The organism is Pseudescherichia sp., from assembly GCF_031979925.1.
Taxonomy (GTDB): Bacteria; Pseudomonadota; Gammaproteobacteria; order Enterobacterales; family Enterobacteriaceae; genus Pseudescherichia.
The window spans coordinates 507,276-564,946 of sequence record NZ_DALZFB010000002.1 but is presented as its reverse complement, the minus strand read 5'-3'; the positions used below and the strand labels follow the sequence as shown (position 1 = coordinate 564,946).

At 55.2% G+C, this 57,671-nt stretch carries 53 protein-coding genes, 1 other RNA gene, 1 pseudogene and 1 other annotated feature (2 of these 56 cut by a window edge); of the genes and pseudogenes, 20 read left to right on the top strand and 35 right to left on the bottom strand.

The genetic code is table 11. From position 1 onward, the window contains the following. A protein-coding gene (gene ydiK, locus RTM13_RS06180; protein ID WP_312210981.1) for an AI-2E family transporter YdiK crosses the window boundary here: on the top strand, positions 1-505 show its final stretch. The gene continues 608 nt to the left of window position 1, outside the view; the window shows 505 of its 1,113 coding nt (coding positions 609-1,113); the start codon falls outside the window, past its left edge; the stop codon is at positions 503-505. Positions 506-700: 195 nt separating this feature from the next. After that, positions 701-808: antisense sRNA RprA (rprA, locus tag RTM13_RS06175), an RNA gene on the top strand. A gap of 77 nt (positions 809-885) precedes the next feature. Here rprA and RTM13_RS06170 read toward each other — a convergent pair. After that, entirely contained in the window at positions 886-1,905 is a 1,020-nt protein-coding gene (locus tag RTM13_RS06170; RefSeq protein ID WP_312210980.1) for a hypothetical protein, read from the bottom strand. Positions 1,906-2,125: 220 nt separating this feature from the next. After that, positions 2,126-4,504 (bottom strand): phosphoenolpyruvate synthase, encoded by a 2,379-nt coding sequence (gene ppsA / locus RTM13_RS06165; protein ID WP_312210978.1) that lies wholly within the window; start codon positions 4,502-4,504, stop codon positions 2,126-2,128. A 326-nt stretch (positions 4,505-4,830) separates the two neighbouring features. Here ppsA and RTM13_RS06160 point away from each other — a divergent pair, with 326 nt between their 5' ends. Continuing rightward, positions 4,831-5,664, top strand: a complete 834-nt coding sequence (locus RTM13_RS06160) for a pyruvate, water dikinase regulatory protein (RefSeq protein WP_312210977.1) — start codon at positions 4,831-4,833, stop codon at positions 5,662-5,664. 154 nt (positions 5,665-5,818) lie between these two features. After that, positions 5,819-6,865, top strand: a complete 1,047-nt coding sequence (gene aroH, locus RTM13_RS06155; protein ID WP_312210975.1) for a 3-deoxy-7-phosphoheptulonate synthase AroH — start codon at positions 5,819-5,821, stop codon at positions 6,863-6,865. A 33-nt stretch (positions 6,866-6,898) separates the two neighbouring features. Here aroH and selO read toward each other — a convergent pair whose 3' ends face one another. The 15 genes from selO to fumD all read right to left on the bottom strand — a co-directional run bounded on the left by selO (position 6,899) and on the right by fumD (position 20,410). After that, positions 6,899-8,341 carry a protein adenylyltransferase SelO gene (gene selO, locus RTM13_RS06150; RefSeq protein WP_312210973.1) on the bottom strand — a complete coding sequence of 481 codons (1,443 nt, stop codon included), beginning with the start codon at positions 8,339-8,341 and terminating at the stop codon, positions 6,899-6,901. Between the two features lie 63 nt (positions 8,342-8,404). Beyond that, positions 8,405-9,118, bottom strand: coding sequence for an EAL domain-containing protein (locus RTM13_RS06145; protein WP_312210971.1), 714 nt, complete (start codon positions 9,116-9,118; stop codon positions 8,405-8,407). 245 nt (positions 9,119-9,363) lie between these two features. Continuing rightward, positions 9,364-9,828 (bottom strand): NlpC/P60 family protein, encoded by a 465-nt coding sequence (locus RTM13_RS06140; protein WP_312210969.1) that lies wholly within the window; start codon positions 9,826-9,828, stop codon positions 9,364-9,366. 77 nt (positions 9,829-9,905) lie between these two features. Then, a complete protein-coding gene (btuD, locus tag RTM13_RS06135) occupies positions 9,906-10,643 on the bottom strand; it encodes a vitamin B12 ABC transporter ATP-binding protein BtuD (RefSeq protein WP_409456028.1) in 738 nt (245 codons plus the stop codon). An 11-nt stretch (positions 10,644-10,654) separates the two neighbouring features. After that, positions 10,655-11,206 carry a glutathione peroxidase gene (locus RTM13_RS06130; RefSeq protein ID WP_312210965.1) on the bottom strand — a complete coding sequence of 184 codons (552 nt, stop codon included), beginning with the start codon at positions 11,204-11,206 and terminating at the stop codon, positions 10,655-10,657. Positions 11,207-11,347: 141 nt separating this feature from the next. After that, positions 11,348-12,328, bottom strand: coding sequence for a vitamin B12 ABC transporter permease BtuC (btuC, locus tag RTM13_RS06125; RefSeq protein WP_312210963.1), 981 nt, complete (start codon positions 12,326-12,328; stop codon positions 11,348-11,350). Positions 12,329-12,429: 101 nt separating this feature from the next. Then, a complete protein-coding gene (ihfA, locus tag RTM13_RS06120) occupies positions 12,430-12,729 on the bottom strand; it encodes an integration host factor subunit alpha (protein WP_006820203.1) in 300 nt (99 codons plus the stop codon). A gap of 4 nt (positions 12,730-12,733) precedes the next feature. After that, positions 12,734-15,121 carry a phenylalanine--tRNA ligase subunit beta gene (gene pheT / locus RTM13_RS06115; protein ID WP_312210961.1) on the bottom strand — a complete coding sequence of 796 codons (2,388 nt, stop codon included), beginning with the start codon at positions 15,119-15,121 and terminating at the stop codon, positions 12,734-12,736. Between the two features lie 15 nt (positions 15,122-15,136). Further along, the gene (gene pheS, locus RTM13_RS06110; protein WP_312210959.1) at positions 15,137-16,120 is read right to left on the bottom strand and encodes a phenylalanine--tRNA ligase subunit alpha; all 984 of its coding nucleotides are present in this window, start codon (positions 16,118-16,120) and stop codon (positions 15,137-15,139) included. Positions 16,121-16,183: 63 nt separating this feature from the next. Next, positions 16,184-16,307, bottom strand: a sequence feature (Phe leader region). After that, entirely contained in the window at positions 16,258-16,302 is a 45-nt protein-coding gene (gene pheM, locus RTM13_RS06105; protein ID WP_001386830.1) for a pheST operon leader peptide PheM, read from the bottom strand. Its footprint overlaps the feature before it by 45 nt. Before the next feature lie 59 nt (positions 16,308-16,366). Further along, the gene (rplT, locus tag RTM13_RS06100; protein ID WP_007374646.1) at positions 16,367-16,723 is read right to left on the bottom strand and encodes a 50S ribosomal protein L20; all 357 of its coding nucleotides are present in this window, start codon (positions 16,721-16,723) and stop codon (positions 16,367-16,369) included. Between the two features lie 47 nt (positions 16,724-16,770). Further along, positions 16,771-16,968, bottom strand: a complete 198-nt coding sequence (gene rpmI / locus RTM13_RS06095) for a 50S ribosomal protein L35 (RefSeq protein ID WP_001124225.1) — start codon at positions 16,966-16,968, stop codon at positions 16,771-16,773. A 93-nt stretch (positions 16,969-17,061) separates the two neighbouring features. Continuing rightward, the gene (infC, locus tag RTM13_RS06090; RefSeq protein WP_039058207.1) at positions 17,062-17,604 is read right to left on the bottom strand and encodes a translation initiation factor IF-3; all 543 of its coding nucleotides are present in this window, start codon (positions 17,602-17,604) and stop codon (positions 17,062-17,064) included. Between the two features lie 3 nt (positions 17,605-17,607). Next, a complete protein-coding gene (thrS, locus tag RTM13_RS06085; RefSeq protein ID WP_312210957.1) occupies positions 17,608-19,536 on the bottom strand; it encodes a threonine--tRNA ligase in 1,929 nt (642 codons plus the stop codon). A 652-nt stretch (positions 19,537-20,188) separates the two neighbouring features. Further along, a complete protein-coding gene (fumD, locus tag RTM13_RS06080; RefSeq protein WP_312210955.1) occupies positions 20,189-20,410 on the bottom strand; it encodes a fumarate hydratase FumD in 222 nt (73 codons plus the stop codon). A gap of 205 nt (positions 20,411-20,615) precedes the next feature. Here fumD and RTM13_RS06075 point away from each other — a divergent pair, with 205 nt between their 5' ends. After that, positions 20,616-22,067: a flagellin gene (locus RTM13_RS06075; RefSeq protein WP_312210953.1), complete on the top strand. Its 1,452-nt coding sequence runs from the start codon at positions 20,616-20,618 to the stop codon at positions 22,065-22,067. A 129-nt stretch (positions 22,068-22,196) separates the two neighbouring features. On the opposite strand, the gene RTM13_RS06070 is transcribed toward RTM13_RS06075, so the two are convergent. After that, positions 22,197-22,430, bottom strand: a complete 234-nt coding sequence (locus tag RTM13_RS06070) for a hypothetical protein (protein WP_312210951.1) — start codon at positions 22,428-22,430, stop codon at positions 22,197-22,199. A gap of 260 nt (positions 22,431-22,690) precedes the next feature. Further along, a complete protein-coding gene (locus RTM13_RS06065; RefSeq protein ID WP_312210949.1) occupies positions 22,691-23,449 on the bottom strand; it encodes a YdiY family protein in 759 nt (252 codons plus the stop codon). 291 nt (positions 23,450-23,740) lie between these two features. On the opposite strand from RTM13_RS06065, the gene pfkB reads away from it, so the two are divergent. The 3 genes from pfkB (at position 23,741) to RTM13_RS06050 (ending at position 25,976) form a co-directional block, all read left to right on the top strand. Then, positions 23,741-24,673, top strand: coding sequence for a 6-phosphofructokinase II (gene pfkB, locus RTM13_RS06060; RefSeq protein WP_312210947.1), 933 nt, complete (start codon positions 23,741-23,743; stop codon positions 24,671-24,673). A 45-nt stretch (positions 24,674-24,718) separates the two neighbouring features. Beyond that, positions 24,719-25,012: a type V toxin-antitoxin system endoribonuclease antitoxin GhoS gene (gene ghoS, locus RTM13_RS06055; protein WP_312210946.1), complete on the top strand. Its 294-nt coding sequence runs from the start codon at positions 24,719-24,721 to the stop codon at positions 25,010-25,012. Positions 25,013-25,115: 103 nt separating this feature from the next. After that, entirely contained in the window at positions 25,116-25,976 is an 861-nt protein-coding gene (locus RTM13_RS06050) for a fructosamine kinase family protein (protein ID WP_312210945.1), read from the top strand. Positions 25,977-26,002: 26 nt separating this feature from the next. On the opposite strand, the gene RTM13_RS06045 is transcribed toward RTM13_RS06050, so the two are convergent. Continuing rightward, positions 26,003-26,539, bottom strand: a complete 537-nt coding sequence (locus RTM13_RS06045; RefSeq protein WP_312210944.1) for a YniB family protein — start codon at positions 26,537-26,539, stop codon at positions 26,003-26,005. Between the two features lie 148 nt (positions 26,540-26,687). Here RTM13_RS06045 and hxpB point away from each other — a divergent pair, with 148 nt between their 5' ends. From hxpB to RTM13_RS06030, 3 genes are all read left to right on the top strand, one after another. Further along, the gene (gene hxpB / locus RTM13_RS06040) at positions 26,688-27,356 is read left to right on the top strand and encodes a hexitol phosphatase HxpB (RefSeq protein WP_312210942.1); all 669 of its coding nucleotides are present in this window, start codon (positions 26,688-26,690) and stop codon (positions 27,354-27,356) included. Positions 27,357-27,480: 124 nt separating this feature from the next. After that, positions 27,481-28,071 (top strand): metal-dependent hydrolase, encoded by a 591-nt coding sequence (locus RTM13_RS06035; protein ID WP_312211026.1) that lies wholly within the window; start codon positions 27,481-27,483, stop codon positions 28,069-28,071. A 134-nt stretch (positions 28,072-28,205) separates the two neighbouring features. Further along, complete coding sequence (locus RTM13_RS06030; RefSeq protein WP_312210940.1) at positions 28,206-29,597, top strand: L-cystine transporter; 1,392 nt, start codon at positions 28,206-28,208, stop codon at positions 29,595-29,597. Between the two features lie 51 nt (positions 29,598-29,648). Here RTM13_RS06030 and cedA read toward each other — a convergent pair whose 3' ends face one another. Beyond that, positions 29,649-29,891, bottom strand: coding sequence for a cell division activator CedA (gene cedA, locus RTM13_RS06025; protein ID WP_312210938.1), 243 nt, complete (start codon positions 29,889-29,891; stop codon positions 29,649-29,651). 149 nt (positions 29,892-30,040) lie between these two features. On the opposite strand from cedA, the gene katE reads away from it, so the two are divergent. Continuing rightward, positions 30,041-32,299, top strand: a complete 2,259-nt coding sequence (gene katE / locus RTM13_RS06020; protein ID WP_312210936.1) for a catalase HPII — start codon at positions 30,041-30,043, stop codon at positions 32,297-32,299. A 65-nt stretch (positions 32,300-32,364) separates the two neighbouring features. Here katE and osmE read toward each other — a convergent pair whose 3' ends face one another. Further along, positions 32,365-32,706, bottom strand: a complete 342-nt coding sequence (gene osmE / locus RTM13_RS06015) for an osmotically-inducible lipoprotein OsmE (protein ID WP_312210934.1) — start codon at positions 32,704-32,706, stop codon at positions 32,365-32,367. Between the two features lie 252 nt (positions 32,707-32,958). Between osmE and nadE the strand changes: the two genes are divergently transcribed. Together nadE and cho are read left to right on the top strand one after the other, a co-directional pair. Beyond that, positions 32,959-33,786 (top strand): ammonia-dependent NAD(+) synthetase, encoded by an 828-nt coding sequence (nadE, locus tag RTM13_RS06010; RefSeq protein WP_312210932.1) that lies wholly within the window; start codon positions 32,959-32,961, stop codon positions 33,784-33,786. 85 nt (positions 33,787-33,871) lie between these two features. Continuing rightward, positions 33,872-34,747: an excinuclease Cho gene (cho, locus tag RTM13_RS06005; RefSeq protein WP_312210930.1), complete on the top strand. Its 876-nt coding sequence runs from the start codon at positions 33,872-33,874 to the stop codon at positions 34,745-34,747. Positions 34,748-34,798: 51 nt separating this feature from the next. On the opposite strand, the gene ves is transcribed toward cho, so the two are convergent. Beyond that, on the bottom strand, positions 34,799-35,356 hold the full coding sequence (ves, locus tag RTM13_RS06000; RefSeq protein WP_312211024.1) for an environmental stress-induced protein Ves: 558 nt from the start codon (positions 35,354-35,356) through the stop codon (positions 34,799-34,801). Positions 35,357-35,647: 291 nt separating this feature from the next. On the opposite strand from ves, the gene RTM13_RS05995 reads away from it, so the two are divergent. The 3 genes from RTM13_RS05995 to RTM13_RS05985 all read left to right on the top strand — a co-directional run bounded on the left by RTM13_RS05995 (position 35,648) and on the right by RTM13_RS05985 (position 37,023). Continuing rightward, entirely contained in the window at positions 35,648-35,947 is a 300-nt protein-coding gene (locus tag RTM13_RS05995; protein WP_312210929.1) for a hypothetical protein, read from the top strand. Positions 35,948-36,201: 254 nt separating this feature from the next. After that, on the top strand, positions 36,202-36,528 hold the full coding sequence (locus RTM13_RS05990; RefSeq protein WP_312210927.1) for a putative T6SS immunity periplasmic lipoprotein: 327 nt from the start codon (positions 36,202-36,204) through the stop codon (positions 36,526-36,528). Between the two features lie 15 nt (positions 36,529-36,543). Beyond that, positions 36,544-37,023, top strand: a complete 480-nt coding sequence (locus tag RTM13_RS05985) for an Hcp family type VI secretion system effector (RefSeq protein ID WP_312210926.1) — start codon at positions 36,544-36,546, stop codon at positions 37,021-37,023. A gap of 134 nt (positions 37,024-37,157) precedes the next feature. Here RTM13_RS05985 and RTM13_RS05980 read toward each other — a convergent pair whose 3' ends face one another. The 8 genes and pseudogenes from RTM13_RS05980 to RTM13_RS05945 form a co-directional block, all read right to left on the bottom strand. Continuing rightward, entirely contained in the window at positions 37,158-39,506 is a 2,349-nt protein-coding gene (locus RTM13_RS05980; protein ID WP_312211022.1) for a hypothetical protein, read from the bottom strand. Positions 39,507-40,769: 1,263 nt separating this feature from the next. After that, positions 40,770-41,735, bottom strand: a pseudogene (locus RTM13_RS05975) (neuraminidase-like domain-containing protein); the annotation flags it as partial. Positions 41,736-42,176: 441 nt separating this feature from the next. Continuing rightward, the gene (spy, locus tag RTM13_RS05970) at positions 42,177-42,656 is read right to left on the bottom strand and encodes an ATP-independent periplasmic protein-refolding chaperone Spy (RefSeq protein WP_312210925.1); all 480 of its coding nucleotides are present in this window, start codon (positions 42,654-42,656) and stop codon (positions 42,177-42,179) included. Between the two features lie 287 nt (positions 42,657-42,943). Beyond that, a complete protein-coding gene (gene astE, locus RTM13_RS05965) occupies positions 42,944-43,912 on the bottom strand; it encodes a succinylglutamate desuccinylase (protein WP_312210923.1) in 969 nt (322 codons plus the stop codon). Positions 43,913-43,922: 10 nt separating this feature from the next. Continuing rightward, a complete protein-coding gene (astB, locus tag RTM13_RS05960; RefSeq protein WP_312210921.1) occupies positions 43,923-45,248 on the bottom strand; it encodes an N-succinylarginine dihydrolase in 1,326 nt (441 codons plus the stop codon). Continuing rightward, the gene (gene astD / locus RTM13_RS05955) at positions 45,245-46,723 is read right to left on the bottom strand and encodes a succinylglutamate-semialdehyde dehydrogenase (protein ID WP_312210920.1); all 1,479 of its coding nucleotides are present in this window, start codon (positions 46,721-46,723) and stop codon (positions 45,245-45,247) included. The genes astB and astD overlap by 4 nt, the downstream gene beginning before the upstream one ends. Beyond that, the gene (gene astA / locus RTM13_RS05950; RefSeq protein WP_312210918.1) at positions 46,720-47,754 is read right to left on the bottom strand and encodes an arginine N-succinyltransferase; all 1,035 of its coding nucleotides are present in this window, start codon (positions 47,752-47,754) and stop codon (positions 46,720-46,722) included. The genes astD and astA overlap by 4 nt, the downstream gene beginning before the upstream one ends. After that, positions 47,751-48,971, bottom strand: a complete 1,221-nt coding sequence (locus tag RTM13_RS05945; RefSeq protein ID WP_312210917.1) for an aspartate aminotransferase family protein — start codon at positions 48,969-48,971, stop codon at positions 47,751-47,753. Before RTM13_RS05945 ends, astA begins: the two co-directional genes overlap by 4 nt. A 410-nt stretch (positions 48,972-49,381) precedes the next feature. Here RTM13_RS05945 and xthA point away from each other — a divergent pair, with 410 nt between their 5' ends. Further along, on the top strand, positions 49,382-50,188 hold the full coding sequence (gene xthA, locus RTM13_RS05940) for an exodeoxyribonuclease III (protein WP_312210916.1): 807 nt from the start codon (positions 49,382-49,384) through the stop codon (positions 50,186-50,188). A 75-nt stretch (positions 50,189-50,263) separates the two neighbouring features. On the opposite strand, the gene RTM13_RS05935 is transcribed toward xthA, so the two are convergent. Beyond that, positions 50,264-50,533 carry a DUF1496 domain-containing protein gene (locus RTM13_RS05935; RefSeq protein ID WP_312210915.1) on the bottom strand — a complete coding sequence of 90 codons (270 nt, stop codon included), beginning with the start codon at positions 50,531-50,533 and terminating at the stop codon, positions 50,264-50,266. Positions 50,534-50,761: 228 nt separating this feature from the next. Here RTM13_RS05935 and gdhA point away from each other — a divergent pair, with 228 nt between their 5' ends. Then, positions 50,762-52,105, top strand: a complete 1,344-nt coding sequence (gdhA, locus tag RTM13_RS05930; RefSeq protein ID WP_312210914.1) for an NADP-specific glutamate dehydrogenase — start codon at positions 50,762-50,764, stop codon at positions 52,103-52,105. 91 nt (positions 52,106-52,196) lie between these two features. On the opposite strand, the gene RTM13_RS05925 is transcribed toward gdhA, so the two are convergent. From RTM13_RS05925 to RTM13_RS05915, 3 genes are read right to left on the bottom strand one after another with little or no spacing between them, the layout of a single operon-like run. Beyond that, positions 52,197-54,101 (bottom strand): DNA topoisomerase III, encoded by a 1,905-nt coding sequence (locus RTM13_RS05925; protein WP_312210913.1) that lies wholly within the window; start codon positions 54,099-54,101, stop codon positions 52,197-52,199. Beyond that, positions 54,101-55,144 carry a selenide, water dikinase SelD gene (selD, locus tag RTM13_RS05920; protein ID WP_312210912.1) on the bottom strand — a complete coding sequence of 348 codons (1,044 nt, stop codon included), beginning with the start codon at positions 55,142-55,144 and terminating at the stop codon, positions 54,101-54,103. The genes RTM13_RS05925 and selD overlap by 1 nt, the downstream gene beginning before the upstream one ends. A 53-nt stretch (positions 55,145-55,197) precedes the next feature. Further along, positions 55,198-55,749, bottom strand: a complete 552-nt coding sequence (locus tag RTM13_RS05915; RefSeq protein WP_312210910.1) for an NAD(P)H nitroreductase — start codon at positions 55,747-55,749, stop codon at positions 55,198-55,200. Positions 55,750-55,912: 163 nt separating this feature from the next. Between RTM13_RS05915 and sppA the strand changes: the two genes are divergently transcribed. Next, positions 55,913-57,671, top strand: partial view of a signal peptide peptidase SppA gene (sppA, locus tag RTM13_RS05910; RefSeq protein ID WP_312210908.1) — the 5' portion only. The gene runs 95 nt beyond the window's last position; 1,759 of the gene's 1,854 nt are visible here — the first part of the coding sequence; its start codon is at positions 55,913-55,915; the stop codon falls past the right edge of the window.

Below are 57,671 nucleotides of genomic sequence, written 5' to 3'. Positions count from 1 at the left end.
CGTGCTGCTGGCGGCGCAGGCAATCCGCGCCGTGGCCCTCGGTGTTGTCGTGACCGCGCTGGTGCAGGCGGTGCTGGGCGGCATTGGGCTGGCTGTCACCGGCGTACCTTACCCGACCCTGTTTACGGTGGTCATGATCCTCTCCTGTCTGGTACAGATTGGTCCGCTGCCGGTGCTGATCCCGGCTATCATCTGGCTCTACTGGAGCGGAGATACCACCTGGGGCACGGTGCTGCTGGTCTGGAGCTGCGTGGTAGGTACGCTCGATAACGTCATCCGCCCAGTGCTGATTCGCATGGGCGCCGACCTACCGCTGATTCTGATCCTCTCCGGCGTGATTGGCGGACTGATCGCCTTTGGCATGATCGGCCTGTTTATCGGTCCGGTACTGCTCGCGGTTTCATGGCGTCTGTTCGATGCCTGGGTACATGAGGTTCCTCCTCCTGGTGAAGCCAGGGATAATCTTCTGGAAAAGGTTAACGATCGCGAATTGCGTAATAAATAGTCATTAAAGCGGGGAAACCCGCTTTACTATTAAGCCCCGCTTATCAATTATTTATATTTCCTTTCTGGTCGGACCCTGCAACTCACTATATATACGCTATATCCGCAATTTTGCTTGTCGCAAAATCGTTACTTATGGTTAACTATTGAGACGAATCTGATCGACGCTAATAAGGGTGATGCCTACTATTAAGGCACGGTTATAAATCAAGGCTTTGATTTATAAGCATGGAAATCCCCTGAGTGAAACAACGAATTGCTGTGTGTAGTCTTTGCCCATCTCCCACGATGGGCTTTTTTTTAACCTAAATTCCCGCTCTTAAAATAACCATAAAAAAAGCCAGACCGGAGTCTGGCTTGATGTTTAAATAACAGACAATATTATCTGGTGCGATCGGTCGTCGTTACCTGACGCGGCTGAGTGCGGCGTCCTACCATACCCATGGCACCTGCCAGTACCACTTCAATGAGCAGCATAAAGAAGGTAAACCAGCTGGCTTTAGCGGTAGCGGCGGCTGCTTTCTCACCTGCTTCACGGGCTTTCTGCTCCGCCTGCGCTTTCAGCTCCTCAAATTTAGCCCGCGCTTCCTGATAGCTTTTCTCGGTCTGGGCAACAATCTGTTCCGCTTCGGCATCAGATTTACCGGTACGCGCCTGAATAATATTTTTCAGCGCTTCGCGGTCAGCTGCCTGGAAGGTGTCCTGATTTCTGTCGATTAAGCCTTTGATAAACCCTGCGACATCGGTGTCGGCCGTCTGCGGCGTGTTAGCCGTTGCCGCCGCCTGATTCTGGGCATTGTTGGCTTCATTCTGCGCCTGATTTTGCAACGCCTCGGGCTGCAATTCAGGTTTACCGGTTTGTCGCAGCGTCGTCTCCAGCTCTTGCTGTAAGCTATCAAGATTAATATTGTTCTCGGCGAGTTTATCCCTCACCATATCCTTAACCGGTGGCGCGGCGGCGCTGATACCACTGCCTACGGCCTGCAAACCCGCTCCCATAATATTCATTGCGCCTGTCACCGCGCTGCTGGCTAGCGTAATAACAAACCAGGCACTGATGATAGTATTGACGCCAAACATCAACACTCCATGCAGAGCACCCTCTCGCTGTGCCAGCCTGCCTGTGGCATAGGCCCCCGCCGCAATGGCGATCAGCATGCTCAGGCCGGTCCAGATCGCCGCCCCCATGCCGATACCACCCATCGGGTTCTCCTCTTCCAGAGGATCGATAGTGGTGGTACCAATGGCCGTTCCAAGAATGGCGAGCATCAGGTAGAGCACCATTGAAATAATGACGCCAGCAAATACTGCACTCCAGGAAATACGTTTTAGTGGGACGCCTCTACCCGGCGTATATATATCATCGTAATCGTTTCGGACATGCACATGTTGATCGGTCATCTCTTCTTCTCCCTTATAACCATACGGCTTATGTCGCAACTTTCGACGGTTTAATAAGTAGAGCTGAAAATAGATCAGCTTTAACCTCTGTAAGAGTAGTCTGACATCAGCAAATAAACCTGGTTGTCATCACATCAGCAGAATTTATTTTGACCAGAGGCAAACCGGCAGAGGAAAAGAGAGCCTTCCGGGGAGGGGAAGGCTCTGGGGGTAGGAGGGGTTACGGCTTAATCTCGGCGAGGCTCAGCCAGGTCTGAACGACGGTATCCGGGTTCAGCGACAGGCTGTCGATCCCCTCCTCCATCAGCCAGGCGGCAAAGTCCTCGTGGTCGGATGGTCCCTGACCACAGATACCAACGTATTTGCCCTCTTTTTTCGCCGCACGGATCGCCATAGAGAGCAGTGCTTTGACCGCCTCATTGCGTTCGTCAAAGAGTTCAGATACCACGCCGGAGTCACGATCCAGGCCCAGCGTCAGCTGCGTCATATCGTTCGAGCCGATAGAGAAACCGTCAAAGTGCTCAAGGAACTGCTCCGCCAGGAGGGCATTGGACGGGATTTCACACATCATAATGACCTTCAGTCCGTTCTCGCCACGCTTCAGACCCTGACGTGCCAGCTCGTCTACTACCGCTTTCGCCTGCTCAACGGTACGGACGAATGGGATCATAATTTCGACGTTGGTAAGACCCATATCGTTACGTACGTGTTTAACCGCCTCGCACTCCAGGGCAAAGCAGTCGCGGAAGCTGTCTGAGACATAGCGGCCCGCGCCACGGAAGCCGAGCATCGGATTCTCCTCTTCCGGCTCGTAACGCTCACCGCCCACCAGGTTGGCATACTCGTTGGATTTGAAGTCAGAGAGACGCACGATAACGCGTTTCGGCCAGAAGGCCGCACCGAGGGTAGCAATGCCTTCGCTCAGCCGCCCGACGTAGAAGTCCTTCGGTGATTTGTAGCCCTTCATCATCTCGCGAATTTCGTTTTGCAGGGCAGGATCCTGGTCATCAAACTCCAGCAGCGCACGCGGGTGCACGCCGATCATGCGGTTGATAATGAACTCCAGACGCGCCAGGCCAACGCCTTCGTTCGGCAGGCAGGCGAAATCAAAGGCGCGATCCGGATTACCCACGTTCATCATGATCTTCAGCGGCAGATCGGGCATGGTGTCAACGCTGGAGCTCTGTACGCTAAAATCGAGCATCTCGGCATAGACATAGCCGGTGTCGCCTTCAGCACAGGAGACGGTAACCTTCTCGTCATCGCGAATGCGCTCGGTCGCGTCACCGCAGCCCACGACCGCCGGAATACCCAGTTCGCGGGCGATGATCGCCGCATGGCAGGTACGTCCACCGCGATTGGTCACGATGGCCGCCGCTTTTTTCATGATCGGTTCCCAGTCCGGGTCGGTCATGTCCGTCACCAGCACGTCGCCAGGCTGAATGCGGTTCATTTCGCTGATATCGTGGATCACCTTAACCGGCCCGGCGCCAATGCGGTGCCCGATGGCACGGCCTTCGACAACCACCTTGCCCTGAGCGTGAAGCGTATAGCGCTCCATAACCTGACCACGGGAGCGCACGGTCTCCGGACGCGCCTGCACGATAAAGAGCTTGCCGGTATGACCATCTTTGGCCCACTCGATATCCATTGGGCGACCATAGTGTTGCTCAATCAGCACCGCCTGCTTCGCCAGCGCCTGGACCTCATCGTCGGTCAGGGAGAATACGTCGCGATCGGCTTCAGGAACGTCTTCAATACGTACCTGCTTGCCATGCTCCTGGCTTGGGGCATAGACCATACGGATCTTTTTTGAACCCATGGTGCGACGCACAATGGCGGGACGATCGTTCGCCAGCGTCGGCTTGTGCACGTAGAACTCGTCCGGGTTAACCGCACCCTGCACGACCATTTCACCCAGCCCCCATGCGGAGGTGATAAACACAACCTGATCGAAGCCGGATTCGGTATCGATAGAGAACATGACGCCGGAGGAGGCTAAGTCCGAACGCACCATGCGCTGCACGCCAGCAGAGAGCGCTACGCCGCGATGATCGTAGCCCTGATGCACGCGATAAGAGATGGCGCGATCGTTAAACAGCGACGCAAAGACGTGCTTCACCGCCACCAGCACCGCATCGTAGCCCTGTACGTTGAGGAAGGTCTCCTGCTGACCGGCAAACGAGGCATCCGGCATATCTTCCGCCGTGGCGGATGAGCGCACGGCGAACGACGCTTCGGCATCGCCTTCTGAGAGCTGGTCATAGGCCTCATGAATTGCCTTTTCCAGCTCCGGCTGGAAAGGGGTATCGATGATCCACTGGCGGATCTGCGTCCCGGCCTTCGCCAGTTCGCCTATATCATCAATGTCCGTTTTATCCAGCAGTTCGTAGATACGCTGGTTGACGCCGCTTTGATCGAGAAACTGATTAAACGCATCCGCTGTGGTAGCAAACCCGTTCGGGACAGACACGCCAGTTTCAGACAGGTTAGTAATCATTTCACCCAGGGAGGCATTTTTGCCCCCAACGCGGTCAACATCATTCATGCCGAGTTGGTTATACCAGAGCACCAGCGGTGACGAGCCATTGTTGGACATCGGACAATCCTTTTTTGATATATGATTGAGTTAGCAACACCTGACGTACCTATTTATCCTGGCATAACTGGCTCGCTTAAAAAAACGGTGAATCGTTCAAGCAAATTTATTTTTCTATTTTTCGGACAGTTTCACGCTATTTTGTAACCTGCTGATTTGGTTGCACTCTATTTGAGATTTTTTGTATACATGAAAAATAAAAGTGAAATGTACATTTCAGTAAAAATAAAAACGCCATTTCATTTTGTGCAAATGCGCAATGCGCAGTAGTATGGTACCTAAATTATTTTTAGCGTTAACACCATCATGCAAACGGGGGATAAAAAATGGAAAATTCAGCCGATCGCCAGGTGTTTTATATTTCTGATGGCACGGCCATTACGGCAGAAGTGCTCGGGCATGCGGTCATGTCGCAGTTTCCCGTTGCCATTCACAGCATCACGCTGCCGTTCGTCGAAAACGTCCAGCGTGCCAATGCGGTCAAGGAGCAGATTGACGCCATTTTCCAGCAGACAGGCGTGCGGCCGCTGGTCTTTTACTCTATCGTCATGCCGGAGATCCGCAGCATCATTACCCAGAGCCAGGGCTTCTGCCAGGATATCGTCCAGGCGCTGGTTGCTCCGCTCCAGCAGGAACTTAAGCTCGATCCTAGCGCAGTCGCCCACCGTACCCACGGACTCAATCCAGGGAACCTGACGCGATATGACGCCCGTATCGCCGCGATTGACTACACCCTTGCCCACGACGACGGCATCTCCATGCGCAATCTGGAGCAGGCGCAGGTGATCCTGCTCGGCGTCTCCCGCTGCGGCAAAACGCCTACCAGCCTCTACCTGGCCATGCAGTTCGGCATTCGCGCCGCTAACTACCCCTTTATCGCCGACGATATGGATAACCTGGTATTGCCCGCTGCGTTAAAACCGCTTCAGCACAAACTGTTTGGCCTGACCATTAACGCCGAACGCCTTGCGGCTATTCGTGAAGAGCGCGTTGAGAACAGCCGCTACGCCTCAATGCGCCAGTGTCGACTGGAGCTGGCCGAAGTAGAGGCACTCTATCGTAAAAATAATATTCCCTACCTGAACAGCACTAACTATTCGGTGGAGGAGATTGCGACCAAAATCCTCGATATCATGAAGCTGAATCGCAGCATGTACTAATTAGCTAGTACAGGACACCATTTTCCGCTATCATTGCCCGCAGCATTGTGATGTGCATCACTCTCATACTTGAAAACATCAAGGATTGGTTTATCGTGATGCCCATCACTTCCGGCAGGTCTGCCGCTGAAGCCACAAATTTCTGAGATAAGTCATGAACAAAACTGATGAACTCCGCACTGCGCGCATTGAGAGTCTGGTGACCCCGGCCGAGCTGGCCCAGCGGTATCCCCTCTCCCGGCCGGTTGCGGAACACGTTAACGCCTCGCGTCGGCGGATAGAGAAAATATTAAACGGCGAAGATCGTCGCCTGTTAGTGATTGTAGGCCCCTGCTCAATTCACGATCTTGATGCGGCCATGGATTACGCTCACCGACTCCAGACGCTGCGTGAAAAGCATCAGGATTCGCTTGAGATTGTGATGCGTACCTATTTTGAGAAACCGCGCACCGTCGTGGGCTGGAAAGGATTGATCTCCGATCCGGATCTTAACGGCAGCTATCGGGTTAATCACGGTATGGAGCTGGCGCGTAAGCTGCTGTTGCAGGTAAATGAGCTGGGCGTACCAACCGCCACCGAGTTTCTCGATATGGTGACCGGACAGTTTATTGCCGATCTCATTAGCTGGGGTGCAATCGGGGCGCGCACCACAGAGAGCCAGATCCACCGTGAGATGGCATCCGCGCTCTCCTGCCCGGTAGGATTCAAAAACGGAACGGATGGCAATACCCGCATCGCGGTTGACGCTATTCGTGCCTCACGGGCGAGCCACATGTTCCTCTCGCCGGATAAAAACGGGCAGATGACCATCTACCAGACCAGCGGTAACCCTTACGGCCACATTATTATGCGCGGCGGCAAGACGCCTAACTACCACGCCGAGGCGATTGCTGAGGCCTGCGATACGCTGAGCGAGTTCTCACTGCCTGAGCATCTGGTAGTGGACTTCAGCCACGGCAACTGCCAGAAACAGCATCGTCGCCAGCTCGATGTATGTGACGACGTTTGTCAGCAGATCCGTAGCGGTTCGACGGCCATTGCCGGGATTATGGCGGAGAGTTTCCTCCAGGAAGGGACACAGAGGATTGTCGCCGGGCAGCCGCTCACCTATGGGCAGTCGATTACCGACCCATGTCTGCATTGGGAAGACACGACGCTGCTGGTGGAGAAGCTCTCTGCCGCGGTGTCCACTCGACTCTAACGTTCCGCCCGCCATGGTGGCGGGCGTTCTCTTCTAGCTTGAACAGCTCACTTCCAGATGCTTGCCCCAGTCAGGCGGCCGACTAACGTAGTCATCATTACGATCGCTAAAGGGATCGCGTAATGCCTGGTGCAGCCGCTCCAGCTCATGGGTATCGCCCTGCTCGGCATCGCTGATAGCCCGCTGCGCCAGCCAGTTACGCAGGACCAGCGCCGGGTTTACGCTTTTCATCTGTCGCTGGCGCTCGGCATCGTCAATTTGCTCGCCCTGCAACCGCGTACGGTAGGTACTAAACCAGGCATCAAACGCGCCGCGATCGATAAACTCATCGCGCAGCGGCGAGCTGGCGCTGTGCTGCTCACTATTGCTCAGCATGCGGAAGGTACGCGTATAGTCGCTGCCTTCGCGCGCCATCAGGGCAAACAGCGTATTCAGCAGATCGTTATCGCCTCGCTGCTCGGTGAACAGGCCCAGCTTGCTGCGCAGTAGTTTACCGTACTCCTCCAACAGCACCTGCTGATACTCATCCATGGCAGCGTTCAGCGTGTCGACATCGATAAAGGGCGACAGCGTTTGGGCAAGCCGCTGAAGATTCCACAGGCCAACCGCGGGCTGATTATCAAAACGGTAGCGACCCTGATAGTCAGAGTGGTTACAGATAAAACCAGGCTGATAATCATCCAGAAAGCCGAACGGACCGTAATCAATGGTCAGGCCAAGGATCGACATATTGTCGGTATTCATCACGCCGTGGGCAAAGCCTACCGCCTGCCACTGAGCGATCAGACGCGCGGTACGGGCTACAATATCCCGCAGCCAGAGCACATATTTATCGCTCTCATCAGCAAGGTGCGGCCAGTGATGACGGATGGCAAAGTCGGCCAGCTGGCGAACCTTCTCCGGCTCGCGGCGGTAGTAGAAGTGCTCAAAATGGCCAAAGCGCAGATGGCTCTCCGCGATACGCATCAGCATGGCTCCCCGCTCGGTGGTTTCTCGCGCTACCGGCGTATCGCTGGTGGCAATCGCCAGCGCCCGGGTGGTGGGGATCCCCAGATAGTGCATAGCCTCCGAGGCCAGACTTTCGCGAATGGTCGAGCGCAGCACGGCGCGTCCGTCACCCATGCGGGAGTACGGCGTCTGCCCTGCCCCCTTAAGGTGCCAGTCCACCGTTTTGCCATCGGCGAGCAGCTGCTCGCCGAGCAGAATGCCGCGGCCATCGCCCAGCTGCCCTGCCCAGACGCCAAACTGATGGCCGCTATAGACCTGAGCCAGCGGCGACATGCCCGGCAGCAGCGTTTCACCGCCCCAGACGCCCGCCCCCTCGGCAGGAGCAAAAAGTGCATCAGGCACGCCCAGCGTTTGGGCCAGCGCAGCGTTGTGCCATAGCACGCGCGCATTGCGCAGCGGCGTAGGGGAAAGCGAGGTGTAAAAGCCCGGCAGCTCGTCGCGCCAGTGTGTCGTAAACGAAAGGGTCATGGTTCCTCCTCTTCCTGTAGTGTAGAAGGTATCGGGAGGAATAAACACTGGCAGAGTGCGCGGTTATCCCTGCACCAGTTGGGTAACCTGCTGCGGAGGCACCGGCGGCCACAGACGTCCCTGCATCGCGCTAAAGGCAAACGGCGTCACTTTCTTTAGCGCCTGTTCGCTGTCTATGCCTGCAATCATCATTGAGCGGCAGTAGGGTTTTACCTGGCTAACAATAGCTTGCATAAATGGCTGAAACGATCGCGCTCTGAGACGCTGATTAACAAAGTTTTTATCCAGCGCAACACGCGTGAAAAGACCATCAAATATGGCCCGGGTCGACGCCACTCCTGCCCCAAAATTAGCCAGCACTAAAGAATAACGATTAGCCAACTGCACCAGTAACGGATTCTCATTTCCCCTGTTTAACTGCGGGTAATTTTCATTGAGAGTAAATTCAATAAAGGGGAAACGATTTACCGAAGCGGCCAGCTTTTCATCCATTAAAAGTGCACCAGCAATAACCGGGTTAATATTGATCCATGCTATAAGATGATGCTGAATAAAAAAGAGCTGGCAGGCGTCAATCAGCTCCAGCTGTTCGTTAAACAGCGCAATAGCCTGCTGCGACGTCAGGCGCGGCAGCACAAGCTCTGCGGGAATGCGCACGTCGGGGTCTATACCAATAAAATTAACGACAATCTCAAGCCCCTGAAGCCTACCCTGCGCATCACGCGCCGGGTTGAATAGCAGTTCAGAGCGCCAGACATTGTCGAGCGATACAATCATTGTTTCTGCTCCACGATCCCAAAATAATTTTAGACGGTCCCTTGCCAATAATTAAGGTTATCCTGGGAGGAAGATAATTGCCAGTCGGGCATTATAAATTAGTACGATAGTTGATAATTATCAGCTGCCTAATTAGTAAGCATTAATATATTGAGTAAATATTTTTCAACGTGTGGAAATGTTACGTTATGCAAAAACAAAACGGAGCCATGTTATGACCCCGTTTCCATAATATGGCGGAAAAATTAAATTCTTCGCGCCTGCCAGAACTTTTTACGCCAGTAGACGTTATCGAGAGAAGACCTCATTACCCCCCGGCTGGTGGAGGCGTGAATAAACTGGTTATCGGTATCGTAGATCCCAACGTGCAGACCGCTGTCGCCGGAGCCGGTTTTGAAGAAGACCAGATCCCCAGGTAACAGTTCATCTTTATCAATTTCTGTTCCCACCTTTGCCTGCTGACGCGTCTCGCGAGGCAGACGGAGATCGAACCGATCCCGGAAGGTCATCAGCACAAACCCAGAGCAGTCTATGCCGCCCCGGCTCATACCACCGTAACGATACGGTGTGCCCCGCCAGTGGCTGAGCTGATCGTTAAGATTCGCGATAACGGTGATCGAGTCCGCCAGCCGTGGATTCGGCGGTGGAGCCCGGTGGTGGCTGCACCCTGCTAAAAAAAGCACGGTGGCGAAAAGAAACCATAGGCGCATTCAGGGCTGATCCTCTGCTCTATTATTTTTCCAGTAATTTAGCGTGGCGGGAAAGCGCCGCGCAATATGCTATGCGTTTACAGTGTAGAAATAAGTACGCTGTGCCCCTCTACGTCAAGGCGACGAAAAGGCATACCGTAGGCCTCGGCCAGCCTTGCCGGCGTTAGCACGCTATCACGTGGGCCGCTGGCTATCAGCTTACCGTTACGCAGCAGCCATGCCTGGTGGGCATGACGCAGAGTATGGTTGAGATCGTGGCTGCTCATCACCACGGTAATACCTGCCCGATAGAGCGCGCTAAGCAGGCGATCGAGCGCCGCCTGCTGGGCAACGTCCAGGCTGTTCATCGGCTCATCCAGCAGCAGTAGCTCTCCCTCTGGGTTACCGGCCGGATGGATCTGCAGAACCACCGCCGCCAGACGCACCCGCTGCCACTCCCCGCCTGAAAGCTGGTTCGCCGTGCGCCCGAGCTTATCCTCCAGTCCCAGCGCACCGGCAACGTCATGCAGCAGTTCAGTATGCTTACGATCGGGCTGGTGCAGCGTCAGGTAGTGCCAGACCGGCATGGCAAAAGGCGGATGTTGCAGCTGGGTAAGGTAAGCGCGACGCCGGGCCAACGCGGTCGCATGCCAGGTATCCAGCGGTTTGCCGTTTAGCATGATGCTTCCCGGCCCGCTCGCCAACCCTGACATGCGTGCCAGCAGGGTACTTTTCCCGGCACCGTTTGGCCCCACCAGATGCAGGATTTCACCGGCATTGACCGTGGCCGTGACCGGCCCCAGCCTGCCAGACTCCGCTACATCCTGTAGCGCCATCAATGCGTTCACTATTTTGCTAACGCCAGCTTGATGGCTTCCATCACGATAGGATCTTCCGGCGTCATGTCCGGCGCAAAACGCTGAACGACCTCTCCATCACGACCAATCAGGAATTTTTCAAAGTTCCAGAGAATATCGTCAGGATAGAGCGGAGCACGGCCTTTGCTGGCAAGGCGCTCGTAAAATCCGCTCTTCTCCGGCGCGACGGCAGTGGGTGCGGCGGCAATCAGCTTCTGATAGAGCGGATGACGGTTCTCGCCGTTAACGTCAATTTTGCTGAACATCGGGAAGGTGACGCCATAGGTCGTGCTGCAGAAGGTTTTAATCTCCTCTTCACTGCCTGGCTCCTGGCCTAAAAACTGGTTGCAGGGAAAGCCGAGCACCACGAAACCGTCTTTCGCCCAGGCTTTTTGAATGTTCTCCAGCTGCTCATACTGCGCCGTCAGGCCGCATTTTGACGCTACGTTGACCACCAGCAGCACCTTGCCCTGGTAATCTGCAAGCGTGGTTTTCTCACCATCAATTGTCGTCACGTCAGTGTTCAGAATATCGTGTTGCATAGCTTCCCCTTGGTTATCAAACGCGCCACCGGTTCAGTCGCCGGCCTTTAATAATAGACAATAAGACGGCGTGCATTCATCCGCAATTTTATACTAAAAGTTTCTTAGCAAGAGGGAGTTAAGTGCGGTGCGTTAACGCTGCTATCTGGCTGCCTTCAGCAGCAGCCAGATAAACACCGGTGCGCCTAGCGTTGCGGTCACCACGCCGATGGGTAGCTCCGCCGCATTGAGCGCCTGACGGGCGACAACGTCGGCAAACAGCAGCGCGGTCGCCCCTGCCAGCGCACAACCGGGCAGCAGCACGCGGTGATCGGTCAGGCCACAGAGGCGCAGAATATGGGGGATCACCAGGCCGATAAAACCGATCGATCCAGCCAGCGCGACGCTGACGCCCACCATCCAGCCGGTGGCAACCACCAGGATGTTGCGCCAGAACCACAGCGGCAGGCCCAGCTGACGTGCAGAGGTCTCCCCCAGCGCCAGCATATTGAGCGGCTGCGACTGCATGCAGACCCATCCCATTACCGGCAGCAAAGCCAGCATCAGCCAACCCTGCTGCCAGTCAACGCCGCCAAACCCGCCCATCATCCAGTACATGAGCTGGCGGAGGTCGAATGAGGTCGAGAAGTAGATGGCCCACGTCATCAGCGCGCTACAAATAATGCCCAGCGCAACGCCCGCCAGCAATAAACGGCTGATGGAGAGATGACGGCGGGCGAAGTGCAGCAGAATAAGGGTGATCATCAGCGCCCCGGCAATGGCGCACAGGCCGAGCGCCCAGACAGGCAGCGCCCCCTGCCCCAGCATGACGGCGGTAATCAGGCCGACGCCCGCGCCGTTAGAGACGCCAAGCAGCCCAGGCTCCGCCAGCGGGTTTTCAAACAGCGCCTGCATCAGGGTGCCGCAGAGCGCCAGTGCCGCCCCGACCAGCACCACCGCAAGGGTACGGGGCAGACGGATTTGCCAAACGAAGAGCTGCCCGCGCGGGCTTAGCCAGTCGCCGGGCGCAATCCATTGATCGCCCGCACAGAGGCTAATCACAATAGCCAGCAGCAGAAGCAGTGAGAGTCCGCCAAGCCAGCGGGCGTGGCGACGGGTCTGTAGGTGAGCAAGAGCTAGCATCGGATCCATCCTGCTTTACGTCATGAGGGTTGATTTTAAAATGCCGAGCGGTGAGTGAAAAGAAAAAAGGCCGCACAGGCGGCCTTTTTGATTAGTTCAGATTACTCTGCTTTGGGCGAAGCGTTTTCGACACGGCTTTTTAGCTTCTGACCGGGTCTGAAGGTCACCACGCGCCGGGCTGTAATGGGAATATCCTCGCCCGTTTTCGGGTTACGTCCCGGGCGTTGATTCTTATCACGCAGATCAAAGTTACCAAAACCGGAGAGTTTTACCTGCTCACCATTTTCCAGAGCGCGACGGATCTCTTCGAAAAATAGCTCTACCAGCTCTTTGGCATCCCGTTTGCTAAGCCCAAGCTTATCAAACAGATATTCTGACATTTCAGCTTTTGTAAGCGCCATAGGTTCAATCCCTCAATGATGCCTGGAATCGCTCTTTCAATGCCTCTACACATCTGGCAACGGTAGCGGCAATCTCCTCTTCTTCGAGTGTACGGCCGGTATCCTGAAGGATCAGGGTGATAGCGAGGCTCTTATAGCCCTCTGCTACGCCCTTGCCGCGGTACACATCAAACAAGTTTACGCCAACTACCTGATTTACGCCAACTTTCTTACACTCAGCCAAAACATCTGCTGCAGGGACGTTTTCCGCGACCACAACCGCGATATCACGACGGTTTGCCGGGAAGCGTGAAACCTCCCGCGCCTGCGAAATCACACGGTCTGCGATGGCGTTCCACTCAATCTCAAACACCAGTGTCCGGCCGTTAAGATCCAGTTTACGTTCCAGCTCAGGATGCACAACCCCAATAAAACCAATACGTTCGCCTTTCAGATAAATCGCGGCGGACTGGCCTGGGTGCAGCGCCGGATTGGCTTCAGCTTTAAACTGAACGTCAGCCAGCTTGCCGGTCAGATCTAGAACGGATTCCAGATCGCCTTTTAAATCATAGAAATCGACGCTCTCTTTTGCCAGGTTCCAGTGCTCTTCATAGCGACTTCCGGTAATAACTCCGGCCAGCATCACATCCTGACGGATCCCCAGATTCGCCTGCGTATCAGGTACAAAGCGCAGCCCGGTTTCAAAAATGCGTACGCGGCTCTGCTGACGGTTCTGGTTATAGACCACCGTACCCAGCAGACCGGTCAGCAGCGACAGGCGCATGGCCGACATTTCGCTGGAGATCGGGCTTGGCAGGATCAACGCTTCTTCGCCCGGATGGATCAGCTGCTGCAGTTTCGGATCCACGAAGCTGTAGGTGATCACCTCCTGGTAGCCTTTGTCGATAAGCATGGTTTTCACCCGCTTCATCGACAGATCCGCTTCGCGGTGGCTGCCCATGATCAGACCCGCCTGTACCGGCTCATCAGGGATGCTGTTGTAGCCGTAGACGCGCGCAACCTCTTCGACCAGGTCCTCCTCGATCTCCATATCGAAACGCCAGGCTGGCGCAACTGCCTGCCACTGGTCCTGACCTTCGGTCACCTCACAGCCCAGACGGCGCAGAATATCGCTGACCTGCTCGTCGGCAATGTGGTGGCCGATCAGGCGATCCAGCTTGCTGCGGCGCAGGGTGATGGTTGCGCGCTTCGGCAGTGCGGCGTCGTGAGTCACATCGATAACCGGACCGGCTTCGCCGCCGCAGATATCCAGCAGCAGGCGGGTCGCACGCTCCATCGCTTTATACTGCAGCGCCGGATCGACACCGCGCTCGTAGCGATGGGAGGCATCGGTGTGCAGACCGTGACGACGGGCGCGACCGGTGATGGAGAGCGGGCTAAAGAAGGCGCACTCCAGCAGCACATCCTGGGTTTCCCCATTTACGCCCGAGTGTTCGCCACCGAAGATACCGCCCATCGCCAGCGCTTTGTTATGGTCAGCGATCACTAGCGTATCGGACTGCAACTTCGCTTCGCTACCGTCGAGCAGGACCAGCGTCTCACTCTCTTTTGCCATACGCACGACGATCCCGCCCTCAATGCGGCCCAGATCGAAGGCGTGCATCGGCTGACCCAGCTCCAGCAGAACAAAGTTAGTCACGTCCACAACCGCGTCAATAGAGCGGATGCCGCAGCGGCGCAGCTTCTCACGCATCCACAGCGGGGTTGGTGCGGTGACGTCGATACCCTTGACCACGCGGCCCAGATAGCGCGGACAGGCATCGGCGGCTTCAACGCGGATAGGCAGCGTATCGTTAATCGTTGCGGCCACCGGCGCCATCTCTGGCTCGGTCAGCGGCAGCTTGTTCAGCACGGCAACGTCGCGGGCCACGCCGATAATACCCAGGCAGTCGGCACGGTTCGGCGTTACGCTGATCTCGATGGTGTTATCGTCGAGCTTGAGGTAGTCGCGAATATCGGTGCCGATCGGCGCATCCGCCGGCAGTTCGATAATCCCGCTGTGATCGTCGGAAATACCCAGCTCGGAGAAGGAGCAGAGCATCCCTTCGGACGGCTCGCCGCGCAGCTTGGCAGCTTTAATTTTAAAATCGCCCGGCAGTACCGCGCCGATGGTCGCCACGGCCACCTTCAGCCCCTGGCGGCAGTTTGGCGCACCGCAGACGATATCGAGCAGGCGTTCGCCGCCGACGTTAACCTTGGTTACCCGCAGCTTGTCCGCGTTCGGATGCTGGCCGCACTCGACCACTTCGCCCACCACAACGCCGTTAAAGCTGCCGGCCACGGCGTCAACGCCGTCTACTTCCAGGCCTGCCATCGTAATTTGATCGGAGAGCGCGTCGCTGTCGACCGCCGGGTTAACCCATTCACGTAACCACAGTTCACTGAATTTCATTATTTTTTCCTGCCTTTATTTAAACTGTTTGAGGAAACGCAAATCGTTTTCGAAGAATGCGCGTAAGTCGGTCACGCCATAGCGCAGCATAGTCAGGCGCTCCATCCCCATGCCGAACGCGAAGCCAGAGTACACCTCTGGATCGATGCCCACGTTGCGCAGTACGTTCGGGTGCACCATACCGCAGCCCAGCACTTCGAGCCATTTACCGTTTTTACCCATTACGTCCACTTCAGCGGAAGGCTCGGTAAATGGGAAGTAGGAAGGACGGAAACGTACCTGCAGATCTTCCTCAAAGAAGTTGTTCAGGAAGTCGTGCAGGGTTCCTTTCAGGTTGGTAAAGCTGATGTTTTTATCGACGATCAGCCCTTCCATCTGGTGAAACATTGGAGTGTGGGTCTGATCGTAGTCGTTACGATAGACGCGGCCCGGGGCAATAATGCGGATCGGCGGCTGCTGGTTCTCCATGGTGCGGATCTGCACCCCGGAAGTTTGGGTACGCAGCAGGCGGGTAGCATCGAACCAGAAGGTATCGTGGTCGGCGCGTGCCGGGTGGTGACCTGGAATGTTCAGAGCATCAAAGTTGTGGTAGTCGTCTTCGATTTCCGGACCGGTTGCCACGGTAAAACCCAGCTCGCCGAAGAAGTTCTCAATGCGGTCGATGGTGCGGGTAACCGGATGCAGACCGCCGTTCTCAATGCGACGGCCCGGCAGAGAGATATCGATGGTCTCCGCCGCCAGACGTGCGTTCAGCGCGGCGCTCTCCAGCATCTCTTTGCGGGCGTTCAGCGCTTGCTGCACCTGCTCTTTGGCTTCGTTAATCACCGCACCGGCGGCTGGACGCTCTTCAGGCGGCAGCTCACGCAGGGTTGTCATCTGAAGGGTCAGTTGCCCTTTTTTGCCCAGATATTCAACGCGTACATTATCTAATGCCGCAATATCTGTAGCCTCGTTAATGGCTGCCGTGGCGCTGGCAACCAGCTCTGCGAGATGTGACATGGTTTTCCTCATTATGTCGGTGCTGACACCGTTATGGTGATCTCATATTTTTTACATACAGGCATAAAAAAAGCCTCCCTGGGGAGGCTTTCTGGCGCTGTTTTTCGTTTCTTCTTTCACGCGCAAGCCTCCTGGAATCAGGTGCTAAAGTAAAAAAAGAAGCGGAAAATAGCAGCATTCATGCTTGCGTTACCTTGTGTGGTAAGGAATAAAAAGAGGGAGCCAGGCTCCCTCTCTCTAACTGGCTTAGGCCAGAGCTGCTTTCGCTTTTTCGACCAGGGCAGAGAATGCCACTTTGTCGAATACAGCGATGTCAGCCAGGATCTTACGGTCGATTTCAACAGAGGCTTTTTTCAGGCCGTTGATGAATTTGCTGTAAGAAATACCGTTCTGACGTGCTGCTGCGTTGATACGCGCAATCCACAGTTGACGGAACTGACGCTTTTTCTGACGACGGTCACGATAAGCGTACTGACCAGCTTTGATAACAGCCTGGAAGGCAACGCGGTATACGCGTGAACGCGCACCGTAGTAGCCTTTAGCTTGTTTCAAAATTTTCTTGTGACGTGCACGTGCAATTACACCACGTTTTACGCGAGCCATGATGCTCTCCTGTATCTATTCTTAAAAAAGGTTAAAAGGTAAACGACTTATGCGTACGGCAGGCACGCGATGACCAGGCCCAGATCGCCTTTAGAAACCATGGCTTTCGGACGCAGGTGACGTTTACGCTTGGTAGCTTTTTTGGTCAGAATATGACGCAGGTTAGCGTGCTTGTGCTTAAAACCACCTTTACCGGTTTTTTTGAAGCGCTTAGCAGCACCGCGTACGGTCTTAATCTTTGGCATTTTAATAACTTCCACTTCGCATTGTTAATAAACGAAACAAAGGCGAACCAGACCTGTGAGCTTGTGGCCCACAGGTATGATTACTTGATGGCCTTACTGTTTCTTCTTAGGAGCAAGCACCATAATCATCTGGCGGCCTTCGATCTTCGTTGGGAAGGATTCGACTACTGCCAGTTCATTCAGATCTTCTTTCACGCGGTTAAGCACTTCCATACCGATCTGTTGGTGGGCCATCTCACGACCGCGGAAACGCAGCGTGATCTTGGCCTTATCGCCCTCTTCGAGAAAGCGAATCAGGCTGCGGAGTTTTACCTGATAGTCGCCTTCATCTGTACCAGGTCGGAACTTAATTTCCTTAACCTGGATAACTTTTTGCTTCTTCTTCTGTTCCTTAGAAGATTTGCTCTTTTCATAGAGGAACTTGCCGTAATCCATTATACGGCAAACGGGCGGCTCGGCGTTAGGGCTAATTTCAACTAAATCGACCCCGGCTTCTTCAGCTTTTTCCAGAGCCTCTCTCAGACTCACAATGCCAAGCTGCTCGCCTTCCAGACCAGTTAAGCGAACTTCCGTGGCGCGAATCTCGCCATTAATACGATTGGGACGCGCCGTTTGAACTCGTTTTCCGCCTTTAATACCTTATTCCTCCAGTTGTTGAAGACTGCGGCTGCGAATCTCTTGTTGCAGCTTCTCGATAACATCATTTACGTCCAGGCTACCCAGGTCTTTACCGCGACGGGTACGCACGGCTACTTTGCCGGCCTCAACCTCTTTGTCACCACAAACCAGCATATAAGGGACACGACGTAAAGTGTGCTCGCGGATTTTAAAGCCAATCTTCTCGTTTCTCAAGTCCGCTTTTACACGAATGCCCGCATTTTGTAGTTTACGCGTCAATTCGTTAACGTAATCGGCCTGAGAATCGGTAATGTTCATGACTACAACCTGCACTGGCGCAAGCCAGGTCGGGAAGAAGCCCGCAAACTCTTCGGTCAGGATGCCGATAAAGCGCTCCAGTGACCCAAGAATGGCGCGGTGGATCATTACTGGTACCTGACGCTCGTTGTTTTCACCTACATAGGAGGCGCTCAAACGAGACGGCAGGGAGAAGTCCAGCTGTACCGTACCGCACTGCCATGCACGATCGAGGCAGTCATACAGGGTAAATTCAATTTTCGGACCGTAGAACGCGCCTTCACCCACCTGATACTCAAACGGGATGTTGTTCTCTTCCAGCGCGACTGCTAAATCCGCCTCAGCACGATCCCATGTCTCGTCGCTGCCGATACGCTTTTCCGGACGAGTAGAGAGTTTGACCACGATCTTTTCGAAGCCAAAGGTGCTGTACATATCGTAGACCATACGAATACAGGCGTTCACTTCATCACGCACCTGATCTTCCGTACAGAAGATATGTGCGTCATCCTGAGTGAACCCGCGCACGCGCATCAGGCCATGCAACGCACCTGATGGCTCGTTACGGTGGCAGCTACCAAACTCCGCCATACGTAATGGCAGGTCGCGGTAGGATTTTAGTCCCTGATTGAAAATTTGCACGTGGCCAGGGCAGTTCATGGGCTTGATGCAGTACTCACGGTTCTCGGAAGAGGTGGTGAACATCGCATCTTTGTAGTTGTCCCAGTGGCCGGTTTTTTCCCACAGCACACGGTCCATCATGAACGGGCCTTTTACTTCCTGATACTGGTACGCTTTCAGCTTGGAGCGTACAAAGGTCTCCAGCTCACGGAAGATAGTCCAGCCGTCATTATGCCAGAAAACCATGCCCGGTGCCTCTTCCTGCATATGATACAGGTCGAGCTGCTTACCAATTTTGCGGTGGTCGCGTTTCGCGGCCTCTTCCAGACGCTGCAGATAAGCGTTCAACGCTTTTTTATCTGCCCACGCCGTACCGTAGATACGCTGCAACATTTTATTGTTGCTGTCGCCACGCCAGTAGGCCCCTGCAATTTTCATCAGCTTGAAGTGATGGCAGAAGCGCATATTTGGCACGTGCGGACCGCGGCACATGTCGATGTACTCTTCATGATGATACAGGCCTGGCCTGTCGTCATGCGCGATGTTCTCATCAAGAATGGTCACTTTATAGCTTTCGCCGCGCGCAACGAAGGTTTCACGCGCTTCGTGCCAGCTGACCTTTTTCTTAATAACGTTGTAGTTAGTTTCGGCGAGCTCGTGCATACGCTTTTCGAGCGCGTCGATATCTTCCTGAGTCAGCGTGTGGTCAAGATCGATATCGTAATAGAAGCCGTTATCAACAACCGGACCGATAGCCATTTTGGCATTAGGCCACAGCTGTTTGATGGCATGACCTAACAGGTGCGCACAGGAGTGGCGGATAATTTCCAGACCATCCTCATCTTTGGCGGTAATAATCGCCAGCTGCGCATCGTTTTCGATAAGATCGCTGGCATCAACCAGCTCGCCGTCAACGCGACCGGCGATGCAGGCTTTCGCCAGGCCAGGACCGATATCAAGGGCAACATCCATAGGGCTAACAGGGCGATCGAACTGGCGTTGGCTGCCGTCAGGAAGGGTAATTACAGGCATGTGAGATCCTCTATTTGCAGTGGTGACCCCCACGAAAGGTCACATACAAAACTATTTTTCAAATTATTATCAACGGCTTAAATCAGGTTTTCGTCTTCACTCTGACGAATTTGTACAGAAATTACGCTGCACCCTGCTCTGCTGTTGATAAGCTCACCCCCGATACTACACGTCTAATCAGTGAGTTAAAAGGCTAGCGTTGCAATCTGGTAAGGTATGGGGGGCTGCATTAACTATTTCAAGGGATATAATCAGGTTAATTGTAATAAATGTGTAAAATTAAAAAATGAAATGCCTTATCAATAAAAGTAATAACGTCTATTAAGCGTATAAATCGGCGCGTAGTCGACATCTTGACAAAAAAAGCGCTATTTACTCGACGATATATCCCTCAAGGGCAAATAGACGTGTTAGGGTAGTGTTTCCACTCAACGGACCGGAGGGGTTATTATTAACCTCAAATTTCAGTGTCCCGTCTGCAATGGCCTTAGGTTTCAGTTTTCAACTTATCACGCTGAGAAAAAGCTTCCTCATGGTGCAGTATGTGCAACCTGCGGGGAACGCCTTACCGCATCGATGTGCATTCCCATCACTAAGCAGATCAATAAAGTGACAAATTAAATAAAGGCTTCGTAAGAGGCCTTTTCGCTGTTCAGGCTTTGCCTTCAGGAACGAGAGCGTTAATGACTGTCTCCATAGCCTGACGCGAGAGTTCACTGCGCTTAATTCGCTGGTTAGCCAGCGATGTACGCAGCACGCCGGCAATCACAATATGCTTTGGCTCCTGGCCTAAATCACGCATCTCCAGCACCACTTTACCCACAACGCGGCACATCTCATCATACAGCTCGCTCTCTTTTGCCTGGTTTCCCATAGTGCCCTCTTTCCGCTTGTCTCTGAATTTAAAGGCATAGCACATAGAAAAACCCTGTTAACGTCAAGCGATCCGGCGCACTCTATCGATAATTACGCGATTGAGCGCCCGGTGCTGCCGTTTTTGTAAGCAATATTTTTTAAAGTTAAGCTAAATTTTGCCGATGTTATAGCCTACATTGGGCAAACAGCATCGCGACACACACATGCAATCGATAAATCATAACGCTATTGCAGGCCTGAGTCTCAAAGCCCGGTCGGGAACCTCATCGATCCTTCAGCAATCGATCGAAAGGCTCGCCTCCGGACTGCGGATTAATGGTGCCAAGGATGATGCCGCAGGTCTTGCTATTGCCAATCGGATGGGCGCAAACATAAACGCTGATACTGTGGTTTCCCGCGGGCTTGATGATGCCATCAGCCTTGCGCAAACCGCAGAGAGCAGTCTCGGTTCAATAAGCTCGATGCTTATTCGGGCCAAAGGTCTTGCTATCCAGTCGGTGAACGACTCGCTCTCGGAGAGCGATCGCGCCAGCATCCAAAACGAATTCGCCAGCATTCTCGCCGGGATCGACAGCATCTCTGAAGGTACAGAGATCTTTGGTCTTTATCCACTGGCTACCGACAGTCCCGAGTTGCAGCCTGCTCTGCTCGGCAACGTCGCTCCAGTAAGTACCAAATTCCCGGTGGCCAGCAAGGACTACTCTTTCAGTTCAGGCATCGTTCCGCTGGCCTATATTCCGGCCGGTTCGACCAATATCGCTATTACCATCAACTCCCTTGGCGCGGATGATGATATTCAGATCTTTACTCGTGATGGTAAACATCTGGCGGGCACCCCCATTAACGACAGCGATCCGGATTTCACATGGGTCAGTAAAGGGATTACCGACTCCGCTAGCGCCGACACAAACCTTCTCACCGAAGCTAATGGTTTCAAGAGCGATGCCGCTTATGATGATTCCATGCTTATTTCGGGCGGTGCAGCCTGGGATATCAACGGCAGTGAATCTGTGAGCTACAAAGGTATGAACATTGCCTATAGTGGAGATGGTGATCGCTATGAGGACAGCACCAACGGCGGGTTTAACGACGGTAGCAATGGTTCAAATCTGCTAGAGCGGGTAACGATTGATAACGTTAAAGAGGATCTGCTCGTCGTTGTAGTCGGCAATGGTGCATTTACTGCAAACATGACCTGGGGAAATCTGGAGGCACCGACCGCCCAGCCTGCGGTACCGCCGAAGAAGAGTATCCCCTATCAGGTGGTCACCAGCGCCAACTTTGGCGATCAAATCGAGACCGCCACGCTGGATACCACCCCCGCGGATACCAAGACGCTGGGTATCAATGATGCACGACTGGATACCGTGCAGTCGGCTCGCTCGGCAATGGGTTCGCTCGACAGGGCACTGGCAAAGGTAGATGGTTACCGCTCGCAGTATGGCGCGGCTATTAATCGCTTTGAGTCCAGCAAATCGGTACTGGCGCAGCAGAAGATTGCAACGCAGTCAGCGCAAAGCCGGATCCAGGACGCTGATTATGCTCTGGAAACCAGTAAAATGCTCAAAGCGCAAATTTTGCAGGAGAGTCAAAACGCGGTATTGAAAATAGCGAATCAGGCACCTGAGAACCTGCTTTCTTTATTACGTAGCTAAATACAATAATGAGAAAACTTTACGCAGAATGACAGATATAAAAAAACCGGGACAGCATGCTCCGGTTTTTTACTTAATCAGGCTGACGCCCGGATGTAAAAAAGCAATTATTGCTAAAGGCTAAATCCATTAATACCATTCACCGGCAACCAGAGTATGCACGTCGAAAGCATCATCCGTAGAGCGTCCGGTATTCTGCGAGCCGGGCTGAATATTCGAGCCAGCTTCAATATCCGCGGCGTTAAACGTAGCGCTTGGGTAGGTGGTTTGACTGGCAGTGTTATAGCTTGGCTGAGCCGCGAATGCGCCAAATGAGAGTGCGGAAAGCACCGTGGCGGCGGCGAGTGTTTTCATTGTTTTCATAATGTTTCTTCTCTATTTGAATTAGTACATTATTGCGGAGGCTTTTTTTTGCCTGTGCGTAAAGTGTAGATCCAGATCACATTTTTGCCTAGTCAGTTTATTTATCAAAAAGTGTCAAATAAATTGAACGTGTTGCAGCAGAGGGAATTGTGGAGAGAAAAAGGAGAAACTCTTTTCCAGAGGAAATAAAACGATGTTGCAGGGTTTAATAGCACGGAAAGATAATTCGAAGCGGGCCGGAATAACCGGCCCAAAATCAATTACATTTTATAGCCGAGCGAAATGACGGTACGACGATCGGTATGCTCCGGGGCGGATGCCGGCGGCTCAGAGTTCCACGTTACGTTGTAAGCCAGCTTCAGACCAAAGTGCTCGTTAATGGCTACGTTCAGCGCGGTCTCAGAGTTAACCGTGGTATCGTCTGCACCAAATACCGACACGCCCTGAGTAAACTTAGCGTTATCGGTAAACTGCCAGGCATAGGCGCCGGAGGCATAGCCCAGCGGCTGTGTTTCACTATCGCCGTCGGTGTACTCGTCATAACGGACACCCGGACCGAATTCAAAACGCAGGCTGTGCACCGGACCATTCAGGAACTGACGACCATAACCTGCGGTCACAATATCACGCTGACGGTAGCCGTTGTAGCGGTCGGTAAGCCAGCTTGCCTGACCAAACACGTAGTCAGCGTCGGTCACGTTATAACGTGCTCGGCCGCCTACTGCATACTTTTCCGAAGAACGCTCATCGTTAGAAGAGGTATTGCTGGCGTTTCCCCAGAGCGACCATGCGGTAGTATTACCGTACCAGGTCAGCGTTGAGTCAGCGGTCAGGGAGGTACTTTTGGTATTACCTGACTGGTTCAGGTAGCCTGCATTCACATTACCTTCGAAGGGTTTCTGTGCTGAGGAGGGATCGTCCATGACAGTAAAAACGGTATCATCTGCGGCAGCATTCATCGACGCAAGCACGCCTCCCGCCAGGATAACAACAGCGGGTACTGTCTTCAAAAGCTTCATTTATAAAGAGTCCGTACAGCAAAAAAAAGAGGACCTACGGTCCTGGAAACTTCCTTCAGGATCAATGTTTAGCAATCTGAAGAAAGGTAACAAATTATAAAAAGGCTCAAATAACATAGCAATGTATTCTTCTTTCGTTTTTTGAATAAGAGCGCTCTCAAACCCCCAATAAACGTATAATGCCCTCTCCTGACGCTTATCGTTATTTATTTGAAAAATCATGCTGTTATTTACTTTCCCTTCTGGTGATTCAGTGCCAGGCTTAGGACAACCAAGCGAAAGGAGATGAAAATGACAGCAGTCTATACTCTGACCCTGGCCCCGTCGCTGGACAGCGCGACGCTGACTCCGCAAATCTATCCCGAAGGTAAATTACGCTGCACCGCGCCGGTCTTTGAGCCTGGCGGCGGCGGGATTAATGTGGCCCGTGCCATCGTGCATCTTGGCGGACGCGCTACGGCAATCTTCCCTGCGGGTGGGGCGACAGGTGAACATCTTACCGCCCTGCTGGCTGATGAAAAGGTCACGACGATCCAGGTCGCCACGCATGACTGGACGCGGCAGAACCTGCACGTGCACGTTGAGACCAGCGGCGAGCAGTACCGCTTTGTGATGCCCGGCGCGGCGCTAAGCGAGGACGAGTTCCGCCAGCTTGAAGAGCAGGTGCTCACTATTGAAAGCGGTTCACTGCTGGTGATCAGCGGTAGCCTGCCGCCGGGCGTCCGAGTGGAAAAAATGGGCCAGCTTATTAAGGCTGCGCAGAATAATGGCATCCGCTGCATCGTTGACAGTTCCGGTGACGCGCTGGCCGCTGCCCTGGAAATTGGCGGTATCGAGCTGGTGAAGCCTAACCAAAAAGAGCTGGCCGCGCTGGTCAACCGGGATCTGACTCAGCCGGATGATGTCCGTCGCGCCGCCCAGGAGCTGGTTGATAGCGGCAAGGCTAAACGCGTTGTGGTCTCCCTCGGGCCACAGGGCGCGCTGGGGGTAGATGAGCAGCAGTGCGTGCAGGTCGTTCCCCCTCCGGTTAAAAGCCAGAGTACGGTGGGCGCAGGTGACAGCATGGTGGGCGCAATGACGCTGAAGCTGGCGGAAAACGCCTCGCTGGAAGATATGGTGCGCTTTGGCGTCGCCGCTGGCAGCGCCGCGACCATCAACCACGGGACACGCCTTTGCGGTCAGGAAGACACACTAAAAATATATGATTATCTGTGCCAAAAATGATAATCGACTATGCTGAAAAATGTTGCGATAACAATGAGGTGAGCTATGGCCAGTGGGGATATCACTCGTTATGTAATAACGGTAAAGTTTCACGAGCATAGTTTGACTGAAATTAACGAGCTTAATAACACCTTTACGCTCGCCGGTTATCTCCTCACCCTGAGCGATGACGACGGTAAGGTGCATGAACTGGGAACCAATACCTTTGGTCTGGTCAGCCCACTGAGTGAAGAGGATATTAAAGAGCAGGCGCTGGCGCTGGCAGAGAGCGCCATCGATCGGCGACCCGATATTGACGTTACGACCTGGGAGAACTGGCTGAAGACGCAGCAGCAATAAGTGCCTTTGTACACACCCATGGTACAGGGTGTGCGCAGAATCGTCTTTTATGCTGCGTTAGCGCGCTAACCTTTAATCTGGCAGATTGCAGGGGAGAGAGAGCATGTGGCAAGCGGTGAGTCGTCTGTTAAGCGAGCAGCTCGGTGAGGGTGAAATTGAGCTGCGTAATGAGTTGCCGGGTGGAGAGATCCACGCAGCATGGCATATACGCTTCGGTGGTCGCGATCTGTTTATGAAATGTGATGAACGCGAGCTGCTGCCCATCTTTACCGCCGAGGCGGATCAGCTTGAACTGCTGGCCCGCAGCCGCACGGTCAGCGTTCCGGAGGCGATCGCCGTAGGCAGCGATCGTGACTACAGTTTTCTGATCATGGAGTATCTCCCTCCCCGCCCGCTGGACGCCCATAACGCATTTCTGCTTGGCCAGCAGCTGGCGCGCCTGCACCAGTGGAGCGAGCAGCCGCAGTTTGGCCTCGACTTCGATAACGATCTCTCAACCACGCCCCAGCCAAACGCCTGGCAGCGGCGCTGGGCAACCTTTTTTGCCGAACAGCGTATCGGCTGGCAGCTTGAGCTGGCGGCGGAAAAAGGCCTCGCGTTTGGTAACATCGATGCCATCGTCGAGCACATTCAGCAGCGCCTCGCCTCCCACCAGCCACAGCCTTCCTTACTGCATGGCGATCTCTGGTCAAACAACTGCGCGCTTGGCCCCCATGGTCCCTACATCTTTGACCCGGCCTGCTATTGGGGAGACAGAGAGTGCGATCTGGCGATGCTGCCGCTCCACCCGGAGCAGCCGCCGCAGATCTATGATGGCTACCAGGCGGTGATGCCTCTGCCAAACGGCTTTCTGGAGCGCCAGCCGATCTATCAGCTCTATACGCTGTTTAACCGGGCAATCCTCTTCGGTGGACAACATCTGGTGACGGCCCAGCAGGCGCTGGACAGGATCCTGGCCGCTTAATTAGCGCGGCCAGGCTGGCGTTCCGGCTACATAAACCCGAGCAGGGTAAAGAAGAAGTAGCCAGCAATGATGACAATGACCGGCAGCACATAGAGGGGAAAAATTTGCAGGAAGATGGTGTGACGCGGTACGACAATGCGCGACTCGATCTGCTCGCGGGTTAATCCATCTGTCCCCTTTGCCTTCTCAAGAATGAGCTGGTCCTCTACCCCTTCCCTCAGGAAGCGGGTTTGGCGGCTCATGCGCGCCCCGGAGGCCTGTAATGCCAGCCCAACAAAGATCAGCGCGTAGATAATCCAGAAACCGATGTTCAGCTGCTGATGAAAATCCGGCGTCGGCGAGTTGTACCAGAAGAAGTTGAGAAACGGCGTATTAAAACGCATCATCTCAATCATGACATGGGCAAAATCCAGCATCACGGCGTTGATACCTGGCTGCTTCTCGCTGTGCTCGTACATAAATTTGAGTACGGAAATCAGGGTGGAGACCACCGCCGGGATAAAAATTACCCATCCCAGAACGCGCTTCAGCACGGCAATGCGTCCAGCTTGTTGATACGTCATCTATTCCCCTTGTTTAAGACGTTCCATTTGCTGGTTAAGTCTACCCTTAGAACACCGTTTTCGCCCATTTTTAAAAGCGTTATCCTGAAGCAATAGCCATAATGAACGTTCATCTGTCTATTAATTCCACTCATAAGGAGAGGTTGTTATGTCAACCCCGCGTCAGATCCTCGCCGCTATTTTTGATATGGATGGCCTGCTTATCGACTCTGAGCCGCTCTGGGACCAGGCCGAGCTGGAGGTGATATCCAGCCTCGGCGTCGATGTCACCCGCCGACATGAGATGCCCGATACCCTGGGCCTGCGCATCGATATGGTGGTCGAGCTCTGGTACGCCATGCAGCCCTGGAGCGGACCGAGTAAACAGGAGGTCACTGAGCGAATCATTCAGCGGACCATCTCGTTAGTAGAAGAGAAGCGGCCCCTGCTGCCGGGCGTGCGTGAGGCGCTGGCGCTCTGTAAAGCTGAAGGACTTAAAGTAGGACTGGCATCAGCCTCACCGCTCTCTATGCTGGAGAAGGTGCTCGCGCTTTTCGAACTAAGCGACTACTTCGATGCCCTCGCCTCGGCACAGACGCTCCCCTACAGTAAACCCCATCCGCAGGTCTACCTTGACTGCGCGGCGAAGCTTGGCGTCGATCCTCTGACCTGCGTTGCCCTGGAGGATTCGGTCAACGGCATGATTGCCGCCAAAGCCGCCCGCATGCGCGCCATCGTGGTACCCGCTGAAGAGAACCGCCAGGACGCGCGCTATGCACTGGCCAACGTTAAGCTCGAGTCGCTGGCACGGCTGACCGGGCAAGATTTGCGCGGATAGCGCGCATTTTGCACCGTTGAGGGAAATAAAAGTAAAACGGTGACAAAGTGTTACACCGTCACCTCTTCCGCCTACTGTACAAAAACCCTATACTGTATACTTCGACAGTTGAGTGAGTATGATCATGACGGCGGAAGGACACCTGCTTTTTTCCATTGCCTGCGCGGTGTTTGCCAAGAACGCCGAGTTAACCCCTGTGCTCGCGCAGGGGGACTGGTGGCATGTGGTTCCCTCAGCCATTGTGACCTGCCTGCTCCCGGATATCGATCACCCAAAATCGTTTCTCGGTCAGCGCCTGAAGTGGATCTCCAAACCCATTGCCCGCGCCTTTGGTCACCGGGGGTTCACCCATAGCCTGCTGGCGGTGTTTATCGCCGTAACGCTCTTCTATCTCAAAGTGCCTGATAGCTGGTTTATCCCTGCCGATGTTTTGCAGGGCATGGTGCTGGGCTACCTGAGCCATATCCTGGCCGATATGCTGACCCCTGCCGGCGTACCGCTGTTGTGGCCCTGCCGCTGGCGTTTCCGCCTGCCTATTCTCAGGCCGCAGCGCGGCAACCAGCTTGAGCGGGTGCTCTGTATGGTGCTCTTTACCTGGGCGGTCTGGATGCCCCAGGGTGTGTCCGATAACAGCGCCGTGCGCTGGTCTTCGCAGGTTATTAATACGGTTCAGGGTGAGTTCAATCGCTTTATTAACCAGCAATCAGGTCATTAACCAGGCAGATTTACGCATTTACTTATAACCCATTCCATTTGGATATAAGAGCTGAATCACACTTCTGCTAACCTTGGCGGCAACAGGGCGGCGTGCAACGCGTTGTCTTATAAAAACCGTTCAGGAGATCTGAAATGAATTTCCCTTTAATTGCGAACATCGTGGTGTTCGTGGCATTGCTGTTTCTGCTGGCGCAGACGCGCCATAAGCAGTGGAGCCTGGCAAAGAAAGTGCTGGTCGGTCTGGCGATTGGCGTGGTGTTTGGCCTGGCGCTGCAAGCGATCTATGGCGCAGACAGCCAGGTACTGAAAGATTCCATCCAGTGGTTTAACGTTGTCGGTAACGGCTACGTCCAGCTGCTGCAGATGATCGTCATGCCGTTGGTGTTTGCCTCTATTTTGAGCGCGGTAGCCCGTCTGCATAACGCCTCCCAACTGGGCAAAATCAGCGTCTTAACCATCGGCACGCTGCTGTTCACCACGCTGATCTCGGCGCTGGTCGGGGTGCTGGTGACAAACCTGTTTGGCCTCACCGCTGAAGGGCTGGTACAGGGTACGGCAGAGACCGCACGCCTGAACGCTATTCAGAGTAACTACGCGGGCAAGGTCGCCGATCTGAGCGTACCGCAGCTGCTGCTCTCCTTCGTACCGAAAAACCCGTTTGCCGATCTGACCGGGGCGAATCCGACCTCTATTATCAGCGTCGTCATCTTCGCAGCCTTCCTTGGCGTAGCCGCGCTGAAGCTGTTGAAGGACGATGCGCCGAAGGGCCAGCGCGTGCTGACCGCTATCGATACCCTGCAAAGCTGGGTGATGAAGCTGGTACGCCTGGTGATGCAGCTAACGCCGTACGGCGTGCTGGCGCTGATGACCAAGGTCGTGGCAGGCTCCAACCTGCAGGACATCATCAAGCTCGGCAGCTTTGTTGTCGCCTCCTACCTGGGTCTGGGGATCATGTTTGTGGTTCACGGTATTCTGCTGGCGGTGAACGGCGTTAGCCCGCTGAAATTCTTCCGTAAAGTGTGGCCGGTACTGACCTTTGCCTTCACCAGCCGCTCCAGCGCCGCCTCTATTCCGCTAAACGTAGAAGCGCAGACCCGTCGTCTGGGCGTGCCGGAGTCTATCGCCAGCTTCTCGGCCTCCTTCGGTGCTACCATCGGCCAGAACGGCTGTGCAGGCCTCTACCCGGCAATGCTGGCGGTAATGGTCGCCCCAACGGTAGGGATTAACCCGCTGGATCCGCTGTGGATCGCGACCCTGGTAGGCATGGTCACCATCAGCTCTGCTGGCGTAGCGGGTGTGGGCGGTGGGGCAACCTTCGCGGCGCTGATCGTTCTGCCCGCGATGGGTCTGCCGGTCACCCTGGTGGCGCTGCTGATCTCCGTAGAGCCGCTGATCGATATGGGTCGTACCGCGCTGAACGTCAACGGCTCAATGACCGCCGGGACGCTCACCAGCCAGTGGCTGAAGCAGACCGATAAAGAGGTGTTGAATAGCGAAGAGAGTGCTGAGCTGGCGCATCGCTAAAATCCATGTTCCCGGCGGCAGAAGCTGCCGGGCATTTCGTTTGGGGCAACGCTACGCCTCGTCAATCTCCCCTTCCTGACGCATCTGCTCCGCCCAACGCTGGGCTGCCTCCGGCATGCTAAACGCTGGCGAACGGCGAAAATGTTCCCCCATCAGCACAAACGCCACGTACTTGCCGCGCAGTAGCCAGACGTCACGAAACCCTTCCACCTTGTTGGCGTGATCGGGTGGCGCAGGCTCCACGCGGGGTACATAGCTGATAACAGGGCGGTTATTTTGACGAAAAGGTTTCATAGGCGAGAGTTCACTAAAACAGATTGCAAATACAGGCAGCCACTATGATAGCCGATTTCGCGGTAAAAACACGGGGTTGCTCTATAGTTATAAGGGTTTTGACGTTACATCGGCCACCATTTCAGCAATGAAAACAGGAGACGAGCACAATGTCGCATAATGACAAGAACCCACACGGCCATCAATCCCCGGTACACGATCCCAGCGAATCCCAACCCGGCCTTGACTCACTGGCCCCCGAAGATAACTCCCACCGCGCCGATCCCCGCCCCACCCCTCCAGGGGAGCAGCCAACCGCCCCCGGCAGCCTAAAAGCGCCCGACACCCATAGCGAGAAGTTGACCGCACTGGAGACTTTCCGCAAAGGCAGCGAAGATTTCCCCCTGACCACCAACCAGGGGGTACGTATCGGCGACGATCAAAACTCCTTACGTGCGGGCAATCGCGGCCCGACGCTGCTGGAGGATTTTATCCTGCGGGAGAAGATCACCCACTTTGACCATGAGCGTATACCGGAGCGTATCGTTCATGCCCGCGGCTCTGCGGCCCACGGCTATTTTCAGCCCTATAAGAGCCTGAAGGATATTACTAAGGCGGATTTCCTCAGCGATCCGGAGAAGATCACCCCGGTATTTGTTCGCTTCTCTACCGTGCAGGGCGGCGCTGGTTCGGCGGATACCGTGCGCGATATTCGCGGCTTCGCCACCAAGTTCTATACCGAAGAGGGTATCTTTGATTTGGTCGGCAACAACACGCCAATATTTTTTATTCAGGACGCGCATAAGTTTCCCGATTTCGTTCACGCGGTGAAGCCGGAGCCGCACTGGGCCATCCCGCAGGGACAGAGTGCCCATGATACTTTTTGGGACTACGTATCGTTACAGCCGGAGACGCTGCACAACGTGATGTGGGCCATGTCAGACCGAGGTATCCCTCGCAGCTACCGCACCATGGAGGGCTTTGGCATTCACACCTTCCGCCTGGTTAACGCCGAAGGCAAAGGGACCTTTGTCCGCTTCCACTGGAAGCCGTTGGCAGGTAAAGCCTCGCTGGTGTGGGATGAGTCGCAGAAGCTCACCGGGCGCGACCCGGACTTCCATCGTCGCGATCTGTGGGAGGCCATTGAAGCAGGCGATTTCCCCGAATACGAGCTGGGGCTACAGCTGATCCCGGAAGAGGATGAGTTTAAGTTCGATTTTGACCTGCTCGACCCCACCAAGCTGATCCCCGAGGCACTGGTGCCGGTTCAGCGGGTGGGCAAAATGGTGTTGAACCGCAACCCGGATAACTTCTTTGCCGAAAACGAACAGGCAGCGTTCCACCCTGGCCATATCGTCCCCGGCATGGATTTTACTAACGATCCGCTGTTGCAGGGGCGTCTCTTCTCCTATACCGATACGCAGATTAGCCGCCTGGGCGGGCCAAACTTCCATGAAATCCCCATTAACCGCCCGACCTGCCCGTACCATAACTTCCAGCGCGACGGCATGCACCGGATGGATATCGACACTAACCCGGCGAACTACGAGCCGAACTCCATCAACGATAACTGGCCGCGGGAAACGCCTCCCGGTCCAAAACGTGGCGGATTCGAGTCGTATCAGCAGCGGATTGAAGGCAATAAGATCCGCGAGCGTAGCCCATCTTTTGGCGAATACTATGCTCATCCACGCCTCTTCTGGAAAAGCCAGACCCCGCACGAACAGCAGCACATTATTGACGCCTTTAGCTTCGAGTTGAGTAAGGTCGTGCGCGAGTATATTCGCGAGCGGGTAGTCGATCAGCTGGCCTGCATTGATACTATGCTGGCGCTATCGGTAGCGAAAAATCTGGGGATCTCCCTCACGGATGAGCAGCTTAACGTGACTCCGCCCAAAGAGGTTAATGGGGTTTCCAGCGATCCGACGCTTAGCCTCTATGCGCAGCCGGACGCCAGCGTCAAAGGCCGGGTGGTTGCCATTCTGCTTAACGATAAGGTCTTTGCCAGCGAGCTGCTGAACATCCTGCAGGGGCTGCGGGCCAAAGGCGTACACGCTAAGCTACTCTACTCAAGAATGGGGGAAGTGACAGCGGACGACGGTTCAAGCCTGTCAGTGGCGGGCACCTTTGCCGGATCGCCCTCGGTGACCGTCGATGCGGTGATCGTTCCCGGCGGAGATTTAACTAACCTGCTGAACAATGGTGACGCCGCCTACTACCTGCTGGAGGCCTACAAGCATCTGAAGGTGATTGCGCTGGCGGGCGATGCGCGGCAGTTTAAGCAGACGTTGAAGATTGATGCCCACAGTGAGGAGGGGATTGTTGAGGCCGATAACGCGTCCGGTTCCTTTGTCGATGATTTCCTGACGCAGCTGGCAGCACACCGCGTCTGGTCTCGGGGCAGCAAAATCAGCGCTATTCCAGCCTGACGGTTTGCAGGCCATAAAAAAACCGGCGTTTACGCCGGTTTTTTCTTGCTCAGGCTAAAGAAGAATTACTGCTTCGGTGCCTGCGGATCGGTGTCGTACTCCGCACAGGTCTGATAGCCAGAATTCATCACGTGGCCGGTATCGTCCAGGGCCACAAAGTAGGTCTCAGTTTTACCATCGCGCTGACCCAGGATATAGGTCTGGCAGGTACCGCGAGCGTGGATCATCGTCACTTCAGAGGACGGTTTGCCTGCAATCTGCATGACCTGCGCACGGCTCATGCCTTTTTTAACGTCTTTAACTACCGGCGTAGTAACCTGATCTTTGGTACGATCGTAAGCGGTACACCCTGCCAGCATCGCCATAACTGCTGCTGCACCCATAATTCCTGCGAGTTTCATATTCATAATCCTTCCTCTTGTTATCCGCTGTTGTATCAGCGCGTTATCTAAGCCTGGAATATAAAATAACTTTTTTCAACCCGTCGATTAGGATGGCATAACTTTCGGAAAATTCTAATAAAACTGCTATAAGCTGCTAAAACGCCGTAAATTACGGCACTCAGCGGTCATAGCCTTGTCGTTTCTGTGCCAACGAGTTAGCTTTATTAGAGTGCAATATTGCGACTGGCCCAGCTGGCCACTAACGGAGGATGTTTAATGACTCTGCAACAAGACATTATTGAAGCGCTTGGCGTGAAGCCAACGGTAAATGCGGAAGAAGAAGTTCGCCGCAGCGTAGATTTTCTCAAAGCCTACCTCAAGGCACACCCGTTTTTAAAAACGCTGGTGCTGGGCATCAGCGGCGGCCAGGATTCGACCCTCGCCGGCAAGCTTAGCCAACTGGCCATCAGCGAACTGCGCCAGGAGACGGGCAACGAGGCGCTGCAATTCATCGCCGTGCGCCTGCCCTATGGCGTGCAGTTTGATGAGCAGGATTGTCAGGATGCCATCGGTTTTATCAAGCCGGATCGCGTGCTGACCGTTAACATTAAATCTTCGGTGCTGGCCAGCGAGCAGGCCCTGCGTGAAGCGGGCATTGAGCTGAGCGATTTTGTTCGCGGCAATGAAAAAGCGCGTGAGCGTATGAAGGCTCAGTACAGCATTGCCGGGATGACTGGCGGCGTCGTGATCGGTACCGACCATGCCGCAGAGGCGGTCACCGGGTTTTACACCAAGTACGGCGATGGCGGTACGGATCTCAACCCGCTGTTCCGCCTGAACAAACGTCAGGGTAAACAGCTGCTGGCTCATCTGGGCTGCCCGGAGCATCTCTACAAAAAAGCGCCGACGGCGGACCTGGAAGACGATCGCCCCTCCCTGCCGGATGAAGCTGCGCTGGGCGTCACCTATGAAAACATTGATGATTATCTGGAAGGCAAAACGCTGGATGAAGGCACCGCCCGCATTATCGAGGGCTGGTATCTGAAAACCGAGCACAAGCGCCGTCCGCCGATCACGGTTTTTGACGATTTCTGGAAAAAATAAAATCCCCAGGCGGCGCAAGCCGCCTCTTTTTTCACCAGCAATAGCCTGCTACACTGGATAAGTAACCAGTATCAGGAGTTTATCTGTGGTGAGGCGTCAATCTGCCCCCCGTCTGGATTTTGAGGCGGCGGCTATCTATGAGTATCCCGAGCATTTACGACCGTGGCTTGAGGCCTTGCCTAAGCATCCCGGCGTCTACTTCTTCCATGGTGAAAGCGAAGCAATGCCGCTCTATATCGGTAAGAGCATCAATATTCGCAGCCGTGTGCTCTCCCATCTACGCACCGCCGATGAGGCCGCCATGCTGCGCCAGTCGCGGCGTATTACCTGGGTGCGTACCGCCGGTGAAATTGGTGCCCTGCTGCTGGAAGCCCAGCTGATTAAGGAGCAGCAGCCGCTGTTCAACAAACGGCTGCGGCGCAACCGCCAGCTCTGCTCTCTGCTGTTAGAAGGTGAAAAACCGCAGGTGGTTTATGCTCGCGAGGTCGACTTTTCGGCACAGCCGGGGCTGTACGGTCTGTTCGCCAACCGCCGGGCAGCGCTGCAAACGCTGCAAAGCATCGCCGATGAGCAGAAGCTCTGCTATGGCCTGCTGGGGCTGGAGTCGTTAACCCGGGGCCGGGGCTGTTTCCGCTCAGCGCTTAACCGCTGCGCGGGAGCGTGCTGCGGTAAGGAGAGCGTGGAGGCGCATAACCAGCGCCTGGTTGACGCGCTTGAACGTACGCGGCTGGTGTGCTGGCCATGGCGCGGCCCGGTCGCGCTGAAAGAGAGTAGCGGAGAGATGACGCAGTACCATATTATCCACAACTGGCTGTGGCTCGGCTCGGTGGATTCGCTTGACGAGGCGGCCAGTCTGCCGCGTCCGCAGGCAAGCTTCGATCAGGACGGCTATAAGATCCTCTGCAAGCCGCTGATTACCGGCCAGCACGACATCACCGAGCTTCCCTGGCCAGCGGAGTGACGTTTGCCCGCCTGCCGTAGTAGCATCAGCGGCAGGCGGGCAGTTAAAACGTTAGTGGCCCGGCAGCCAGGTAATTTCGCTAAACAGCAGCTGACCCTCGGACTTCAACAGCCGCAGCGTATGGTGTCCCTCCTGCCACCAGGCTCCCTGATCGGCAGTTAACAGCTTATCCCCCAGCTGCCATGCCCCGCTCAGGACAAAAACCACCCCACCCCGTGAGGCGTAGGTCGTAAAGGTGCGATCGGCAACGCGCACCTTCGCCTGACAGCGATCCCGCCGGGTCATGATATTAAAATCCATCGACATCTGACCATCGGAGAGCTGTGCCTTTACCAGCTGCTCGCCAGCAAAGGTAAAGGGCTGGAGATGTTTAAGCGTATGGTTAAACGCGCTGCCGCCGTCGAGCGTCACCTCCCCTCCCTCTATCAGGGTGATCACCCGATCTACGCCGGTGAACTGGGGGAAACCGCCGTTGCTGGCGATCGAGGCGATACTGGCGCGCCAGTCAAAATCACGGTTTGCCGCCGGGAAGCAGCAGATTTCACGGGTCTCGCCTGCGCCATTACGCCACAGGTTGACCGGCATTTTACGAATATCAAAGTATTCCATCATCACCCTCAATGACGCGCACGCGCGTCCGCGCAACGGTCATGGCCGCTACGCTTTTTTGTTATCGATTGCTGTTCGCAACGAGCATACCGTTTCGTTAACGGCTAACAAAGAGGGGAACAAAGAAAAAACCGCCGGACCTGCCCACAGCCCGATGGCTCAATGTAGGCAAGGCTTGATCTCGCCTATGAGCGCTTGTTTTTTTGGCATTATAAATAACATTGTTAATATTACTAACTTTAACCATTTAATTTGTGTGCCTATAGTGTATTTTTGCATGGAGCAAAGAAAATGCCAGTTAACTTGAAAATACACCCTATGTCAGGCACGCCGATAGATCCCGGAGGGGTGCGGCTGTTAACGATCGGTGAAATTCACCTTGCTGTTACGACTTACGGTTACAGCATCCGTTACAGTAACGTATGGGTACATCGAGAAAGCTATCTCCCTTTCAATATGCAGCCTGACGATGTTGCCATGAGTCCGAACGGTGAGATGTGGTTCAGGGAGGGCACCTACTCGCCTGAATTTTCTTTAGATAGCCTTGAAAAGAGACATCGATTTCTTCATGAGATGATGCACGTATGGTAAACACAGAAAGGCATGTTTGTCAGAACCAGAGGTCTTTTCTCCCGCTTCGCTGATTACAGCTACAGTTTAGATAAAGCAGATCTTTTTCATTACGGTCTTGAGCAGCAAGCCTCGATAGTCAGCGATTACTGGCTATTACTTAAATATGGTTTTGATGGAAACAGTAACTTGTATAAATACCGTGATTACGATCCAGGCGAATCTATATACTCGTTGATCGCTAAATACAAGAATGTGCTAAAGGGGTTTCCGGGATGAAAATTTTAGCAATTATTGCTGTCTGTTTTGCTCTAACAGGGTGTCCAGGCGGCCCAAGAGCACCAGCGGCACGTTACGTCTTTTATTTTAATAGCACACTTTGCTTTAGCGTGGATAAAAAAGACATCCTGGAGTATTACCGGATTGAAGTTAATAAAGGCGGCAGCTTTGAAGTGGTTGCTAATTCTGGAGAATATAAACTCAGTGTATCCTACCCACATAGCTGCATTCAATACAAGATTAACCCTGGCTACAGGTACGTCATCTCTTATGGCCTGAATGGCAAGGATTACGAAGATGATATTTTTATTGATAATAATTAACAGAGGGATTTACCTATGTCACTACCTGCTTATCTCTTTTTATACGATGAGAATGGCGTGCAAATTATAGGAGAGTGTACCGCACCGGGTCGAGAGGGTGCCATCGAGGTGATGAATAGCAGCTATAGTATAAATCAGGGCGTTGACAGTCATACAGGCAGCATGACCGGAACGAGACAGCATGGCCTTTTCAAAATTCATAAACAGCTTGATAAAACCAGCCCCTGGTTTGCGGTGGCTATTTGTGAAAGTAGAGGACTGCAAAAAGCAGTAATAAAATACTATGAGATTAAAGAAGCAGGTATAGAAGCCGAAATTTATAGAGTCACCTTAGACAGCGTGGTGATTATGTCCGTAGACTTCACTCACGTCTATTATCCTGGGAGTTCAGCTCCTAATATGCATGAGGTGATTGGACTCAGGTCCCGCGCCATAGAGTGGAACTACATTGCCGGGAACATTAAATATGATGACGCCTGGAACAAATCGCGGTAATAAAAAAACAGAGATAGATTTCAGATCGCTACTTCAGTGCCTTTACTAAGAGTCCACAAAAAAACCGCCGGGCCTGCCCACAGCCCGACGGGGGGATGTGAGCAAGACCGACGGTCTTAGACGCAATGAGGTTTTTACAATGTATTCATTACAGCCTGCTTAAAGGTGCTGCCGCCGTTTCGTGCGGTGTAGTGCACCTGGATAATGACATCGCTCATGTTCTGTAAGATGGTCTGCTGCTCATCGCTCGTGGCGTTAGGGAAATCTATCTGCCAGCTTGAGATAGCCCCGGTACCCTCAAACGGCAAGTAGCGTTCGTCGCCAAAGTTCAGTACAAACATCCCGCTGTCGTTCAACCCGGACGAGACGGCGATCTCCTCGCTGGCACGCAGGTTAGTAATAACATTGCTGGCGCTTCCTGTGGTGCTGTCGTTGAGGTAGTTCACGCCATCGATATCCGCCTTGAGTAAAATACTGCTGCCAGACTGGACCAGGGTCATTTTCACATCCTGATACGGGCCTACCAGGGTCGGTAGAGAGATGGTAACAAATTTAATTTGTCGCAGGTAATGACCCGGATAGTCGTTATCAAACAGCGCTTCGCTGAGCGAGAACTGGGTAGTCCCATTGGCTTTCAAATCGTCAAAGGCGCTGCTATCCAGTTTTTTGAGCGAGACCGTTTTGGTCAGCTCCAGGCGGCGCGAGTTACGCGTCAGCCAGGCGGACTCCATCTGCTGCAGGTTGAGCGCCAGCGTCTCGCCCACCAGCAGGCCATGATAGCTGTCGTTCCACGCCCCTGTCTGGATAAAGGTCGAGGTCATATCCCCCATCTCATACTGCCAGCTCGCCTGGGCGCTCAGGCAGAGCGAGAGCACCGCGTCGTAGGCCTGGTAGTAAAGCGCAGAGAGCTGCCCGGTCAGCCAGTTGTAGAGCGACGACTGGGTGAAGCGGGTGGTCAGGAAGTTCAGGGTCGACTTCAGGTTATCCTGCTGCGCCTGGGCCAGCTGCAGGGCCATCACCGCCCCCTGACGGCGTACCGCCAGGGCATCGAGCTGGGCGTTGATGGTGTCGACCTCCGACTGCGCCTGCTGGTAGATGATCTGCCACTCCTCGCTGCGGCGGCGGTAGCTCTCGGAGATCTCCGTCTGCTGGGCGGCAAGACCGGTGATCTCCCCCGTCAGCTGCAGCACCATCCCGGCGGCAAGCGTCGGGGCACCGATCTCCTCACCCCCGTCTGAAAAGCCGAAGATGTTAGGGATGGTTTTCATCGCCATTCCGGCGGTGATCAGCGGTGAGGCGGCAGTCATCGAGGCGGCGGCGCTGTCGCGCAGCACCATCGCGCTGGTCTCCCCGGCGGAGACGCCGGTGTTGTAGAGGCCGAAGTAGTGGTCGTAGCGCTGCTGGGCCATGCTGCGGCTGGCCTCCAGCGCGGTTTTATCCTGATCCAGAGAATCAATAGCGTTCTGTCCCAGGCTCAGGCTGTAGGCCGAGAGATCCAGTGCCAGCTGGGTGTCCAGCTCCTGCAGCCCGGCGGTGTCCTTACGCTCGTAGTAGCTGAGCAGCGTCTGACCAAACTGACTCAGGGTGGAGACGGCAAAGCGTGCGCTCTGCAGCATGGTGCTGAACCGGTACGGCGGAATGGTCGCCATCATGCCAGACGAGGCGCTGATGAGCGAACCGCCCTGCACGCTCTGCTCCATCAGCACCGTCGGGTTAACCGGCGGGGCATAGAGCGGCACGGTCATCGGCAGGCCGTCAATGGTCAGCTGGTGACGCAGATTGTAGAGCCGGGAGTCGAGGGTGTTCCAGTAGCCCAGCAGCTGACTGTTGACCGGGGCCATAAAGCTGTCGCTGGTGGTCACGTCTGCCGCCACGCTGGATTGTCCGACGAAGGCCGGCAGCGCCAGGGCCTGCTGCTCATAGCTCAGCAGGGCCACGTTACTCTCTGCGCTCTCTGCCAGCTCGGCCAGCGTCTCCGGTGCCCAGTGGTTAACGATTAAGGTGTCCGGGCGGATACCGAGCAGGTCTTTTACCTGACCGTACTGCAGGCGGGCAAGGCTCAGACCGTCGTTAGTCAGCAGGCGGTAGCTGGCATCGGCGGCGGCCATCAGGGTACTGACGTAGGCCATAAACACCGCCTTCTGGTAGTGAACCGGCCAGGCCGAGGCTATCGCATCCGGGTCGGTGGTTAACCAGCTGGCAGTAGCCTGCGCAGCGGATGAGGCGCTCTCCACCAGCGGGCGCACGCTCCAGTAGTCCGGTTCCGGGTACTGCTCATTTAAATCCGTGCCAACTACATCGCTGTTATCACGCCCACGTGCAGACGGGTCAAAAATGTAGTGATACCAGCTTAATGCGTCACTGTACTCCTCCTCCTGACTCAGACGCCATGCCACCAGGTACGGCATATAGAAGAACAGCTCCCAGAAGTAGATGCCGTTCGCACCGCTGAAGTCCATCGGCACAGCGGTGTCGTTAGTCATACCCGGTTCCAGGGTCAGCTGGGTGTCCCAGTTGAGCAGCGCTTGGATGCTGGCGCTGGCTTTATTGATTAATTCTTTGGCAAACAGCGTGTTGAGGCGGATCGGGTTTATTATTGTTCCGTCGTCAAAATTTCCACTAAACTTCAGGAACTCAACGGTCCCTAATTCATCATCAGTTTTGGTTGAGATGTAAGGCGTAACGGCAATTCCGTTAGGTTTGTAAAGAGTTACCTTATATTCCTGATGAACTGATGCCCCGCCGCTTTCCTGATAACCAAAGGATATATAACGTACAATAGTTTCCTGATTCAATTCATCGTCTGTAAAATCAGAAATAACACTTTGGATTGAGGAATCTTGAGCTTTGAATTCATCCTGATTTATATTGGTTACTCGCGTACCTGTTCCCCACACATTTGCTGAGCTAGCCTCATATAGATTAAAAACCCATGGTGAATGATAAATTTTAAAAGTATTTTTATCAGCAACAAGCTCATCACTAGCTAGGTAGTAATACTGACTATCGTAGCCCATATCCTGTAATACACGGATACGTATGGACTTACCCTCCCCGGAAATACCTGAAAACGAGAACTTAAACCCTGACAAATTCAATTCATCATCAACAACCTCTGTAGGGGTAAACTCCTGACTATTGTAATAATTACCGTCTTGCCCTGCAATTTCCAAAACATTATATGGGTATCTATAATCATAGTGATCAATATCTTTAAAAACCAAATCAGTTATATTAACAGCGCCACCCAAAGTGTAAGTGCATGATATTTTAGCATTAGTAGCATAATCATCTGAAAAATATTTTCCCGAACAATTTATATCATTTACCGAGTATATTTTTTCGGCATTGATAGTAGAAACCGCCTCGGGAATAATGCTAGTTAGAGTTATTTCCCCATTACCAGCTTGCGCTATTTTAAAGTTATCAATAGATAAGGACGGAAGAACTAACGACCCGCTGAGACCATCATAATTCTGACCTGACTCAAGCTTCACCTCTTTTATAGAAAAAAGACTTGAGTAAACCGACTGTATACGCTGCTGTGCATTTGCATCGCCTGAAATAGGCGAATAATGTTGTAGATAAGCTGCCAAGGTAGAAACAATAATATTTCCTTCACTATCTTTTCCTGGGCTCTTTGATTCCACTTGTTCAATATTAAACCAGTAATCAATACGCATAGAAAAATCACTGAAACCATCAGTAGTACTTCCACTCGCTCCATCATATAAAGAAACAGACAATATATCATCGGTGTCATTATACAAGCATGCAGTACATAGTGATGCACTAAGAAATAATTTACTCCAATCATTATCTGCTGCGTTATTTACTGCCATCAGTGTATAAGGAGCAGACCAGGTGTTGCTAAAGTCACTGTATGACGAATAGGCGGTAATTTCATCATAGGGTCTCGCCCCAGTGCCCTCACCCGTATTTCCGGCTGTTGTACGCTCAAACCAAAACAGATAGAGGCGGTTATTAAAAAAGGTCAGTCTCGGTAGGCCTTGTAACGCCTCCTCGTTAATGGCGGTATTCATCGGATACCACTCTGACCAGGCGCTGCTGGAGGCCACGTTATCGACGTTCAAATCCATATCGAACGAACGCCAGTAGTACTGCACTGGCGACGTAGTGGATTTCCCTAAGAAATAGTAGATACCATTCGTCTGGTCCGTACTATCCACATACCCACTGACAATCGTCAGGTTCGCCACCTGCTCGAATTTGTTCAGGTAGTTCATGACCGCCTGCTGGGCCGTATCATTATTGATAGTGTTCTGGTTAAGATCGGTGATCAGATCCTTAAAGTAGGCAGTCTGGCTCTGCCGCAGGGTCGGGTCGATATAGTTCTCTGGGTAGGTATCCAGCTCCACCTCGCCGGCCCAGATGTCATACTGGCTTAGTCCCTCTTTCCAGTTAGTGATATTGTCCTGATCCAGATACTGGGTCTGGTACCCCGGCTCCATGTTCATGGTGATGCCGTTGATGTACTGCTGAATGCTCGACATCGCCTGTGCCACGCGGGAGGTGGGCACGGCGTTGCTGACCAGCGGGTCGATCAGCAGGTACTCATAAACATCTTCGGGAGTCTGCACCAGATTGACCAGGTCCTCATTGCCGCTGGCAGGAACATACTGCCCTAAATAATAGGAGAGCAGAGCATCACGCTGACGCTCATTAAGGGATGCTGCAATATCGATACTCATAGCGTGTCACCTTATCCAGGAAAGAAATAGGGATGGCATCGTAGGATGCTAAATTTAAAAGGAAAAGTTATAGGCTGACCTGTGCAACAACCTATTTATCACTACCTTTGTAAGATTTTACTGAAGTGAAAAATCCATATTTATCAAACAGGAACCAATCTACAGAAGTTATAAAATTCTAATCAAAAAAGTCCAAAGCAATACGTTCTTATTTTGCACCGCACTGTATCAAAAACAGTGACATATAAAATGGCAATTTGGCTTAGCGCGTAGATTTACTTGAGGGGAAATAATGAACCGCTTTATCGGGATAATGATTTCCCTTATAAGTTAAGAGAATATTCACATTGGGTTATTTAATGCAAAAAAAAACCGCCGGGCCTGCCCACTGCCCGATGGGAGCTGTGGACAAGACCGGCGGTCTTAAGAAGGTGTGCTGATCTACTCAGCAGGTGCAGGCATTTTACCTTCTGGCGCTTTACGTTCTGTCAGACGCTTCTCAAAATTGGCATTAAACTGCTTTTTCTGCTCCGGCGTCAGGATGTTATAGATTTTGTTCTGGGTTTCCATGTGCGCCAGCATACGGGCTTTGTTCTGCTCGGCCATTTTGTCGATCTGCGCTTCGGCTTTCGCCTTATCGAAGGTGTCGCTGGCGATGATGCTATGGGCAGCGCGGCGCTCATCCAGAGACGGACGTTTCATCTGGTCACGCTGGCTCTTCATGATCTCACGGATCTGCTGTTTCTGCGCGTCGGTCAGGTTGAGGTCTTTGAACATCATATCGTGATGTGGGCCCATTTTGCCTTTATGGTGCATCGCTGCGCCGTTATCCGGTGCGGTAGTGGTTTCAGCAGCGTGAGCCAGGTTAGCAGCGCCGAACGCCAGGGTAGAGGCAACAAACAGAGCGGTCAATTTACGCATAGTCTTCATCCTTCTTTCAGTTATTCTTACTTACGGCACGTTGCCGTGTTGACGAGATTAACTTTACGACCTTTTTCGTCAATTAATCAGTGCAACGGTAAAACAGTGAAAGTATAAAAAACAGTTTCCAGGCAATTGTGAAGACAATATGGAAAAAAGATGGAGAGATGTAGCGAAAATATTCAACCTGATGATTTTGAAGGTAATATGGAGGAGCATACTCCTCCATCGATTATTAATAAAGCAGTTTGGTAAGAATAGTCTGCAATAATTCTTAAGGCACGCTTCTATTTAATCCGCTCCAGCATTAAACCCGCTCGCAGGCCGGGCGCGACGTTTGGGTTGGGAAATAATACATACTCCGTCTCGTGTTGAACCACGTAGCGCGTTTCGCCCTCCTCTGCCAGCAGCGTACCGGCGCTGAATGCAGTGAAGTTAAGCGTCTGGGCGGACATACAGAGCCGGAAATTCTCCCCATGACGCGTAATCTGCTGCGTAACACGGTAGCGCAGCACCGGCTCATGCTGGCTCGTCCAGGAGGTATCGCTTAGCAGGGCCGCCAGCGCATTTCGGGTCACGGCGAATTGACTAAGATCGTTCTCCCCAAAGGGAAGTGCTTTCCCCAACTCCAGGGTGCAGGCCAGGGCGTTAAAACGCTCGCAGCTGAAATGGGTAAAGGTGCCCCCCGGCGACTGGTGAAAGACCAGCGCCTCCAGCCCTGCGTCTCCTAACCATTGCAGGAATGATTCATTCCACGGCGTTGCCCGGGAGGGTAAAACACCGAAGCGCAGGTGGTGCGAGCCGCGTATCGCAGTATGCAGATCGAGATGCCAGCGCGTTTCAGACGCACCATCAGCAAAGAAGTGGTTCAGGGCATGCTCGAGCTGCGCTGCCCGCTCGGTCTCCAGACTGGCGGGGTGTCCTTGCCAGCGCCCGCCAAACAGGCGATTAAGATCGTTGACTACATAACGGCAGTTAGTGCGCAGCGCCTCGGGGTTGCCCAGCACCACCAGCATGCGCCAGCGCAGCGTCAGGGAACCAGCAAACAGCGCGGCCAGCAGGCTATCAACAATCTCTACCGGGGCGGTCTCGTTCCCGTGGATCCCTGCCGATAGAACCAGGGCGCGATCCACAGGTTGATGCGGGGTTAACTCCAGTAGCCCCTCTCCGTGCCAACGCCAGCTAAAAGTGACATTGTCACCTTTGTTTATATCAGGATGGCTTCCGGCCAGCGTTAAAGCGAGAAAATCGTGCATAGCGTCTCCGTTAACGCTGGAAAGGGTAAACCGAGCCAAGATCCAGCAGCTGTGACAGCTGGTCCAGCGCCTCCCTTCCCTCGCGCAGCAGTTGCGGGTCGGCGAGATCGGCCTGAGTCAAACGATCGCGGTAGTAGCGATCTACCCATCCATTAAGTTGGTTAAAGAGTGCGTCCGACATCATCACCGCCGGGTTAACCGCCTGCCGCTCCTCCTGCGTCAGCACAACGCGCAGACGCAGGCAGGCCGGACCGCCGCCGTTAGCCATGCTCTCACGTAGATCGAACACCTTCAGCTCGCGGATCGGATTATCTTCTGCCAGCAGGCCGTTGAGGTAGTGCCAGACGCCTGCATGCTCCTGCGACTCCTGAGGCACCACCAGCACCATTGAGCCATCCTCCCGGCTCAGTAGCTGGCTGTTAAACAGATAGGTTGCTACGGCATCCTTCACCGATACCGCCTCCTCCGGCACCTGAATGGCCTGAAAGCCCGGCACCCGCTCCGCCAGATGGCTCAGCAGCCCGCACTGCTTAACAAAAGCCCGTTCGTGGCAGAACAGCAGCTGACGGTTGCTTACCGCTATCACATCGTTGTGAAACACCCCTTCGTCAATAACCGTCGGGTTCTGCTGGGCGAACATCACCCGATCCGGATGAACCTGATTTAACCGCACCACCGCCTGGCTCGCCTCCAGGGTCTGACGGGCAGGATAGCGCTCGGGTGCGGCGTGACCGTGCTCCTCGCGCCCGTAGATAAAGAGTTGAAGGCCCGGCTCCCCATACTCGCCACCGAGACGGTTATGGTTTGCTGCCCCCTCGTCGCCAAAGCGCGCCACCTGCGGCAGCGCCGGATGTACGGCGAAGCGGCCCTCATCGCGGAAAATAGCCTGCAGCAGCGCCTCGGTGGTCGGCGCTTCGCTAGAACGGTGGAACTTGTTGTTGAGGTTAGCGACGGTGAGATGCACCCTGCCGTCCAGCGCATCGGCGGAGGGGCAGACCGTGGCCGCGTTGGCGACCCACATGGATGAGGCTGAACTGGCTGCGGAGAGCAGCTCCGGCGTCTGCGCTGCCGCTTTGGCAACCACCTGCTCATCGCTGCCGCTAAACCCTAGCTGGCGTAGCACCGCAACGTTGGGTCGCTCCTGGGGTGGGATCACCGCCTGAGGAAAGCCCGCGTCGCTTAGCGCCTTCATCTTCAGCAGGCCCTGCTTCGCTGCCAGCTTCGGGTTAGAAACCTGATTACGGTGCTTTGTCGATGCCTCGTTACCAAAAGAGAGTCCGGCATAGTGGTGGGTCAGCCCCACCAGGCCGTCAAAGTTTACCTCGTGCGCCTTCATGCTCCCTCCTCCGCTGAAAAATGCAGCCCCGGGCTGAGCGTCTCCGGCAGGGTCAAATCAGCTGACTCAAGGCTCGCCATTGGCCACGCGCAGTAGTCGGCGGCGTACCAGGCGCTGGGACGATGATTGCCCGAGGCTCCGATGCCGCCAAAGGGGGCGGTGCTCGCCGCGCCGGTCAAAGGCTTGTTCCAGTTAACGATCCCGGCCCGCGCCGCCAGCAGCAGGGCGTCAAACTTCTCGCGCTCCGCCGAGACCAGGCCGCAGGCCAGCCCGTAGCGGGTGGCATTTGCCAGCGTAATCGCCTCTTCCCAGCTGTCGTAGCGCCAGACCCCTAGCAGCGGGCCGAATACCTCTTCATCCGGCACATCTGCCACCCCGGTAAGATCGATAATCCCCGGACTGAGCAGCGAGGTTCCGGCCTTAATGCGCTTCGGTGCCAGCAGGGTTCTGCCGCCGCGCGCCTCGTGGGCCTGCCACGCCTGATAGACCTGCTCTGCCGCCTGCTCAGAGATCAGCCCGCCAGTAAACGGCTGCGGCTCGGCGTCCCAGCTGCCGGGCTGGATGCGGCCAGCCACCTCCACCAGCCTGGCAAGAAAGGCGTCGCCCTCCGCGCCGCGCTTCACCAGCAGTCGACGGGCGCAGGTGCAGCGCTGACCTGCGGTAATAAACGCTGACTGAATAGTCAGATGCACGGCGGCGTCGCGATCCGCTACGTCATCGACGATCAGCGGATTGTTTCCCCCCATCTCAAGGGCGAGGATCTTCTCCGGCTGCCCGGCAAGCTGGCGATGCAGCTGGTAGCCAGTGCTGGCGCTGCCGGTAAAGAGCAGGCCATCAAGATCCGCCAGGCCGCTGAGGGTCTGGCCGGTTTCGCGTCCGCCCTGCACGAGGTTAAGCACGCCGGCAGGAAGGCCCGCCTGCTCCCAGAGCTTCACCACCGCCTCGCCGCTGTGCGGCGTCAGCTCGCTGGGCTTAAACACCAGCGTATTGCCCGCCAGCAGAGCCGGAATGATATGGCCGTTGGGAAGATGTCCCGGGAAGTTATAGGGACCGAAGACCGCCAGCACGCCGTGAGGACGATGACGCAGGGTTGCCGCCCCATCCGCCATCGCCGTCTGCTGCTCGCCGGTTCGTACATGCCAGGCCTTCACCGAGATGGCGGCCTTGTTAATCATGGCCCCGACTTCGGTCGCCGCTTCCCAGCGTGGCTTGCCCGTCTCCCGGGCGATAATCTCAGTCAGTGCACCTCTGTTCGTTTCCAGCAGCGCAGCGAATTTTTCCACAATGGCCTGACGGGTAGCAAATGGCTGCGACGCCCAGCCGGGAAACGCGGCGCGGGCGGCCCGGCATGCCTCGGCAACCTGCTCTGCATCCGCATCCTCTCCCTGCCAGAGCAGATCGCCCTTCACCGGATCGCGTTTTTCACGCCGAATGCCCTGACCGGTCACCCAATCACCGTTGATCCATAAGCTCATGCAGTTTTCTCCTCGGCACAGAGCCGCACCAGGCGAACCTTGTCGCCCGGCTGACATTTGAGAACATCTATCTGGGCGGCGCTCAGCACCAGCCGTTCGGTATCGGGGTTAGCGGCTACCAGCATGACGCGAAACTGCTGGTACTGCTCATTAGCCACCATGCAGAGCGGCCACTCGCCCGGCGCAGACTGTCCTTCGGCAACCTCTACCAGCCGGCTTTTACGGATGGCGCGCACTCGGTCAATATCACACTCAAGCGTCGGCCCGCCGTCGAAAATGTCGATATAGTTGCGGTAGCGGAATCCCTCTTTCTCCAGCACCGCCCGCGCTGGAGCGGTTTGTGGATGCACTTCGCCAATCACCGCCTGCGCCTCTGCCGTCAGGAACTGGGTGTAGATAGGGTGCTTGGGCATCAGCTCGGCGATAAAGGCCTTCTGCCCGATGCCGCACAGGCGATCGGCGCGGCTGAAGGACATAGAGAAGAAGGTTTTTCCCAGGCTGTCCCAAAACGGCGAGTAGCCATCCTCACTAATCACGCCGCGCATCTCCGCCACCACCTTTTCGTTGAAGCGATCGCGAAACGCGGCCATAAACATAAATCGTGATTTAGAGAGCAGGTAGCCGTTGCCCGCCTTGCGCCAGTCGGGATCGAGAAACAGAGTGCACAGCTCGCTGCTGCCGGTGTGGTCGTTGCTTAAAAACAGCGTGGGCAGGGCGTTGTAGACGTTAAGCTCTTTCGAGGCATGCACCAGGGTGCCCACCCGGTAGTTGTACCAGGGATCGTTCAGCCCAACAGCAACCTCAATAGCGCAGACCCCGGCCACCGTGCCGCTGTCGGTATCTTCAAGCACAAACAGATAACCCTGCTCGCTCTTCGGCAGCTCGCCCTGCCAGGTCTGTCGCGCTCGGGTGATACGCGCCGCAAGCGTGGCCTCATCGGCGGGCAGCGAGGTTAGCCCACCCCCTGTTTTGCCCGCCAGCTGCATCAGGGCGGGCAGATCGCTATGCTCAATTGGACGGATCACCATCATGTTGCGTACCCCGCAAGAAATCGTTCGCAGGCACGGGAGAAGCGTGTCATGCCGGTGCGGATCTCCTCCTCGCTGATATTTAGCGCCGGGGCGAAGCGCACCACGTTACCTCCGGCGATCAGCACCATCGCGCCCTCCTCAGCGGCCAGCTGGGCGATCTGTTTCGCTTTCCCGGCCCAGGCGGAGTTCAGTTCACAGCCAATCAGCAGGCCGATGCCTCTGATCTCTTTGAACAGGTCTGAACGGGCGTTAATGGCCTGCAATTGTTCAACAAACGTCTGCTGGCGCTGCTTGACGCCGTCAAGGAAGGCGCGATTGTTGACGTTATCCAGCAGCTCACCCGCTACGGCGGCGGCCAGCGGGTTACCGCCGTAGGTTGTCCCGTGCGTGCCGACGGTCATTACGCTGGCGAACGCTTCTCGCGTCAGCATCGCCCCAATCGGAAAACCGCCTCCCAGCGCTTTAGCGGTGGTCAGTACGTCAGGCGTGACGCCGTAGTGCATATAGGCATAGAGCTCGCCGGTACGCCCTACACCAGTTTGGACTTCATCAAAGATCAGCAGCGCGTTATGGCGATCGCAAAGTTCACGCAACGCCTGTAAAAATTCTGGTTTCGCAGGCACTACACCGCCTTCGCCCTGAATGGGTTCAACAATCACCGCGCAGGTATCATCGGTCATCAACGCCTGGACAGAGGCGATATCGTTAAACACCGCATGATGGATATCCGGCGGCAGCGGGGCAAAATCTTGCGAGTAGGCGGGCTGGCCTCCGGCGCTGACGGTAAACAGCGTCCGACCATGGAAAGCATTTTTAAAGGCGACGATGCCGCTCTTCTGCGTGCCATAGCGATCGTGGGCATATTTACGCGCCAGCTTCAGCGCCGCCTCGTTAGCCTCAGCGCCGGAGTTACAGAAAAAGATCCGGTCGGCAAAGGTGGCATCAATAAGCCGTTTTGCCAGCCGTAGCGCTGGCTCGTTAGTGTAGCCATTGCCGGTATGCCAGAACTTACTCGCCTGTTCGCTCAGGGCGCGGCAAAGTCCCGGATGGGCATGGCCCAGGGCATTAACGGCGATCCCGCCAGCAAAGTCGATATACTCTTTCCCCTGCTGATCCCACAGGCGGGAGCCCTCACCACGAACCGGAATAAAAGGCGCAGGCGCATACACCGGCAGCATCCACTCATCGAAACTCTCACGCGTTACTGACAGAGACATAGCAACCTCATCAGGTAAATAAAAAGTTGTTAATATGTTAATTATTGTGAGCATTGGCCCTGTGAATGTAGATTGCACACATCGTGCCAGCCAGCGATAAAAATGCATAACGTCGAAGCGGCAACGACATATCAATGAGTTACAGCAGAGCGCTATTCATATAAATTGCATAAAAAGTGAATAATGTTAGAAAGAACGCCGATGGCGATGCCTGAGAGCAGAAGATTTATGCAGGAATAAAATTTAATTCTGGAAGTGTGATCGCAAGCGAAACTTACCGCCGTTTCTCGCCCCATTGCGGTGCGGCGTGCTCTTTTTCAGGGCGCAATGCGTATTCGCAATCCAGGGCGGATACGCTGCGTTTTTTCTGTTAACATCTGGGCTTATCAATTGGCTATGTGGCAGAAAATATGAAATTTGTTTCTTTTAATATCAACGGGCTGCGCGCGCGCCCCCATCAGCTGGCGGCGATTGTAGAGAAACACCAGCCGGACGTGATTGGCCTGCAGGAGACAAAGGTTCACGACGATATGTTCCCGCTCGAAGAGGTGGCGAAGCTGGGCTATAACGTCTTTTATCACGGCCAGAAAGGACATTACGGCGTGGCGCTACTTACTAAAGAGACGCCGGTGTCGGTGCGCCGGGGCTTTCCCGGTGACGACGGCGAGGCACAGCGCCGGATTATCATGGCGGAGATCCCTTCTGCACTCGGCAATATCACGGTGATCAACGGCTACTTCCCACAGGGCGAAAGCCGCGACCATCCGACAAAATTCCCGGCCAAAGAGAAGTTTTATGCCGATCTGCAAAGCTATCTGGATAACGAGCTGCAGAAGGATAGCCCGGTGCTGATCATGGGTGATATGAATATCAGCCCCACGGATCTCGATATCGGCATTGGGGAAGAGAGCCGTAAGCGCTGGCTGCGCGGCGGCAAATGCTCGTTCCTGCCGGAAGAGCGCGAGTGGCTGGGCCGCCTGCTGGAGTGGGGGCTGGTGGATACCTTCCGCCACGCCAACCCGGAAACCCAGGATCGCTACTCCTGGTTTGACTACCGCTCAAAAGGGTTTGATGACAACCGCGGGCTGCGTATCGATCTGCTGCTGGCCAGCCAGTCGCTGGCGAGCCGCTGCAAGGAGACAGGCATCGATTACGATATTCGCAGCATGGAGAAGCCCTCCGACCATGCGCCGGTATGGGCCAGCTTTACAATCTGATTTAGATAGCGTTAATGCCGGGTGGCGGCTACGCCTTACCCGGCCTACGGAGCTTGTCACATGTAGAAAACACATTTATTCCCGTACCCGCCGCCACACCAGCGGATTGGTGCTGAGCGTACGCTCGTCGCGCTGGCACTGCAGCAACACGCCTTCCGCCTTGATTACTGCCCCTTCCGAATAGTTCTGATCCTGATAAATACAGCACAGGTTGCAGGGCTGCGAACGCTGTCCGCCCGAGCTAAAGACCTCCGGCGGGACGTTTACCTCCACGTCCGGGCGGATACGGTCCGCCTGCGCCCCGGCAGATAACAGTCCCAGCAGTACAATCACGTAACGGTTCATCGACGTCTTTTCCTTTTTGATCCTGATAATCACTATAACGGTAAACCGCACCGGTTCCTTTAGTTTATCTGCCCATCGTTTTTAGTTATGACCCGAGCCGGTTTATAAATTTCCCTTCGCTGGTTAATTTTTCGCTTGCCTGGCAAAGCGGTACGAGTGGTATAGTCGAAAACGACGCTAAAACGCATATACAACAAACATAATTTATTATAAGAGGAACTTATCTCTATGGATCAGGCACGCTCTCTGGAATCTTTTCTCACGCATGTCCAACAGCGCGACCCGCATCAGAGCGAGTTTGCGCAGGCCGTTCGCGAGGTGATGACCACCCTCTGGCCGTTCCTTGAAGCAAACCCGCGCTATCGTCAGATGTCACTCCTGGAACGTCTGGTAGAGCCGGAGCGTGTGATCCAGTTTCGCGTGGTCTGGCTGGATGATAAGAATCAGGTGCAGGTCAATCGCGCCTGGCGCGTGCAGTTTAACTCTGCCATCGGCCCGTTCAAGGGCGGTATGCGTTTCCACCCTTCAGTAAACCTGTCGATCCTTAAGTTCCTCGGCTTTGAGCAGACCTTCAAAAACGCTCTCACCACCCTACCGATGGGCGGTGGCAAAGGCGGCAGCGATTTCGATCCCAAGGGCAAAAGCGAAGGCGAGGTGATGCGTTTCTGCCAGGCGCTAATGACCGAGCTGTACCGTCATCTGGGACCGGATACCGATGTCCCGGCGGGCGATATCGGCGTCGGCGGCCGCGAGGTGGGCTTTATGGCGGGGATGATGAAAAAGCTCTCCAACAGCAGCGCCTGCGTCTTTACCGGCAAGGGACTCTCTTTCGGCGGCAGCCTGATCCGCCCTGAGGCGACCGGCTATGGCCTGGTCTACTTCACCGAAGCGATGCTCAAGCGTCACGGTTTGAGCTTTGAGGGGATGCGCGTGGCGGTCTCCGGCTCCGGCAACGTAGCGCAGTATGCTATCGAAAAAGCGATGCAGTTTGGCGCGCGGGTTGTCACCGCCTCCGATTCCGGCGGTACCGTGGTGGATGAGGCGGGCTTTACCGCAGAGAAGCTGGCGCGCCTGTGCGAAATTAAAGCCAGCCGCGATGGCCGTCTGGCCGATTATGCCCGCGAGTTTGGCCTGGTGTGGCTGGAAGGCAAGCAGCCGTGGTCCGTGCCGGTGGATATTGCCCTGCCGTGCGCCACCCAGAACGAGCTGGGCGAGGATGCAGCCCGCCAGCTTATCGCCAACGGCGTGAAGGCGGTGGCGGAAGGCGCGAATATGCCCACCACCATCGAAGCCACCGATCTGTTCCTTGAGGCGGGCGTGCTCTTTGCACCGGGTAAAGCGGCTAACGCGGGCGGGGTTGCTACCTCTGGTCTGGAGATGGCCCAGAACGCGGCACGCCTGGGCTGGAAGGCGGAGAAAGTAGACGCGCGCCTGCACCATATCATGCTGGATATTCACAACGCCTGCGTAGAGTACGGCGGCGAAGGCAAGCAGACCCACTACGTGCGTGGGGCAAACATTGCCGGGTTTGTAAAGGTGGCCGATGCGATGATCGGGCAAGGGGTAATTTAATTTTACGGCTGTGCCGGGTGGCGGCTGCGCCTTACCCGGCCTACGGTTCGAGCCATTGTAGGCCCGGTAAGCGTAGCGCCACCGGGCTTTTTCATGCAGAACTCTTCTTCTTTTTAAACGATTTCTTCGCGCCGCCCGGCGCAACGATCCCTTTAAACTGGCGAACCGGCGTGCTGCGCGCCTGATCGATCAGCTGATAGAGCGTGCCCACCAGCGGCTGCATAAAGTCTTGATAGCGGCACTGCTTCTCGCTGATCTGCGTCAGGACCGATTCCCAGTGCGCGGTCATATCCGGCCTTGCAGCCATCTCCGGCAGAGAGTGGATCAACGCCCGTCCCGCATCGGTAGAGAGAATGCTGCGCCCTTTCTTGTGCAGGAAACCGCGCTTAAAGAGCAGCTCGATAATCCCGGCGCGGGTCGCTTCCGTCCCCAGGCCGTCGGTAGCACGCAGGATCTTCTTCAGATCCTTATCCTGCACGAAGCGCGCGATCCCGGTCATCGCCGAGAGTAGCGTGGCGTCGGTAAAGGGCCGCGGCGGCTGCGTCTGGCGCTCAACGACCTCACCCTTTTCACACAGCAGCTCGTCGCCCTTCGCCACGACCGGCAGCGGCGTGCCGTCGTTCTCTTCGTCACGCTCTTTGCTACCAAGCAGCGTTCGCCAGCCCGCCTGCGCCAGAAAGCGTGCCTTCGCCAGGAACTTGCCGTTGGCGATATCCAGCTCAATCTCACACTTGCGAAACATCGCATCCGGACAGAACTGCATCAGGTACTGGCGGGCAATCAGGTTATAGACCTTCGCTTCATTGTCGTGCAGGTTTACCGTACTGCTGCGCGCCGTGGGAATGATGGCGTGGTGGGCATCGACTTTTTTATCGTCCCAGCAACGGTTACGTCGATCGGCGTCGATAACCGGCTGCGGCAGCAGATCCGGGGCATGCACACCAATGGCCTTCATAACTGAATGGCGTCCGGCAAAGTGCTCCTCCGGCAGATAGCGGCTGTCGGAGCGCGGATAGGTGATCAGCTTATGGGTCTCATAGAGTTTCTGACAGATATCCAGCACGTTCTGTGCGCTCAGCCCGAAGCGCTTCGCCGCCTCGATCTGTAACGAAGAGAGCGAGAACGGCAGCGGCGCGGGTTCCGACTCCTGCTTGTCGTTGTAGCGGGTAACGTGAGCCGGCTGGCCGGAGATCCGTTTCACCACGTGCTCGGCCAGCGTCCGGTTGAGCAGACGCCCCTCTTCATCCTGGTGCGGCTCACAGGCTTCGCTCGGCTGCCAGGTGGCGGTAAACCGCTCATCTTTCGGGGTAACGATGTGCGCCTTCACCTCAAAGAAATCTTTGGCGACAAAGTTCTCAATCTCTTCATCACGGCGCACCACCAGCCCCAGCACCGGCGTCTGGACGCGCCCCACCGAGAGCACGCCCTGGTAGCCCGCGTTGCGCCCCAGCAGCGTCCAGGCGCGGGTCATATTGATGCCGTAGAGCCAGTCGGCTCTTGCACGGGCCAGCGCCGAAACGCAGAGCGGAATGAACTCGCTGTTGGCGCGCAGACGGCCGATCGCCCGCTCAACCGCCTGCGGGTTGAGATCGTTAATCAAACAGCGCTGGACCCGCTGGCGTTTCTCCGCCGGCAGCTGGAGATAGTCGAGCACCTCGTCCACCAGCAGCTGCCCCTCGCGATCCGGGTCACCGGCGTGGATAATTTCGCTGGCCTCGCCAAGCAGACGCTTAATCACGTTGATCTGCTTGGTGACCGAGGCGCGCGGCTGCAGCTGCCACTTCTCCGGCACGATGGGCAGATCCGCCAGGTTCCAGCGGGCGTAGCGGCTGTCATAGACATCCGGCTGCGCCTGCTCGAGCAGATGACCAATGCACCAGGTCACAACCTGGCCGTTTCCGCACTCGATATAGCCGTCCCCCTTACGGTGCGGCTTTGGCAGCACGTCGGCAATGGCGCGGCCCAGGCTGGGTTTTTCGGCAATAAACAACCGCATTAAACAATCTCAATCATTGGGCGACCCGCTCGGGCCGTTACCAGCTCGCCGATGGCACTGAGGGAGATATCAAACTCGGCGGCGGTGGCCTTCACCTCGTCCTCCGCCTCCGGCGAGACTGCCAGCAGCAGACCGCCCGAGGTTTGCGGATCGCAGAGCAGATCCCGCCACGCCTGCGGCATGGGTCCCATTAGGTGACCATAGCTGGCAAAGTTGCGCTGCGTACCGCCCGGTACCGCGCCCTGTTCGATATATGCCTCCACGCCAGGCAGCTTGGGTACGGCTTCGTAGCGGACCTGCGCCTGCGCTCCTGCCCCCTGGCACACCTCGCTCAGGTGGCCGAGCAGGCCAAAGCCGGTGACGTCGGTCATGGCTTTCACCCCTGGGATGTTAGCGAAGGCTGCGCCAGCGATGTTCATCTGGCACATCACGTCCCGCGCCAGCCCCTGATGCTCTGGTTGCAGTAACGATTTTTTCTCGGCGGTGGTCAGGACACCAATCCCCAGTGGCTTGGTCAGAAATAGCTTGCACCCCGCCTCGGCAGTACTGTTTTTCTTCACTCGCGCGGTAGGGACGACGCCCGTCACCGCCAGGCCGAAAATCGGCTCCGGCGCATCGATGGAGTGGCCCCCCGCCAGCGCAATACCCGCCTGCTGGCAGGCAAAGCGCCCGCCCTCAATCACCTCCCGGGCGATCTCCGGCGGTAGCGTGGCGATCGGCCAGCCAAGAATAGCGATCGCCATGATCGGTTTGCCGCCCATGGCATAGATATCGCTAATGGCGTTAGTGGCGGCGATGCGGCCAAAGTCGAAGGGATTATCCACGATCGGCATAAAGAAGTCGGTGGTGCTGATGACGCTGGTCCCGTTGCCGAGATCGTACACCGCCGCGTCATCTCGCGTCTCATTACCTACCAGCAGGTTGGGATCGACAAATTTCGCCTGCTCGCTGTGGAGAATGGTCTCCAGCACCTTCGGTGAAATTTTGCACCCGCAGCCTGCACCGTGGCTGTACTGAGTTAAACGAATAGCCTGCTGGCTCATGGACATCTCCTGTCAATACGGTTCCTGACTCATTAATAGCGCTATGGTAGCGCTTAGAAATAGCGGACGAAAGGGGATGTGTCCGGTATGCTCACCGTGGTAGCGGCTTTCAACTGCGGCGTGCCGAGGTAGAGGAAGCCGACTACCTGATCCTGCTCGCGGCAGTCGAGCGCGTCGCGCACTACCGGGCTGTCGGTCAGCGGCCCGCTGCGCCAGATGCCGTTAAAGCCCTGCGCCTGCGCTGCCATCTGCATCGCCATTACCGCGCAGCCTGCGGAGAGCAGCTGCTCCCAGCGCGGCACCTTCGGATGCGCCTCACAGTGCGCAACTACCGCAATAATCAGCGGCGCGCGAAATGGTGCGCTACGAGCCTTATCAATACCCTTCTCATCCTGCCCGGCCTCGGTGGCCGCACGGGTCAGGAGCTGGCTAAAGCGCTCGCGCCCTTCTCCTTCGACGATGAAAAAGCGCCACGGTTGCAACGTGCCGTGGTCTGGCGCACGCATACCGGCACGCAGAATATTTTCCAGAATCTCCCCTGCTGGCGCGGGTTCAGCCAGCCGGGAGGCGCTGCGACGGTTAACGAGCAGTTCAAGTGCGTCCATTAGTTAACTCCTGTCATCAAATTTGGGCATAAAATTAACATGGGCGGGAACTTTGTTACAGCACCGACGGTGATTCCTGCTGACAAGAGGCCGTCGGATAATTAGGATAACCGCACATTCCCGCACGGGGTGCGGTGGTTGTTAATCAGGTTAGGGAGAAGACATGCGAACCCTTTGGCGTATTATTGCCGGATTCTTTAAATGGACGTGGCGAACGCTCAATTTTGTGCGTGAACTGGTGTTCAACATTTTTTTCATCTTGTTGATTCTGGTAGGCGTCGGCATCTGGATGCAGCTGAGCTCTGGCACAGCCGAGCATACCACCCGAGGGGCATTACTTCTTGATATCACAGGCGTGGTGGTGGACAAGCCCTCCAGCAGCAGCAAGCTGAGCGCGCTAGGTCGCCAGCTGTTTGGCGCCAGCTCCGATCGCCTGCAGGAGAACTCCCTGTTTGATATCGTCGAGACCATTCGTCAGGCACAGGCCGATCGCAATATTACCGGCATCGTCCTCGATCTGAAAAACTTTGCCGGGGCCGATCAACCCTCGATGCAGTACATCGGTAAGGCGCTAAAGGCGTTCCGTGACAGTGGTAAGCCAGTCTACGCCGTCGGAGATAACTACAGCCAGGGACAATACTACCTTGCCAGCTTTGCCAACAAGGTGTGGCTCTCGCCGCAGGGCGTAGTCGATCTGCACGGCTTTGCCACCAACGGTCTCTACTACAAATCGCTGCTCGACAAGCTGAAGGTCTCGACCCACGTCTTCCGCGTCGGAACCTATAAGTCCGCCGTTGAGCCGTTTATCCGTGACGATATGTCCCCTGCCGCCCGTGAAGCGGATAGCCGCTGGATTGGCGAGCTGTGGCAAAACTATCTGGGCACGATCGCCGCTAACCGCCAGATTACTCCGCAGCAGGTCTTCCCTGGCGCGCAGGGCGTACTGGATGGCTTAAGCAAAGTAGGCGGCGACACGGCTAAATATGCGCTGGACAACAAGCTGGTAGATACGCTTGGCAGCAGCGCCGACGCCGAAAAAGTGCTGGTTAAACAGTTTGGCTGGAGCGATGAGGACAAAAACTATCGCGCTATTAGCATGTATGACTATCCGCTGAAAAAACCGAGCGAGATGGGCGGCAGCGTGGCGGTGATCTTTGCCAACGGCGCGATCATGGACGGTGAAGAGACGGCTGGCAACGTGGGGGGTGACACCACCGCCGCGCAGATCCGCGATGCACGTATCGATCCGAAAGTGAAAGCCATCGTGCTGCGGGTTAACAGCCCGGGCGGCAGCGTCAGCGCCTCGGAGGTGATCCGCGCCGAGCTGGCCGCAGCGAAAGCAGCGGGCAAACCGGTGGTGGTTTCCATGGGCGGAATGGCGGCATCGGGCGGGTACTGGATCTCTACCCCGGCCAACTACATCGTGGCTAACCCCAGCACGCTCACCGGCTCCATCGGTATCTTCGGCGTCATCAATACCGTAGAGAAGAGCCTTAATGAGCTGGGCGTACACAGCGACGGCGTAGCCACCTCCCCGCTGGCAGACGTGTCGGTCACTAAAGCCCTGCCGCCGCAGGTGCAGCAGCTGATGCAGCTGAGCATCGAGAACGGTTATCAGCGCTTTATCTCCCTGGTCGCCCAGGCGCGTAAATCAACGCCGGAGCAGGTCGATAAGATTGCTCAGGGTCACGTCTGGACCGGTGAAGATGCGAAAAACAATGGCCTGGTGGATGCCCTGGGTGACTTCGACGATGCCGTAGCGAAAGCCGCTGAGCTGGCGAAGCTGAAGCAGTGGCACATTGAGTACTACCAGGATGAGCCAACCTTCTTTGCCCGGATGATGGACGGTTTCTCCGGTGAGATCCGCGCTCTGCTGCCGCAGGCCTTACAGGCCTACCTGCCGGCACCGCTGGCCGCGGCGG

Coding starts and splice junctions, on each gene's coding strand:
- RTM13_RS06170 (WP_312210980.1), bottom strand. CDS start 1,905: ATGACCGATCAACATGTGCATGTCCGAAACGATTACGATGATATATAT.
- ppsA (WP_312210978.1), bottom strand. CDS start 4,504: ATGTCCAACAATGGCTCGTCACCGCTGGTGCTCTGGTATAACCAACTC.
- RTM13_RS06160 (WP_312210977.1), top strand. CDS start 4,831: ATGGAAAATTCAGCCGATCGCCAGGTGTTTTATATTTCTGATGGCACG.
- aroH (WP_312210975.1), top strand. CDS start 5,819: ATGAACAAAACTGATGAACTCCGCACTGCGCGCATTGAGAGTCTGGTG.
- selO (WP_312210973.1), bottom strand. CDS start 8,341: ATGACCCTTTCGTTTACGACACACTGGCGCGACGAGCTGCCGGGCTTT.
- RTM13_RS06145 (WP_312210971.1), bottom strand. CDS start 9,118: ATGATTGTATCGCTCGACAATGTCTGGCGCTCTGAACTGCTATTCAAC.
- RTM13_RS06140 (WP_312210969.1), bottom strand. CDS start 9,828: ATGCGCCTATGGTTTCTTTTCGCCACCGTGCTTTTTTTAGCAGGGTGC.
- btuD (WP_409456028.1), bottom strand. CDS start 10,643: ATGGCGCTACAGGATGTAGCGGAGTCTGGCAGGCTGGGGCCGGTCACG.
- RTM13_RS06130 (WP_312210965.1), bottom strand. CDS start 11,206: ATGCAACACGATATTCTGAACACTGACGTGACGACAATTGATGGTGAG.
- btuC (WP_312210963.1), bottom strand. CDS start 12,328: ATGCTAGCTCTTGCTCACCTACAGACCCGTCGCCACGCCCGCTGGCTT.
- ihfA (WP_006820203.1), bottom strand. CDS start 12,729: ATGGCGCTTACAAAAGCTGAAATGTCAGAATATCTGTTTGATAAGCTT.
- pheT (WP_312210961.1), bottom strand. CDS start 15,121: ATGAAATTCAGTGAACTGTGGTTACGTGAATGGGTTAACCCGGCGGTC.
- pheS (WP_312210959.1), bottom strand. CDS start 16,120: ATGTCACATCTCGCAGAGCTGGTTGCCAGCGCCACGGCAGCCATTAAC.
- rplT (WP_007374646.1), bottom strand. CDS start 16,723: ATGGCTCGCGTAAAACGTGGTGTAATTGCACGTGCACGTCACAAGAAA.
- rpmI (WP_001124225.1), bottom strand. CDS start 16,968: ATGCCAAAGATTAAGACCGTACGCGGTGCTGCTAAGCGCTTCAAAAAA.
- thrS (WP_312210957.1), bottom strand. CDS start 19,536: ATGCCTGTAATTACCCTTCCTGACGGCAGCCAACGCCAGTTCGATCGC.
- fumD (WP_312210955.1), bottom strand. CDS start 20,410: ATGGGAAACCAGGCAAAAGAGAGCGAGCTGTATGATGAGATGTGCCGC.
- RTM13_RS06075 (WP_312210953.1), top strand. CDS start 20,616: ATGCAATCGATAAATCATAACGCTATTGCAGGCCTGAGTCTCAAAGCC.
- RTM13_RS06070 (WP_312210951.1), bottom strand. CDS start 22,430: ATGAAAACAATGAAAACACTCGCCGCCGCCACGGTGCTTTCCGCACTC.
- RTM13_RS06065 (WP_312210949.1), bottom strand. CDS start 23,449: ATGAAGCTTTTGAAGACAGTACCCGCTGTTGTTATCCTGGCGGGAGGC.
- pfkB (WP_312210947.1), top strand. CDS start 23,741: ATGACAGCAGTCTATACTCTGACCCTGGCCCCGTCGCTGGACAGCGCG.
- ghoS (WP_312210946.1), top strand. CDS start 24,719: ATGGCCAGTGGGGATATCACTCGTTATGTAATAACGGTAAAGTTTCAC.
- RTM13_RS06050 (WP_312210945.1), top strand. CDS start 25,116: ATGTGGCAAGCGGTGAGTCGTCTGTTAAGCGAGCAGCTCGGTGAGGGT.
- RTM13_RS06045 (WP_312210944.1), bottom strand. CDS start 26,539: ATGACGTATCAACAAGCTGGACGCATTGCCGTGCTGAAGCGCGTTCTG.
- hxpB (WP_312210942.1), top strand. CDS start 26,688: ATGTCAACCCCGCGTCAGATCCTCGCCGCTATTTTTGATATGGATGGC.
- RTM13_RS06035 (WP_312211026.1), top strand. CDS start 27,481: ATGACGGCGGAAGGACACCTGCTTTTTTCCATTGCCTGCGCGGTGTTT.
- RTM13_RS06030 (WP_312210940.1), top strand. CDS start 28,206: ATGAATTTCCCTTTAATTGCGAACATCGTGGTGTTCGTGGCATTGCTG.
- cedA (WP_312210938.1), bottom strand. CDS start 29,891: ATGAAACCTTTTCGTCAAAATAACCGCCCTGTTATCAGCTATGTACCC.
- katE (WP_312210936.1), top strand. CDS start 30,041: ATGTCGCATAATGACAAGAACCCACACGGCCATCAATCCCCGGTACAC.
- osmE (WP_312210934.1), bottom strand. CDS start 32,706: ATGAATATGAAACTCGCAGGAATTATGGGTGCAGCAGCAGTTATGGCG.
- nadE (WP_312210932.1), top strand. CDS start 32,959: ATGACTCTGCAACAAGACATTATTGAAGCGCTTGGCGTGAAGCCAACG.
- ves (WP_312211024.1), bottom strand. CDS start 35,356: ATGGAATACTTTGATATTCGTAAAATGCCGGTCAACCTGTGGCGTAAT.
- RTM13_RS05995 (WP_312210929.1), top strand. CDS start 35,648: ATGCCAGTTAACTTGAAAATACACCCTATGTCAGGCACGCCGATAGAT.
- RTM13_RS05990 (WP_312210927.1), top strand. CDS start 36,202: ATGAAAATTTTAGCAATTATTGCTGTCTGTTTTGCTCTAACAGGGTGT.
- RTM13_RS05985 (WP_312210926.1), top strand. CDS start 36,544: ATGTCACTACCTGCTTATCTCTTTTTATACGATGAGAATGGCGTGCAA.
- RTM13_RS05980 (WP_312211022.1), bottom strand. CDS start 39,506: ATGACTAACGACACCGCTGTGCCGATGGACTTCAGCGGTGCGAACGGC.
- spy (WP_312210925.1), bottom strand. CDS start 42,656: ATGCGTAAATTGACCGCTCTGTTTGTTGCCTCTACCCTGGCGTTCGGC.
- astE (WP_312210923.1), bottom strand. CDS start 43,912: ATGCACGATTTTCTCGCTTTAACGCTGGCCGGAAGCCATCCTGATATA.
- astB (WP_312210921.1), bottom strand. CDS start 45,248: ATGAAGGCGCACGAGGTAAACTTTGACGGCCTGGTGGGGCTGACCCAC.
- astD (WP_312210920.1), bottom strand. CDS start 46,723: ATGAGCTTATGGATCAACGGTGATTGGGTGACCGGTCAGGGCATTCGG.
- astA (WP_312210918.1), bottom strand. CDS start 47,754: ATGATGGTGATCCGTCCAATTGAGCATAGCGATCTGCCCGCCCTGATG.
- RTM13_RS05945 (WP_312210917.1), bottom strand. CDS start 48,971: ATGTCTCTGTCAGTAACGCGTGAGAGTTTCGATGAGTGGATGCTGCCG.
- xthA (WP_312210916.1), top strand. CDS start 49,382: ATGAAATTTGTTTCTTTTAATATCAACGGGCTGCGCGCGCGCCCCCAT.
- RTM13_RS05935 (WP_312210915.1), bottom strand. CDS start 50,533: ATGAACCGTTACGTGATTGTACTGCTGGGACTGTTATCTGCCGGGGCG.
- gdhA (WP_312210914.1), top strand. CDS start 50,762: ATGGATCAGGCACGCTCTCTGGAATCTTTTCTCACGCATGTCCAACAG.
- RTM13_RS05925 (WP_312210913.1), bottom strand. CDS start 54,101: ATGCGGTTGTTTATTGCCGAAAAACCCAGCCTGGGCCGCGCCATTGCC.
- selD (WP_312210912.1), bottom strand. CDS start 55,144: ATGAGCCAGCAGGCTATTCGTTTAACTCAGTACAGCCACGGTGCAGGC.
- RTM13_RS05915 (WP_312210910.1), bottom strand. CDS start 55,749: ATGGACGCACTTGAACTGCTCGTTAACCGTCGCAGCGCCTCCCGGCTG.